We start from the raw sequence: 54843 nt of genomic DNA, 5'->3' as shown, positions 1-54843 counted from the left end.
CGTCTTTCCACCGACGGCGGAAGGCCAGGGCCCAGCCCAGGAAATAGCCGGCCATCGCGCCGGAGAGCGCGCCGCGCAGCAGGGCCAGTTCGGGCCGTTGCTCCGGAAGCATCGCCGTTGCCATGCCGATGGTGAATTGCGCGACGAACAGACTGACTATTCCTGACCAGCGGCCAGGGGGTGCCCGCGCGACGCACCAGCCCGCGGACGCGGTCGATCGTCATGTGGAGCGGGCCGATCCGGTAGCCGGCCGGCATCAGGCTGGCCGCGGTCGCCAGCCAGGCCAGGTACGGCGCCGGGCTGGTACCTGATCGTGCGAGCAGACCGGAGGCCCCCCAGGCGATGAAGATGACCGGCATGAGCACGACGCGGCGGAGCGGGACCGTACGGTCCGACAGGGCGCGTAGCCCCTGCCGGACCGGATAGGCCAGCAGAAGCCAGGCCCAGAGCGGGACATGCGAGACGAGCGCGATGTTCCGATGCGATGGTTGCGACGGTACCGGACGTGGGGCTATCGGGTGCGAGGGGGCTCGGGCGCCCGGGTGAACGGCCTGCCGCCTTTTCATGCCTGTCTCCTGACTCTGGGGCTGGCATCCATACCGGCCGTGCCGCTCTGCATGCTGGTGGGCGACGGGACGTTCGGCACGATCCGCGACTTTACCGGGTTCTATGTCGATGCGCTGGGGCTCGGCGTGATCCTGTCGGTCATTCGCCATGGCCTGTGGCGGGAGCGCCCCGTGCAGGGGGAGGTCGTTTCCGCCGGTCCGGCGCCGGGCATGCCGTGCCGCGACTTTCTCCGGCGGCATGCCCCGAAACTGGCGGGGGCGACGCTGCTCGCCCTGGAGGCGGAGGATCATTACCTGCGGATTCATACCGACCAGGGCCAGGTGCTGACGCTGCTTCGCTTGCGCGATGCGATCGGCAGCCTGGGGGTGGGGGCGGGGCTACAGGTGCATCGGTCGTTCTGGGTGGCGGCCGATGCGGCGCCCCGGGCCGTGCGGCAGGGGCAGTCCTGGCGACTGGACCTGCCATCGGGCCTCGGCATTCCCGTCAGCCGGGTACGTGTCGCGGCCTGCCGCGCGGCTGGCTGGCTGGCTGTAGCGGCTCAGCCGGTCGCCAGATCTTCGGGACCGAAGGCGTCGGGCAGCAATTCGGCCAGGGTGCGGACCAGCAGCACCGTGCCGGACGGGTTGACCATGCGGATTCTCAGGTCCGGGGCGCCGAATTCGCGGATTTTCTGGCGGCAGCCGCCGCAGGGCGCGCAGGCGCGGTCGCCGCCGCCGCAGATGACGAGGTCGACGATGCGCCGGCCGCCGGCCGCCACCATGGCTGAGATCGCGCCGCCTTCGGCGCAGAGGCCCTCGGGGTAGGCGGCGTTTTCGGTGTTGCAGCCGACGAAGAGGCGGCCGTCGGCGTCATGCAGCGCGGCGCCGACCAGGAAATGGGAATAGGGGGCGTAGGCATGGATGCGGACGGCGATCGCGGCGTCGATCAGCGTGTCATCGGGCATCGTGGTCTCTCCCTCGGTCTGGCCTGGCTGGTGATGCCTCTATCGGATCGGATCGCGAAAGAACAGCGTGGGGCCGCGACGGGAGCTTGGAACCGGAGCGCGGTGCCGGTATTCTGGGTGCATGCTGGATTTCCCTTCTTCTCCCGCCGGGCAGGACCCGACCGTTGCCGACCTGCTGGCCGCGCGAACGCATCTGTCGATGCACGCGTTCGATGGCCTGGTGCTGGAGGACGTGCCGCTGAATGCGATCGCCGACGCGGTCGGTACGCCGACCTGGGTCATGGGGGCCGGCACCCTGCGGGCGCGCTATCGCCGGCTGGACGATGCGATGCGGGGCGCGGGGCTGGCGCCGTCGATCCATTTCGCGGTGAAGGCGAACGATCATCTGGCCGTGCTGCGCGTGCTGGCCGCCGAGGGGGCGGGGGCCGATGTGGTCAGCGGCGGCGAACTGCGCCGGGCCCGCGCGGCCGGGGTGTCGGCGGCGCGGATCGTCTTTTCGGGCGTCGGCAAGACGCGCGAGGAAATGGCGCTGGCGCTGGCCGAGGAGATCGGCCACATCGCGGTCGAAAGCGCCGAGGAACTGGCGATCCTGTCCGAGGTCGCCGTGTCGTCCGGCCGGGTGGCGCCGATCACGCTGCGGGTGAATCCCGACGTGGACGCGGGGACGCATGAGAAGATCACCACCGGCCTGTCGACCAACAAATTTGGCGTCGCCTATGCCCGCGCCGCCGCGCTGTATGAGCACGCGGCGGGGCTGCCGGGGCTGAGGCCGCTGGGGTTCTCGGTGCATATCGGCAGCCAGGTCGTGGCCATGGCGCCCTACCGCGCCGCATTCGCGCGGGTGGCGGAGTTGGTGCGGGCGGTGCGGGCGCGGGGGCTGACCGTCGGTCTGGTGGATTGCGGCGGCGGGCTGGGTATCCGCTATCGCGATGAGGCCGAGGGGGCGCCGGAGGCGCTGGCCGGGGCGATCCGTGCCGAACTGGGCGCGTTGGACGTGCGGCTGGCGATCGAGCCGGGGCGCTGGCTGGCTGGCCCGGCCGGGCTGTTGCTGTCGCGGGTGATCCTGCGCAAGGCGGGCGCGGATGGATTGCCGTCGTTCCTGGTCCTGGACGCGGCGATGAACGACCTGATGCGGCCCAGCCTTTACGAGGCCTGGCATGGCATCCTGCCGGTTTCGGCCCGGGACGCAACGCGGCCGGTGGAGGCGGTGAATGTGGTGGGGCCGGTGTGCGAGAGCGCGGATTCCTTCGCGGATGGCCGGGTCCTGCCGCGTCTGGAAGAGGGGGCGCGGGTCGCGCTGCTGGATACCGGCGCGTATGGCGCGGTGATGAGTTCCACCTATAACGGCCGGCCGCTGGCGGCCCAGGTGCTGGTCGATGGCGGTCGCTGGTCGGTGATCCGGGCGCGCCAGCCGGCCGAGGGCCTGTGGGCGGCCGACCGGATTCCCGATTGGGTGACGCCCGCCCCGGCGGGCGTCTGAGCGCCGGATGGCGGGCGGGTCCTCCACGTTGCGGGACGGGCGGGTGTCGGCGGGGGCCGTGGTGCCGTTCGCGGTCCGTCTGGCGGCGGCGCGGCATCGGGCACGACTCGTGCTGTGGGTCGAGGCGGCCCGGCCGGTGCTGCTGCCGGTGCTGGGAGGGCTGACCGCCTATCTGATCGCGGGTCTGCTGGGCGGGCCGCAGGCGCTGCCCGATCTGCTGCGCGGGGTGGTCCTGGTCGGGCTGGCCGGTGCCGGCGTGGGGTGGGTCGTGTGGCGCGGGCGGCGGGTGGCGGCGCCGACGGCGGACGCGATCGACCGGCGGATCGAACGTGCATCGGGGATGGCGCATCGCCCGTTGCAGACGCTGGCCGATCATCCGGCGGCCGGCGGCGCCGAGCAGGCGGGATTGTGGGCGGCGCATCTGTGGCGCACCGGCCATGCGATCGGGCGGATGCGGGCCGGTTGGCCGCGCGTGTGGAGCGGGGCGGCCGATCCGTGGCGCCTGGGTATCGTGCTGCCGCTCGCCCTGCTGGCGGCGCTGGGCTGGGCCGGACCGGAGGCGCCGGGGCGGCTGGCGGCCGCGTTCTGGCCGGGGCTGGATGATCCGGGCGCGCCGCGCCCGCATATCCAGGCCTGGATCACCCCGCCGGCCTACGCGCCGGGGGCGCCGGTGTTTCTGGACGAGCGCGCGGGACGGGCGACGGTGCCGCGGGGGGCGGTGCTGAGCGTCAGCATCACGGATCTGCGTGGCCGGCCGAGCCTGCGGGTGGCCGGGGCTGGGGCGGGCCCGGCGGTGGGGGATGAGCGGGTGCGCGCGCTGGGGCCGGGAAGCTGGTCGGCGGAGGTTACGCTGCTGGACAGCGCGTCGCTGGCCCTGCGCGGGCGCGGACGCACCTTCAGCGACTGGACCGTGACGGTTCTGCCCGACATGGCGCCGGTGGTGGCGTGGGGGGTGCGGCCGGGCGCGCCGGACGGTGAGTGGCGCACGCGGCTGCCTTATGCCGCGAAGCAGGCTTATGGCATCGCGTCGCTGCATGCTGAATTGCGGCTGGCGCCGGGCAAGGGCGTGTTGCCCGGGCGGGTGTTGAGCGTGCCGATTCCGCTGGACGGCCGGCCGCGCGATGCCGAGGGGGTCGCCATGCCCGACCTGTCGGCCGATCCCTGGGCCGGCGAGATGGTGGTGGGACGGCTGGTGGCGACCAGCGCCAGCGGGCAGGAGGGCAGCAGCCCGGAGGTGCGGTTTCGGCTCGGCGCGCGTAAATTCACCAGCCCGGTGGCCAAGGCGGTGCTGGATATCCGGCGCCGGTTGGCGCTGGGCCGCGAGGGGGCGGCCGATGGTGCCGCCGACCTGGCGGCGCTGGGGGAGATGCCCGATCCGTTCCAGGCCGATGCGGGCATGCTGCTGAACCTGGCATCGGCCGCCGACCTGCTGGAAAGCCCGGATGTCGCGCCGCAGGCGGCGCTCGATCAGGTGGTGGCGCGGCTGTGGTATCTGGCGCTGGAGATCGAGGATGTCCGCCATGGTGGGCAGGCCGGGGCGCAGGCGGCACTGGAGGTGCGCGCGGCGCAGGATGCGGTGACGGCGCAGTTGAACCGCATGCGGGCCCTGGGCGCGCAGGGCCAGTCGCCCGCCGAGCAGAGTGAATTGCAGCGGCGGATGGAGGCGTTGCGCCAGGCGATTTCGCGCCGGATGCAGGCGCTGGCCCAGCAGGCGCTGCAATCGCACACCGCGATCCCGGACCTGCCGGGGATGACGCAGGACGGCGATCGTGCGCTGTCGAAGATGATGCAGCAGATGCAGGATGCGGCGAAGGAAGGCCGGTCGGCGGATGCGATGCGGATGATGCAGCATATGGAGGATATGCTGGAACATATGCGGACGGCCTCGCCGCAGGACCTGGCGAACCTGGCCGCCCAGATGATGGCGCGCCAGCAGGCGGCCGAGCAGCAGGCGGCCTTGCAGGACCTGATCGGTCGCCAGTCCGGATTGCTCGATCACAGCCAGGGGCGGCTGGACCGGGCGCAGCGGGCGCGCGAGAAGGCCGAGGCCGAGCGCCGTGCGCGGCAGGAGGAGGAGGCGCCGGACACGGATAATGATCTGGCGACGATGCCGGCCGCCGAACTGATGCGCCGTCTGGGCCTGCGCCCGCTCCCGGGCATGCAGGACGGGCAGTCGGGCGGCGCGCCGCCGGCGCGGAGCGGCGCCCCGGCTGGTGCCTCGACCGGGGGGGCGAACACGCCGTCGCCTGCCGGTGGGGCGCCGGGGGATGAGGCCGCGCGGGGCGATGACCGGGCGGTGCAGCGCGCGTTGGGGCGGGCGCTGGAGGAACTGGGGCACGAATTCAAGGGACTGACGGGGAAGGATGCGCCGTCCGGCTTTGCCGATGCCGGGCGGGCGATCCGGGATGCGCGCGCCGCGCTGGCCGGCGGCGACGATTCAGCCGCGGCGGCGGCGCAGCGCAAGGCGTTGGCCGACCTGCAAAAGGGCGACCAGCAGATGCGCCAGGCAATGAAGGGATCGGGCGGCGGCGGCATGACCAGCTTCCTGCCCGGTTTCTCGAACAGTTCCGGCGGGGGCAAGCCGGGTGAGGGCGACGATTCCGGCGAGAGCGCGCGGGAGGGGCAGAAGGGCGACCGCGATCCGCTGGGCCGGCAGACCGGCGAGGGCAAGGAGGGCATGGATGCCGATACCCATGTCCCCGACGCCGTATCGCGCGAGCGGGCCCGCGAGATCGAGCAGGAACTGCGTCGCCGCGACTCCGACCGCACCCGGCCGCGCGAGGAACTGGACTATCTGGACCGGCTGCTGAAAACCTTCTGAAAGACCGCGCCGGCCGGTGCGCGGGATTAACGGACTACGCGTTGTTCGGGTACAGCGTGGTTTCCACGATCGCGCATATCAGGTGGCCGATGGTGATATGCGCCTCCTGGATATGGTTGGTGCGCGCGTCCGGCACCGCGATCAGGATGTCGCTGAGTTCGGCCATGGCGCCGCCATGCTGCCCCGTCAGCCCGACCGTGCGGACGCCCATCGTGCGGGCCAGCGCGAAGGCGTTGACGACGTTGCGGCTGTTGCCGCTGGTCGAAAGCCCGACCAGGACATCGCCCTGTCGGCCGATTCCCTTCAACTGGCGGGAAAATACGGTCTCGTAGCCGAAATCGTTGCTGATCGCGGTCAGGGAAGAGGTGTCGACCGTCAGCGAAAGCGCGGGCATCGGCTCGCGATCGGTCAGGAACCGCCCCAGCAGTTCCGCCGCGAGATGCTGGGCATCGGCTGCCGAGCCGCCATTGCCGCAGAAAAGAATCTTGCCGCCCGCGCGGAGGGATTCGATCCAGAGATCGGCGGCCTGGCCGATCGGCGCCGCCAGCGACGTTATCGCGGAGATGACGGCCTGTGCCTGGTCGACATAGGCGGCGACAGTCTGGTGATGCGAGGAAGGGATGTCGGACATGGCGTGCCTTGTTGCGGCCGAAGTGCGGGGTCGGGGATCGGAGCGGGCAGGGGCCTAGTCGGGACTGGGGTAGGTGCGCGGATACGTCATGTGCGAGGCCGGGCCGGGGGCGGAGGGGGCGCCCTTCTTGCCGCAGGCCGCGAGGCCCGCCAGCAGCAGCGCCACGCCGAGCATCGTACCGAGGGCGCGCATCGGGCGGCGCGTCATGGCGCGTCGCCCAGCGCGGCCAGCCAGCGTTCGGCCTGGGCGCGGACATTGTCCGGGGCGGTGCCGCCCTCGCTGGTGCGCGAGGCGAGCGAGGCCTCGACGGTGAGGACCGAGAAGATGTCCTGCGTGATGCCGGGTTCCTCGGCCTGCATGTCGGCCAGCGACAGGTCGGCCAGATCGACGCCCCGGCTTTCGGCCAGCGCCACCAGGCGGCCGGTGACGTGGTGGGCGGTGCGGAAGGGCAGCTTGAGCACGCGGACCAGCCAGTCCGCGAGGTCGGTGGCGGTGGAGAAGCCGGAGCCCGCATAGGCGCGCATGCGCCCGGTATCCGCCGTCAGGTCGCGGATCATGCCGTCGCAGGCGGCCAGCGACAGGGCGGCGGCGTCGGTGGCGGCGAAGACCGGCTCCTTGTCCTCCTGCATGTCCTTGGCGTAGGCCAGCGGCAGGCCCTTCATCACCGTCAGCAGACCGACCAGCGCGCCGGTGACGCGGCCGATCTTGGCGCGCACCAGTTCCGCCGCGTCGGGGTTGCGCTTCTGCGGCATGATCGACGAGCCGGTAGTGAAGGCGTCGGACAGGCGGATGAAGGCGAAGGGGGCCGAGCACCAGATCACGATTTCCTCGGACAGGCGCGACAAATGCATGGCCATGATCGACAGCGCCGAAAGATATTCCAGCGCGAAATCGCGGTCGGACACCGCGTCGAGCGAATTGGCGGTCGGGCGGTCGAAGTCCAGCGCCCGTGCCGTCATCCGCCGGTCGATCGGGAAGGAGGTGCCGGCCAGGGCGGCGGAACCCAGCGGGCACTCGTTCAGACGGCGGCGCGTATCGGCCAGGCGGCCGCGATCGCGGGCCAGCATCTCCACATAGGCCATCAGGTGATGGCCGAAGGTGACGGGCTGGGCGGTTTGCAGGTGGGTGAAGCCCGGCATCGGGTCGGCGGCGTGTTCGCGCGCGCGGCGGGCGAGGGCGCGCATCAGCGCGGCGACCTGGCCGTCCAGCCCGTCGATGGCGTCGCGCACCCAGAGGCGGAAATCGGTGGCGACCTGGTCGTTGCGCGAGCGGGCGGTGTGCAGGCGCTTGCCGGCCTCGCCGATCCGCTCGGACAGGCGGGCCTCGATATTCATGTGGATATCTTCCAGCAGCGGGCTGAAATCGAACCGGCCGGCGGCGATCTCCTGCCCGATTCCGGTCAGGCCGCGCCGGATCTCGGCCTCGTCGCCGGCGCTGATGATGCCGGTCTTGGCCAGCATCGCGGCGTGGGCCAGCGAACCTGCGATATCCTGCCGCCACAGGGCCTTGTCGAAGCCGATCGAGGCATTGATGTCCTGCATGATGGCCGAGGGGCCACCCGCGAACCGACCGCCCCATTGGACATTCGCCCGTGCGGAGTCATTGTCGGTCGCATGTTCATCGTTCACAGACATGCCATGCCCCAGATCCTGTCGAAAACCGTCGGTCGACGCGCGTTGCTCGTCGATGGCGGCACCCTACTGGCCGCTTGGGCCGGGTGCAATTCCATCCTTGCACCGTCGGCGCGGGCCCAGGAGGCGGTGCCGGCCGACCTGCCGTCGCGTCGGACGGCCGCGCCGCGTCCGTTGCCGGACCTGGGCTTTGTCGACGGATCCGGGGCGGCGCGGCATCTGGCCGACTGGCACGGGCGGATCGTGGTGCTGAACCTGTGGGCCACCTGGTGCCAGCCCTGCGTCGCGGAGATGCCGGCGCTGGCGGCGCTGGCGCGGCAGGTGGCGCCGGCGGGGGATATCGCGGTGCTGCCGGTCTCGATCGACCATGGGGGGGTGGATCTGGTGCGGCGGTTCTATCGCACGCATGCGATCGAGGGCCTGCCGGTGCTGTGCGACCCGGACATGCGGATCCCGACCGCGTTGCGCGAGGAGGGGGTGCCGGTGACGCTGGTGATCGATCGGGCGGGACGCGAGGTTGCGCGGATTGTCGGGCCGGTGCGCTGGGACCCGGCAACGACGCCCGCGCGTTTGCGCTCCTTGGCCAACGGATGAGGCAGGACGGCTTTCGCGGTGCCGGGGCGCGGGGTAGAAGCGGGCTGGGCCGGATGATCGGGTGAGGGACGGGACGATGGTACAGGACGAACCGCTGCTGGGCGCGGACGATCCGCAGCCGGTGCGGGTGCATGGCCGGACGGGCCGCTCGCCGTTCGTTCTGGTGAGCGACCATGCCGGCCGGGCCGTGCCGGCGCGGCTGGGCGACCTGGGCGTGCCGGCGCCCGAGTGGGAGCGCCATATCGCCTGGGATATCGGCATGGCCGGCATGGGGCGGATGCTGGCGTCTTCGCTGGAGACGGTCCTGATCGAGCAGGTCTATTCGCGGCTGGTGATCGATTGCAATCGCGCGCCGGGGCATCCGACCTCGATCGTGCGGGCCAGCGACGGGACCGTGGTGCCGGGCAATGCGGGGCTGGACGCGGCGGCGGAGCGGGAGCGGGTGGAGCGGATCTTCCGGCCCTATCATGACCGGATCACCGTCGAACTGGATGCGCGGCGGGAGGCGGGACTGCCGACGGTGCTGGTGGCGCTGCACAGTTTCACGCCCGAGATGGATGGGGCTGCCCGCCCCTGGCACGCGGGAATCCTGCATAATCACGATCCGCGTTTCGGCCTGATCGTAAAGGAGTTGCTGGACCGGGAGCCGGGCCTGCTGGTCGGCGACAACGAGCCCTATGCGCTGACCGATACCAGCGACCATACCGTGCCGTTTCATGGCGAGGCGCGTGGCCTGCCGCATGTGGAGCTGGAGATAAGGCAGGATCTGGTGGCCGATGCGGCCGGCCAGAGCGCGTGGGCCGGGCGGCTGGCGCGGCTGTTGCCGCTGGCTTGGGCGCGGTACACGGCGATGAATGCGGATCGATGACCGGGATGAGCGACCATTCTTCGATGGCGCGGGTCGCGCCGGGCCGGCTGACGATTCGGGGGACGACCGCGCTGGCGGGCGTGATCGGCTGGCCGGTGGCCCATTCGCGCTCGCCCCTGCTGCATAATTTCTGGCTGGCCCGCTATGGCATCGACGGGGCCTATGTGCCGCTGCCGGTGCGGCCGGGTGCGTTCGACATTGCGGTCCATGGCTTGCGCGCCGCCGGATTTCGCGGGGCCAACGTGACCATTCCGCACAAGGAGGCGGCGTTCGCGATCGCCGACCGGCTGCATCGTTCGGCCGTGCGGTCGGGTTCGGTCAATACGCTGGTCTTCGCCGGGGATGGGACGATCGAAGCGCATTCGACCGATGGCGACGGGTTCGTTGCCAGCCTGGAGGCGAAGGGCGTGGATGTGATGCGCGGGCCGGTGCTGCTGCTGGGGGCCGGGGGCGCCGCGCGGGCGATTGCCGCCACCCTGCTGGATCGCGGGGTGGCGGTCTCGGTCGCCAACCGTACGACCGCCCGGGCCGTGGCGCTGGCCGAGGCGCTGTCGGCGGAGGGGCCGGCGCCGATTTCGGTCGTCGACTGGGCGGGCTGGACGGCGCATCTGCCGGGCCATGCGTTGCTGGTGAACACCACGTCGCTGGGCATGCATGGCGGGCCGGGCGATGTGTTCGCGCCCGACCTGTCGCGGGCCCCGGACGACATGGTGGTGTCGGACATTGTTTATGTGCCGCGCCTGACGCCGCTGCTGCGTGCCGCCGTGGCGCGGGGGCTGCGGACCGTGGATGGGACCGGCATGCTGCTGCATCAGGCGCGGCTGGGCTTTCGGTGCTGGTTCGGGGTCGATCCGGAGGTCGATGCCGATATCCAGGCGCTGTTCGACGCCGACCTCGCGCGGTGACGATGCGGATCCTGGGCCTGACCGGCGGAATCGGTATGGGCAAGTCGACGGTGGCCGGGATGCTGAGGCGGGCCGGCTTTCCGGTCTTCGATGCCGATGCGGCGGTCCATGCGTTGCAGGCGCCCGGTGGCCGGGCGTTGCCGGCGATCGGGCGGCTGGTGCCCGGCGCGGTGCGGGACGGGGTGCTGGATCGGGCGGTGCTGCGGCGCGCGGCCGTTGCCGACCGGGCGGTGATGACGGGGCTGGAACGCATCATCCACCCGCTGGTGCGCCAGGAGCGCGACCGCTTTCTGGCGCGCGCGCGGCGGGCGGGGCGGACCTGGGTGGTGCTGGACGTGCCGCTGCTGTTCGAGACCGGGGGGGACCGGTTGTGCGACCGGGTGGCGGTGGTGTCGGCGCCGCCGGATGTGCAGGCCTATCGGGTTGCCCGGCGGCGCGGCATGGCGCCGGCCGAGGTGGCGGCGGTGATCGCGCGCCAGATGCCCGATCGGGAGAAGCGGCGGCGGGCGGATGATGTGATCCGGACCGGCCTGTCGCGGAACGATACCGTGCGCCGGGTGCGGCGGTTGGTCGCGCGGTTGCGCGCGGAGAGGAAAGTAGCGTGAAGCGATCGATCCTGTTCGATACCGAAACCACTGGATTGGACCCCAGGAAGGGGGACCGGGTGATCGAGATCGCGGCCCTGGAACTGATCGACGATTTGCCGACGGGGCAGCATTTCCATGTGCTGATCCATCCGGAGCGCGACATTCCCGAGGAGGCGACGCGCGTACACGGCTTTACGCTGGCGGACCTGGAGGGGAAGCCGAAGTTTCAGGAAATTGCCGATGGATTCCTGGCTTTCATCGGCCAGGATGACATGATCGCCCATAATGCGCGCTTCGATTTCGGCTTCCTGAACGCCGAACTGGAGCGGGCCGGGCGGGCGGAACTGTCGCTGGACCGGATGGTCGATACGCTGGATATCGCGCGTGAGCGCTATCCGGGCCTGCCCAACAGCCTGGACGCGCTGTGCCGGCGCTTTTCCATCGACCTGTCGGCCCGCACCACCCATAACGCGCTGCTGGATTGCCGCCTGCTGGCCGAGGTCTATCTGGAACTGATGGGCGGCCGGCAGCGCGGGCTGGGGCTGATGGTGGAGGATGGCGGTGGCGGGCCGGTGGCGCACAGCTATGAGCGCGTGAGTGGCCGCACGCCCCGGCCGATCGTGCCGTCGCCCGAGGAACTGGCGGCGCATGCGCGCTTTGTGGAGAAGCTGAAGGAGCCGATCTGGTCGTCCTGACGGCGGCCGGATGGCTGGCACGCATCCCGCGGGTTGGTCTTTGCGTTGATGGTATCCTATCGTGGCGGGGCGGCCGCCGTGCGCTCTGGGCCAACAGACCGGGAAGAGATCATTGACCGCTGACGAGATCGTGGACCCCGCAGAAGCGCATTCCGATCGGCTCAGGCGTTTTCTGCTGCATGTCGGTGTTCCGATCTTCGGCGTGGTGCTGGTGGTTGCCGTCATCGGGGCGATCGGCCTGCATTCCTATCGCTCGATCCGCTCCGGCGCGCTGGCGCTGACCCATGACCTGCTGGTCAGCCAGCAGAACTACATCGCCCAGGAAGTCGGCGATTACCTGGGCCCGGCGACGGCCGGGACGGTGATCGCGCGCGATATGCTGGAACATGGCTCGCAGGCCGCGATCATCAAGATCTTCAATTCCTATGGCGGCAGCATGTTGCGCCATGTGCCGCAGGTCCATTCCTTCTATCTGGCCGATTCGGACGGCGGATTCGACCTGATCGAGCGCGACCCCAAGGGGAAGGGGCTGGAGACGACGCATCTGAGCGGCGAGGGCGCGGGTGCGCGGTTCGTCCATCAGTTTTTCGACGAGAAGGGTGCCGCGCTGCGCGCCGAGAACAACCCGACTGGCGGATACGACCCGCGCACCCGCGACTGGTTTCGCGGCGCGGCCGAAACCGGCAAGCTGTACTGGTCGGCGCCTTATCTGATCACCCAGACCGGCCAGATGATCATCACGGCCTCGATCGTCTATCAGGGACAGGGGGACCGGAAGTTCGTCTTCGCCATCAACCTGTCGATGAACGAACTGACGAATTTCCTGAATTCGCTCCAGATCGGCAAGAGCGGCCATGCGCTGATCCTGGACCAGGACGGGCATCTGCTGGCCGGGCGGCACATGCTGGACGTGGCGAAGCAGGCCAACTGGGACCCGGCGAAAATGGTCCTGGACCCCCGGATCTATCCGGTGCTGTCGCAGGCGTTCGATGTCTATCGCGTGGAGGGCTACGGCCCGCACGGGATCCGCAACGGCAAGCGCAATTTCGTCACCATGGCGGCGGCCCTGCCATCGACGGCGAAGAAATGGGTGCTGATCCTGGTTGCGCCGGAAAGCGATTTCGCCAATTTCGCGATGGTGGACGGGCGGCAGAACCTGATGTTCTCGCTGCTGATCGTCGTCCTGGCCGGGCTGCTGGGGGTGCTGCTGTTCCGCCAGGGGCGGCGGACCGATCGGGTGACGGCGGAACTGGCGGGGCTGCGTGCCGTCTCGGGGCGTGAAAGCCAGGCGCTGCGCGCGGTGGCCAGCTATCCGGCGCTGTTCGACCCGACCGACGAGGCCCTGATCCTGACGCGCAGCCTCGCGGAGATGGCGTCGGCGCGGCGGGCCTCGATCTGGCGCCTGATGCATGACGGGGCCACGTTGCTGTGCGTCGATTCCTACGACTCGCGCCATGATGCCCATTCGGGCGGGTTCGAACTGTCGCGTGGCGACCTTCAGGCCTTTTTCGACCTGGTGGCCCATGGCGAGGCGACCATCGTGGCCGATGCCGGGGCGGACGAGCGGACGGTCAGTTTCCATCGGCTGTTCATGCGGACCTTCGGCAGCCGGAGCCTGTTCCTGGCGCCCATCGTTGGGGCATCGGGGCCGATCGGCATGATCACGCTGGAGGATGCGTCGCGGGCCGGGCTGGCCTCGCATTTCGTGGACATGATCGCCGGCGTGGCGGCGGCGCGCTTCGCCGCCCAGCATTACAGCGCCGTGACCGCCGCCGCGAGCGAACTGGCGCCGCCGCCGCCGGAGGAGGCGGAACATGCCTTCGGCGACGGGTTCCTGGTCCCGCCCGGCAGCACCCGGCCCGACGGGCAGGGCGGCGCGGTGGAGGGGCTGTTTCCCGCGGTGGCGGTGATGGTCATTACCTTTGCCGACATCATCACCTCGTCGCGCGCAGACCCCGCGCGGGTCATTGCGCTGGTCGAGGCGCTGGCGGTGCAGTTGCAGACCGTGGCGCGGCAATACGGGCTGTATTCGATCAAGATGCTGGGCCACCGGCTGGTCTGCGTGGCGGGATGTTCGCACACGCCCGACCCCGGAGCCGCCGAGCGGATGGCAAATGCGGCCCTGGTGATGCGCGAGGCGTCGCTGTCGATCCTGTCGCGGGCCGACCTGGACCCGGTCTTTCGCATCGGGATCGATGTCGGCCCGGTCTTCGGCGGGCTGCTGGGCGAGGATCCGAAGGTCTTCAATCTGTGGGGCGATGCCATCGGCATGGCTGAAATGATGGCCCAGGGCGCGCCCGATGTCGGCACCATCCAGGTGTCGGAGGATGTCTACCAGATCCTGCGCGGGCGGTTCCTGTTCCGTGAGCGGGGGCGCTTCTTCGTGCCGCATGCGGGCATGACGCGTACCTATGTCCTGGCGGGGCGGCGATGACGGGCGGGGCGGCCGCGCCGACGCCGACGCCGACCGAGGCCGCGGATGGCCGCCGGCCGGGCTGGCTGGCGTCGATGCCGGGGCGGGTCCGGCCGGCGCTGGCCTGGCTGGGCCGGCTGACCCGGCACCAGGTGCGGTTCGTGCTGGTGCTGATCGGCTCGGCCTGGGGGGTGGTGCGCGAGAGCATGCGCCCCAATGCGTGGCGGCGGACGGTGCGCGACGAATTCCGCCTGTGCCTGAGCCAGGTCGTGGGGGGCGGGTTCCTGAGCACCGTGATCACCGCCACGCTGGCGGGGCTGATGGTGGTGTCGCAGGCGGTCTACTGGCTGGGGTTCGCCGGAATGGCGCAGATGACCGGATCGATCCTGGTATCGGTGCTGGTGCGCGAGATCTCGCCGGTGCTGGTCGGGATCATCCTGCTGGGGCGCAGCGGCATGCTGGTGCTGACGGAAATCGGCCTGCTGACGCTGGGCGGGCAGATCCGCGCCTTGCAGGCGCAGGGGATGGACCCGTTCCTGCTGCTGGTGCTGCCCCGCACCTGCGCGTTCATGCTCGGCGGCTTCACGCTCGGCATCCTGTTCGCCACCAACGCGCTGCTGATGGGTTTTATCATCACCCATGCGTCGGGCGTGATCACGACATCGGTGTGGACCTTCTTCGCCAACGTGCTGGGGGCGATGTCGTCGTGGGATTTCGTGGTCATTCCGCTGAAATTCATCCTGGTCGGCTTCTTCGTCGGGCTGGGGGCCTGCATGACCGGGCTGCTGGCGGATGTGGACGACACGATCGCCACCCTGATGCCGCGCGGCTTCGCCCGGGGCATCATGACGGTGATGGTCGTCAACATCCTGTTCAGCCTCTGGGGGTGAGCCATGGGGACTGATGGACCGATCCTGGAGCTTCGCGCCGCCCAGCCGTCATTCGACGAAAGCGGCATGGCGCCGGTGCCGGTCGACCTGCGGTTGATGCCCGGGGACTGCGCGATCGTGGACTGCCGGGACTATGCGCGGGCCACGCTGTTTGCCGACCTGTGCTGCGGCATGGTCGCGCTGGCTTCGGGCAGCGTGCGGTTCATGGGCCTGGACTGGACCGCGCTGGGAGACCGCCAGCTTTATGCCCTGCGCGGGCGCATCGGGCGGATCACCCGGCGCGAGTCCTGGCTGGACCTGTTCGGCACGCACCAGAACATCATTCTCCAGCAACTGCACCATACCACGCGCCCGACCGACGATGTGGTGGCGGAGGCGATGAGCCTGGGGCAGGCGTTCGGCTTTCCGGGCCTGCCGCTGACGAGTCCCGGGCGGCTTTCGGCGGCGGACTTGGCGCGGGCGTCGTGCGTGCGGGCCTTTCTCGGCCGGCCCGACCTGCTGATGCTGGAGGACGTGTCCGACATGCTGCCGCCGGACGCGACGGTGGCGTTGCTGGAGGCGATCACGGCGGCGCGCGACCGGGGCGCCGCCGTGATGTGGTTCGCGCGCCATGGCGCGACCTGGGCCGAGTACCGGCCGGCGGTGAATGTTCATCTGCGCCTTCTCGACGAAGGCCTTTTCCCGGTGCGGGGGGTCTGATGGCCAAGGATCAAGTGAAGGGCCTGACACGGCAACTGGTGCGCGTGCGCTATGCCGACGAGTGGGTCGGGCTGCTGGTGCTGGTGTCGCTGGTGATCTGCTTCGCCGCCGTGATCGAGGCGGGTGTGCTGCATAACTGGCTGACCCCGGCGGGGCGATTGCAGATCGTGTTGCCCGATGGCGGCGTCAGCGGGCTGGCGCCGGGCAATGATGTCGAGGTGGTGGGTATCCATGCCGGCACCATCCGGCGTATCCGCATCAATCCGACGGGCGGCATGTATGCGATCGCCGATATCGACCCCGATATCGAGCCCTTCATCCGTCGCGACAGCACCGCCACCATCCGGCGGCGCTTCGTGGTGGCGGGGGCGAACTATATCGACATCACGCGCGGCGCGGGCGAGGCGATGGACTGGCATTATGCCGTGCTGACCGCGCACCCGGCGCCCAACCCGGCCGACATGATCACCCAGACCTTCGCCGATATCCGGGCGCGCGTGCTGCCGGTGCTCGACAGCGCGCAGCATATGATGTCGATGCTGGATGCCACGGTGACGGACCTGCATGCCGGCAAGGGGACCGCCGGACAGTTGATGACCGACGACAAGCTGATCCGGCAGGCGGAAGCCCTGGTCGCGTCGCTGAACGAGGCCGTGACCAGGCTGACGCCGGTCGAGCGGCAATTGTCGTCGGTGATGGCGAAGGCCGATGCCAGCATGGCCAATGTCCGCGCCATGTCGGCCGACCTGCGCAAGGCCAGCCCGGACATGCCCGCGATCAGCCGCAACCTGCGGGAGACGTCGGCCGAACTGCCGGTGCTGCTGACGCAGGCGCAGACGACCGCCGCCAGCCTCCAGAAGCTGACGGACCAGTTGCGCGGTCTGTGGCTGCTGGGTGGCGGGGGCGCGAAGACTCCGGCGTCGCACCGTCTGCCCGCCGGGAGGATCGCGCCATGAGCGGGGGATATCCGCGCGGCGTGCTGCTGCTGGCGCTGGCCATGCCGGTGCTGGCGGGATGCGGGGGCGGCAAGGCGGGGCCGGCCGGCGACGCGGTGCTGGACCAGGCGATGGATGCGGGGCACCAGGCGGCGGGGCTGGACCGGCTGACGGTCGCGGAGGGCCAGTACCGGCAGGCCGGCACGCGCGCGCTGGCGCGTGACGATGCCGGGGCGATCGGCGATGCGGGCTATAACCTGGCGGTGGTGCAACTGGCGCAGGATCGGCCGGGCGATGCGCTGTCCACCATCGCGGCCACGCGGGCCGCGATGGCGGTGCGGGGCCGCACGGGGAGAGATGCCGGATTGGACCTGGCGCAGGCCGCCGCCCTGCATCGGCTGTCGCGGGATGGCGAGGCCGCGCCGCTGGCCGCCGGCGCCATGGCGAGCGCCGACCCGGCGATCGCGGAGCAGGCGAGCCTGCTGACCGGGTTGATCGCCGATGGACGGGGCGACCGGGCGATGCTGGCGCGGGCCGTGGCGCATCTGGCGCACAAGCGCCCGGTGGCCGCGAAATGGCAGGCGGACGAGGATGAGCTGAACGCCCGGCTGCGGCTGGCGCGGGAGCCGGCGGCGGCGCGCGAACTGGCGGTCGAGGCCGCCGACCTGCGGCGGCAGCTTGTGGATTATCGGGGCATGGCGCGGGCACTGACCCTGGCGGCCCGCGCGGCGCGGCAGGCGGGTGACGAAGGGGCGGCGGCGGCTCTCTCGCTCCAGGCCGCGCAGAGTCTGCATGCGCAATCGGCTGGCGCGCCGGCCGCCGATGGGGCGCCGGACCCGTTCGCCGCGCCGGAGAGCGGCAAAACGGGGGATCGCGCGCCGGGTCGTGACAGGGTGTGAATCGGATACCCGACCCGGCTGATGACGGTGATGGCGTCCCGCTGGCGGTGACGACCGCGCGTTCGAGACGCTTTGCCGTGCCGGACATGGCAAGATTCTCAGCCGGATCGCGAGAGAACCGAGTCCGTCAGGAGAAAATCGTCATTCGGCGCCGGTCTGCGAGGGGCGTCGCGCCGTGGGCGTCGCGTGATCCGATGGCGTGACGTTCAGGTCTGAATGGCGGTCGATCAGGGTGGCGCTGGCGGTGTTGAGGCCCACGATGTCGACGGCGAGGCCGTGGCTTTCCATCCGCGCGACGATATCGCTCAGGGTGCCGACGGCCGTGATGTCCCAGAAATGGGCGTGGCGCAGGTCGATGCGGATATGGCGGGCGGTGTCGCGCGTGTCGAAGCTTTCGGCGAACAGGTCGGCCGAGGCGAAGAAGATCTGGCCCGTCACGCCGTAGGTGCGGGTGTCGGTGCCGGGGTCGTAGTGCGTTTCGACCGTGACCAGGCGGGAGACGGTGGCGGCGAAGAACAGGCCGCTGAGCAGCACGCCGGCCAGCACGCCCGCCGCCAGATTGTGGGTGGCCACCACCACCGCGACCGTGACCAGCATGACGACGCTGCCGCCGCGCGGGTGGGTGCGGAGGTCGCGCAGCGACGCCCAGGAGAAGGTGCTGGCCGAGACCATGATCATGATCGCCACCAGGGCGGCGACCGGCACGCGGGCGACCCACGGCCGCAGCGCCACCATCAGGAGCAGCAGGAACGCCCCGGCGACGAAGGTCGAGAGCCGGCCGCGCCCGCCATAGCGCAGGTTGCCCACCGTCTGCCCGATCATGCCGCAGCCGGCGATGCCGCCGAACAGGCCGGCGGCGACATTGGCCAGCCCGAGGCCGACGCATTCGGTGCGCTTGCGGCCATGGGTTTCGGTCAGGTCGTCGACCACGCTGGCGGTCATCATCGATTCCAGCAGGCCGACCATCGCCATGGCGGCGGCGAAGGGCAGGATGGTCTCCAGCGTGGACAGGGACAGCGGCACCCGTGGCCAGAGCAGATGGGGCAGGCTGTCGGGCAGGCGGCCCAGATCGGCCACCCTATGCACCGGCATGGGCCAGATCGTGGCGACCAGCGTGAGGGCCAGGATGCAGAGCAGCGGCGATGGGATGGCGGTGAACAGGCGCGGCACGCCGTAGATGATGGCCAGCCCCAGCGCGATCAGGGCGTAGGTGTGCCAGGTGACATGGACCATGTGCGGCAGTTGCGCCGAGAAGATCAGGATGGCCAGCGCGTTGACGAAGCCGGTGCGGACGGGGCGGGAGACGTAGCGCATCAGCAGATGCAGCCGGGCCGCGCCGGCCAGCATCTGCAACAGTCCGGCCAGCAGGGTGGCGGCGAGCAGATAATGGATGCCGTGGGCGCGCACCAGCGCCGCCGCGACCAGCGCGACCGAGCCGGCGGCACCGGAGATCATCGCCGGGCGGCCGCCCGCGATGGCGATGACGACGCTGATGACGAAGGAGGCGTAGAGCCCGACCTCCGGAGCCACCCCGGCGGCGAAGGAGAAGGCGATGACCTCGGGGATCAGCGCGAAGGTGCCGACCATGCCGGCCAGCACCTCGCGCACCGGATCGGCCGTCCATTCGGCGCGGTAGCGCGCGAGGCCGGACATGGCCCGGTCAGGCATCGGCGATGCTGTCGTCGGCGCGCAGCCACCAGCACTGCGCCGCCGGGCGGGGCATGGGCAGCATCTCCAGCGGATCGCCTTCGTAACGGACGGTGTTGGTCGGGGTTTCCTGCAACGTGATCTCGGCGCAGCGCAGCAGGGCGCCGTCGTCGTCCAGCAGCGCGTTCAGCTTGGCCATCATCAGGCAGGCCATCAGTTCGGTGGTCGGGTCGCCGGGCGTGACGACGATGCGACGGGCGCGCGCGGGCTCGTGCGCGCGGAACCAGGCCAGCAGGGGATCGTCCTCGGCCAGTTGCAGGGCATGGTCCAGCCGGTCGTCCACGAAACGATGCCAGCGGGCCTTGGCGCGCTGGAAGGAGACGACCATGTTGCCCGCGCCGTCCAGCGGGCGGGGCGCGGTGGGGCGCAGGCGCACGGTGACGAATTCGTTGTGGCCGTGGGGCAGGGCGCAGCTTTCGCTGGCGCCGTGGATCAGCCGGTGGCCCATCGAGAAGCGGCGGGTGAAGACGAGGTCAAGCATCGGCGCGGGCCGCCCTGTAACGTTCCCACCCCGCGCGGCGCAGGTCGCAGGCCGGGCAGGTGCCGCAGCCATGGCCCCACGGGTGCATGACGTCGCGTGTGCCGAGATAGCAGCTATGGCTCTCGCGGTTGATCAGCGAGACCAGGTCGGGGCCGCCGAGGGTTTCCGCGAGGCGCCAGGTGTCGGCCTTGTCGATCCACATCAGCGGCGTGTGCAGGACCAGGCGGCTGGCCATGCCGAGATTGAGCGCCACCTGCATGGCCTTGATCGTGTCGTCGCGGCAGTCGGGGTAGCCGGAATAGTCGGTCTCGCACATGCCGGCGACGATATGGCGGGCGCCTCGGCGAGCGGCCAGCGCGGCGGCGAAGGTGAGGAAGATGAGGTTGCGGCCGGGGACGAAGGTGCTGGGCAGGCCGTTCTCGTTCATCGTGATGGCGGCGTCGCGCGTCAGCGCGGTGTCGGAGACCGCGCCCAGGGCGTCGAGCGCCAGTGTGTGGTCCTCGCCCAGCCGGGCCGCCCATGCGGGGTCGCGCGCCGCCATGCCCGCGCGCAGCGTGTCGCGGCATGCCAGTTCCACCGCGTGGCGCTGGCCGTAGGCGAAGCCGAGCGTCTCGACCCGGCCGAAGCGCGAGAGGGCCCAGGCGAGGCAGGTCGCGGAATCCTGGCCGCCGGAGAACAGGACGATCGCGCTTTCCCGTTGCGGGTCGGCGGGCGTGAGGGAGGCGGCCATCTCAGGGAATCCCGATCAGCTTGTGGGTCTGCAAGGACAGGCGCCAGCGCGGGTGGGCGCGGCAATAGGCGACCGCCTGTTCGGTATTGCGGGCCTGGTCGGGGCCGTCCATCGGCTGGAGCCAGAATTGGCGGAAATCGAGGTCGGCCACCGTTTCGGGCAGCCGGTCGGGCTGGGGGTAGACCAGCTTGAGTTCGTGGCCGGTGCGCTGGACCAGCGGCGCGCCGGCCTTGGGGCTGACGCAGATCCAGTCGATGCCCTCGGGGGCGGGGAGGGTGCCGTTGGTCTCGATGGCGATTTCGAAGCCGCGCGCATGCACCGCCGCGATCAGGGGCGCGTCGAGTTGCAGCAGGGGCTCGCCGCCGGTGAAGACGACGAAGGCGTGGTCCATGCCGGGCGCGGCCCAGGTAGCGGCGATGGCGTCGGCCAGGGAGGCGGCGTCGGGGAAGCGGCCGCCGCCCTCGCCGTCGGTGCCGACGAAATGGGTGTCGCAGAAGCGGCAGGTCGCGCCCGCGCGATCGGCCTCCCGCCCCGACCAGAGATTGCATCCGGCGAAACGGCAGAACACGGCGGCGCGGCCGGCGTGCGCGCCCTCACCCTGGAGGGTCGCGAACATCTCCTTGATCATATAGGCCATGGGGCGTGATGTCGGACAGGCCGTGCCCGGACGCAAGCCTTAAATCGCGCGGATGCGGCCGGCGCGGTCCGCTCAGGCCTGGACGAGGCTGGTATGCATGCCCAGGCGCGCCAGCAGGCGGGCGTCGCGGCTGGCTTCGGGGTTGGGGGTGGTCAGCAGTTTCTCGCCGTAGAAGATCGAGTTCGCGCCCGCCAGGAAGCACAGGGTCTGGGCTTCGTCCGTCATGTTCTCGCGCCCGGCGGCCAGGCGCACGCGGCTGGCGGGCATGGCGATGCGGGCGGCGGCGATGATGCGCACGAAATCGATCGGGTCGACTGCCTCGGCCTCGGCCAGCGGGGTGCCGGCCACGCGCACCAGCAGGTTGATCGGCACGCTCTCGGGGTGTTTCGGCAGGCTGGCCAGGCTGGCGATCAGCCCGGCGCGGTCGCCTTCGTCCTCGCCCATGCCGACGATGCCGCCGCAGCAGACGTTGATCCCGGCGTCGCGCACGTGGGACAGCGTGTCCAGCCGGTCCTGATAGGTGCGGGTGGTGATGATGTTGCCGTAATGCTCGGGCGAGGTGTCGAGGTTATGGTTGTAGTAATCGAGCCCCGCATCGCGAAGGCGCTGCGCCTGGCGGGCGTCGAGCATGCCGAGGGTGACGCAGCTTTCCAGCCCCAGCGCCTTGACGCCCTCGACCATGGCGCAGACGGTTTCCAGGTCGTGATCCTTGGGCGAGCGCCAGGCGGCGCCCATGCAGAAGCGCGCGGCCCCGGCGTCGCGCGCGGCGCGGGCTTCCTTCAGCACGGCCTCGACCGCCATCAGGCGGCTGGCCTTGACGCCGCCATCCTCGTGCATCGCGCTCTGAGGGCAATAGGCGCAGTCTTCCGGGCAGCCGCCGGTCTTGATCGAGAGCAGGGTGGAGATCTGCACCTGGGTCGGGTCGAAGCGGGCGCGATGCACGCTCTGCGCCCGGAACAGCAGTTCGGGGAAGGGCAGGGCGATCAGCGCCGCGATCTCGTCGCGCGTCCAGTCGGTGCGGACCGGCGGAAGGGACGGATCGGCGTAGGCGGGCGATGCGGCCGGCATGAGACCATCGGGCATCGGGCGGGTTCCTGGACTGTCGGCGATAGGTGGAACGCTGTGCCACAGAACCGGGGGGGATGTCACCCATGTCGGTCCGGTCTGTCCGGTTGCGATCGCCGTCGGCCTGCCTGATAGAAAGCCGGCGCCGGGGGTGCTAGGGTCGTCGGCGCGATATTGAACAGAGGACGATCTGTGCCGATCCATCATGCTCCGCTCAGCCGCCGTCGGGGGCGCCCGGCGAAAGGCACGCCCGCGGCGCGCGATGCCATGCTGGGCGCGGCCCTGCACGGCTTCGCGCGGAAGGGCTATGACGGAACGGGGCTGCGGCAGATCGCCGAGGAGGCGGGAGTCGATCCCGCGCTGATTTCGCATCAGTTCGGCTCGAAATTCGCGCTGTGGAAAGCGGTGGTCGATGAAATCGCGCTGCGGCTGGCGGCGGCGCGGCAGTCGATCGCGGAACTGCACGAGGGGCCCGGGTCGACCGAGGAGCGGGTGCGCGAAGGGCTGAGGCGGTTCATTACCGCCAATTGCGACATTCCCGAACTGGCGAAATTTCTCTCCGACGAGATGAGCCAGCCCGGCGAGCGCCAGGATTATATCCTGCGCGAGATCTGGGACCCCTATCAGGACGCGATGCTGCCCCTGTTGCGGGAGGCCCGGGCGGACGGGTTGCTGCGGCATGACGGATCGCCCGAACTGACGCTGATGATGGTCATGGGCGCCGTCATGCTGCCGCTGCTGATGATGCGTCGTCGCGGACTGTCGGCAGGCGACGAGGCGGATCTGTCGCGGCGGCTGCTGTCGGATGTGCTGCCGATGGTGCTGCCGGCCTGACGCCGCCGGCCATGCCGCAGGTGGCGGCTGTCAGGTGTCGAACGGGAGGGAGCCGGCCGCGGGAACCGTGGTCGGCCAGTCCCGGCAATTGCGCACCGCGCCCTGTTCGCGCACCGCGTCGAGCGTCGCCGGGTCGAGCGTGGTGAAGATCCAGCCGCCCTCGTCCAGCCGGCCTTCCGCCATGATGCCGTCGGCGGGGAAGCCGCGATCCACCGGACCGTAGACCCCGGCGCAGCCATGGTTTTCGTCGAGCGTGGCCAGCCAGGGCGCGTCGCCCACCGTCGGGGAGACCGCGACGAAGCACTGGTTTTCCAGCGCGCGGGCCTGTGCCGAGATCCGCACCCGGTTGAAGCCATGCAGGGAATCGGTGCAGGTGGGGACCAGGACCAGCCACGCCCCGGCTTCGATCTGGGCGCGCGCCAGCATCGGAAATTCCGAATCGTAGCAGACCGAGGTGCCGATCCGGCCCCAGGGCGTTTCGAACACGCCGGGCGGGTTGCCGGCGCGCACGCCCCAGGATTCGGTCTCGAACCTGGTCATGACATGTTTGTCCTGGAACGCGATCCGGCCGTCCGGGGCGATCAGGGGGGCGCGGTTGCGTATGCCGGATGCCTCCGGCCGGGGCAGGGTGCCGGGCATCAGCCAGACCCGATGGCGTTGCGCGGCCTGGCGCATGATCTCCAGGATGGCGTCGCTCTGTTGGCAGACGGCCGCCAGTTCCGCCGCCGGGTCGGGACGGCCGGTCAGCGCGGCGGCGGCTTCCATGCAGGCATATTCCGGCATCAGCAGCAGGTCGGCGCGCGGCGCGGCTTCGGCGACCAGGGCATCCAGATGGTGGGCGTAATCGTCGATCGTGCGGTTGCGTGCGACGGTCCAGGCCAGCACGCCCAGTCGGACGGGTGCGTTCATGGAGCATGTTCCTGCGTTTCGAGGCTGGCGGGGATGGGGGCGCCGCGAATCGGCTTGATGAAGAAATCGAGAAGGTGGGGAGTCTCGTCCGTCTGGCCCGGCTCCTTCCAGTCCAGCACGCAGGTCACGCCGGGCAGCGGGCGGAAGCCGCGCCGGGCCCAGAAGCCATGCAGCGTGGTGGCGCCCGGCGGGCGGGCCGGGTGGTCGTCCGGGCGGCGCACCGAGCAGAAGGTCGCGAAACGGGCCGGGCTGGTCGCGAGGGCATGGTGCTCGCGCTCCGCGAAGAAGCGCACGCCCAGGCCCTGGCCGCGATAGGCGCCCAGCAGCACGGACTCGCCGAAATAGAAGAAATCGTCCAGGTCCAGGCCGCGTGCCTCGAACGGCGCGCGGATGGGGGCCTGTTCGTCGCGCAGCGGCAGGCAGGTCGCGGCCCCGATGACCGTGCCGCCGTCGCGGGCGACGATGATGGCGGCACCCGGACTGCGGACGTAGAACTGGAGGTACCTTTCCTCGTAGGCCACGTCGCCGTCGTACAGATAGGGCCATTCGCGGAAGACCGCGATGCGCAGGCGGGCGAGGTCGGGCAGGACCGGCACGATATGCTCGCCCGTCAAGGTCTCGATCGTCACGCGCATTCAGGTCGTTCCTCCCGTCTCGTCCACGCATCGGGTTCCTGATCGGCCGCACGGGGAATCAGCGGATGGCTTTCGTATCAGACCGTTGCCGGGAATCGGAGGAATCTGATATCCCGAAGCCCGGGAGACGATTCTATGAGCGACCAGCCGACACACGTTATCGTTCCGATTTTTTTCAATCATCGTGGGGCGATCATCTTCCGTGACCGGCCGGTCAGGGTGAAACCCAGACCCACTGCGATGCAGAGCCTTGTGGGGCTTGTCAATCCAAAATCGCTCCCGAAAGAAGAGACGATCTATCAGGATTATTTCTATTACGGGTTTCCATTCAATCCCAAGAAACAGAAACTGATAACCATCCTCATGGAGGGCATTTTCGATTATTTGCATTCCCGGGGGGTGACGTTCAACTACCCCAGCGTCAATCAGGAATCGATCGCGGAGAACTGGGTCGGCCAGACGCGCTATCATGTCGTCGCCGTGATGGCCGATGTGCGCAACCCGTCTTTGTGCGGCTACGGCTATCTCGACCCGTCGACCCAGCGCTTTGTCGAGGATGACAACGAGAAGCATCAACGGGGCAAGATGAAGCCGCCTGCCGTGTCCGTGACCGCGGTGAAGGAAATGATCCGCAAGGGGGAACTCGATTCGTCCCGTATTCGGCTCGTATCGGTGGGCTTGCCCCAGTCGTGATGGCACGAACGGCCAGCCACTGAATCCGGTCCGCCCCGGAGGGCGGACCGTGTGAAGGATCAGGCGCGGCCGGTCAGGACATCCAGCAGGGTGCGGCCCAGCAGGGCGGGGCTGGCGGAGACGTGGATGCCGGCATCGCGCAGGGCCTCGATCTTGGCGGCGGCCGTTTCGTGGCCGCCGGTGATGACCGCGCCGGCATGGCCCATGCGGCGCCCCGGCGGAGCGGTGGCGCCGGCGATGAAGCCCACGACAGGCTTTTTGGTGCCGCTGTCGCGGATCAGGGCGGCGGCCTCGATTTCCGACGTGCCGCCGATCTCGCCGATCATGATGATCGAGTCGGTTTCGGGGTCGGCGAGGAAGCGGTCCAGCACGTCGATGAAATCGAGGCCCTTGACCGGATCGCCGCCGATGCCGACGCAGGTGCTCTGTCCCAGGCCGACGGCCGTGGTCTGGGCCACGGCTTCGTACGTCAGGGTGCCGGAGCGCGAGACGATTCCGACCTTGCCGGGGCGGTGGATCGCGCCGGGCATGATGCCGATCTTGCATTCGCCGGGGGTGATGATGCCGGGGCAGTTCGGGCCGATCAGCAGGCTTTCGGACCGGTGCAGCACCTGCTGCACGCGCACCATGTCCAGCACCGGAATGCCTTCGGTGATGCAGACGATCAGGGGCACGCGGGCGGCGATGGCCTCCAGGATCGCATCGGCGGCGCCGGCTGGCGGCACGTAGATGACGCTGGCATCGACGCGCGTGGCGGCGCAGGCCTGGGCCACCGTGTCGAAGACCGGCAGGCCGAGATGGGTCTCGCCGCCCCGGCCGGGGGTGACGCCGCCGACCAGTTTGGTGCCGTAGGCCAGGGCCTGTTCGGAATGGAAGGTGCCCTGGGCGCCGGTGAAGCCCTGGGTGAGGACGCGGGTATCGCTATGGACCAGGATGGACATCAGGCGTCTCCTTCCGCGCGCACCGCGGCGACAATCTTGCGGGCCGCGTCGCCCAGGTCGCTGGCCGGGATGATCTTGAGGCCGGAACGGGACAGGATGTCCTCGCCCTGCTCGACATTGGTGCCGGCCAGCCGGACCACCAGCGGCACGCTCAGCCCGGTTTCGCGGGAGGCGGCGATGATGGCCTCGGCGATGATGTCGCAGCGCATGATGCCGCCGAAGATGTTCACCAGGATGCCGCGCACCTTCTGGTCGGACAGGACGATGCGGAACGCCGCCGCCACCCGCTCACGCGAGGCGCCGCCGCCGACATCGAGGAAGTTGGCCGGTTCCTCGCCCTCCATCTTGATGATGTCCATGGTCGCCATCGCCAGGCCGGCACCGTTGACCATGCAGCCGATCGTGCCGTCGAGCCCGACATAGGCCAGGCCGTGGCGCGCGGCCTCGCGCTCGCGGGGGTCCTCCTCGTTCTCGTCGCGCAGTTCCTCCAGTTCGGGATGGCGGAACAGGGCGTTGTCGTCGAAGCTCATCTTGGCGTCGAGCGCCACCAGGTCGCCCGAGCCGGTGACGACCAGGGGATTGATCTCGACGATCGCGGCGTCGAGCGCCACGAAGGCCTCGTAGGCCGCGCGCAGGACGGTGGTGAAGGCGCGGATCGACGGGCCGTGCAGGTCGAGCCGCGCGGCGAGGGTGCGGGACTGGTAGTCGGACAGGCCGGTCGCGGGGTCGATCGCCTCTTTCAGGATGCGTTCGGGCGTGGCGGCGGCGACATCCTCGATCGCCATGCCGCCGTCCTGGGACGCGACGACGACGATGCGGCCGGTGGCGCGATCGACCAGCAGCGAGAGATAGAGCTCACGCGCGATCTCGCACCCGGCCTCGATATACAGGCGGCGGACGACGCGGCCCGCCGGGCCGGTCTGGCGGGTGACCAGCGTGCTGTCCAGCATCGCGGTCGCGGCCTCCTGCGCGTCGTCGGGCGTGCGGGCCAGGCGGACGCCGCCCTTGCCGCCGGGATCGTCGGTGAAATGGCCGGCGCCGCGGCCGCCGGCATGGATCTGCGCCTTGACGACCACGACCGGGCCGCCGAGCGCGCGGGCGGCCAGCAGCGCCTCGTCGGGCGAACGGACGACCCGCCCGTCCAGCACGGGCATGCCGAATCCCTTCAGCAGGGCTTTTGCCTGATATTCATGTATGTTCATACGGTTATGATCCGCGTTTGTTGTTATTGCGCCGATGGGCAGCGCCGGACGTTGGGCCGGTCGCCTCCGCACGACAGCGCCTGCATGGCATAATCGGAGAGTTTATGCCATCTCGGAAGCTGAAAGGGACTTGTTCAGGCTACGTATATGCGCGTTCGGGCGGCAGAGAGGGTATTGGGGCGGGATGGCATGAAAGACGGAGCACGATGAAACACTGGCGCATTGAACAGATGGATTGGGACTGTTTCGATCCGGCGCGCGTCGACCCCGATATCGTCCGGCTGGTCAAGGCGGCGTCGGTGGTCGAACGGAACGGCGTGGACTACGCGCTCTATCTGAACAATGTGTTCTTCGACGACCCCGCCTTTCGCGAGGCGGCGGACAACTGGGCGATCGAGGAGGTGCAGCATGGCGACGCCCTGGGGCGGTGGGCGATGCTGGCCGATCCGTCATGGGACTATCCGCAGGCGTTCGAGCGCTATCGCGCGTCGTACAAGCTGGAACTGGAGGTCGACCGGTCCATTCGCGGATCGCGCACCGGCGAGCTGATCGCCCGCTGCATGGTGGAGACCGGAACCTCGTCCTTCTATACCGCGCTGGCCGATGCCACGGACGAGCCGCTGCTGAAGGCGATCTGCCGGCAGATCGCGGCGGATGAATACAGGCATTTCAAGCTGTTCTACGACCATATGCACCGCTACCTGAAGCGCGAGAACCTGGGCGTGTGGCAGCGTACGCGCATCGCGCTGGGCCGGGTGACGGAAAGCGAGGACGACGAGCTGGCGTCGGCCTATCACACCACCAACGAGCCGGTCGGCGTGCCCTATGACCATGGCCGCTGCATCGCGGCTTATATGGCGCGGGCGATGCGTTATTATCAGCCCAGGCATACCCAGCGGGTGAGTGGCATGATTCTGAAGACCATCGGCATCGCGCCGCATGGCTGGGTTCATCAACTGGTCGCGCGGGGCGTCTATCATCTGATTCGTATCAGGCAGAGGAAATTCGCCCGCCAGGCGGCCTTGGCCTGACGGGACTGTAACCAGGAGGGAGTGACGATGTTGGTTCGCAAAACGATCGCGGCCGCGGGCCTCGGCCTGACCTTGGCGGCGCTGGTGCCTGTCGGGGGGGCGCTGGCCGACCCCTATTCGCTGCCGATCGCCCGGTCGCCGGTGACGCCGCCGCCGCTCGATGCCGCCGCCGTCGCGGTGCGGCAGGACCTGGCCCAGGTGGGGGTCGCGGCTTTTACCGCCCCCGGTTTCCGGCTGGGGCTGATCCGGCACATGGTGATGTTCCGCTTCCTCAAGGACGTGACGCCGTTCCAGAAGGCCGAGATCGCCCGGCGCTTCCTGGAACTGGCGAATGATTCCCGCCGCCCCGACGGACGGCCGGTGGTCGAGTCGATCGAGACCGGCTTCCAGAACAGCGGCGAGGGAAATGACGAGGGATACCAGATGGGCTTCCTGGTCAGCTTCCGTTCGGAAGGAGACCGGAATTATTATGTCGGCAGGCCGGTCGTCAGCCAGCCGGGATATTTCGACCCCGCGCATGACGCCTTCAAGGCGTTCGCGGCGCCGTACCTGGCCGGGGTGATGGAGTTCGACTACCGCGTCGCGGCGCTCGCGCGGCCGCCGGTGCCGGAAAACGTCGCCGCGAAGCATGCTGGGCATCGCAAATAAACCGTTATATCGTTCCTTTTTTGCGAGAGAACAAAGGGAACGGGATGGCGGATATCAGGCGGTACGGGTGGCTGTGCGGCGCGGCACTGCTGGCGCTGGCGAGCGGGAGCGGCGAGGCGCTCGCCGCCGGCCACGCGGCGGGCGCGACGGTGGCCGAGGCGAAAGCGGCCGATGCGACCGCTGCCCCGTCCTTTGGCGCATGGGGCTTCGATCTGGCCGGGCGGGACCTGGCGATCGTCCCAGGCAACGATTTCTTCGGCTATGCCAATGGCCGTGCCGTGCAGGATATCGTCATTCCGCCCGACATGACGGCCTATGGGCCGTTCAACATGCTGCACGAACTGTCGCGCAAGCGCGTGCAAGGCATCCTGACCGAACTGGCGGCCCATCCGGTGGCCGCGCCCGCGACCATCGACCAGAAGCTGGGCACTTTCTACGCCACCTTCATGGACGAGAAGGCGATCGAGGCGCTGGGGCCCCGTCCGCTGGCGGCCGACCTGGATGCCGTGCGCGCGGTGCGCGATCGCACCGCCTTCGCGGCCCTGCTGGGGCGCGCGCAGACCGGATTCCAGTATTCGCTGTTCGGGCTGGGTATCCAGCCGGATGCCAAGGATCCGACGGTCTATGCGCTGATGCTGGACCAGGCCGGCCTGGGCCTGCCGGACCGCGACTATTACCTGAAGCCCGAGCTGGCGGCGAAGAAGACCGCATACCAGGCCTATGTCCTACAGATCCTGACCATGGTCGGCTGGCCGGATGCCGCCCGGATGGCGCCGGCCGTCGTGGCGTTCGAAACCCGGCTGGCGCAGGTTCATTGGGCGCGGCAGGACATGCGCGACCCCGACAGGATCTATAATCCGATCACGGTGACGGACCTGGCCAGGCGGGCGCCCGGGTTCGACTGGGCGGCCTACCTGACCGGCGCCGAACTGCCGGAGACGGTCGTGAAATCGGGCACGCTGGTCGTCGGCGAGCCGGATGCCGTCATCGGCGAGGCCCATATCGCCTCGGAGACGGATCTGGACACGCTGCGGGCGTGGCTGGCCTTTCATCTGGTGGACAATGCGGCGCACGAACTGCCCCGGGCCTATGTCCAGGCGTCGTTCGATTTCAACGACAAGACCCTTTCGGGCCAGCCGCAGCTTCCCGAGCGGTGGAAGCGCGCGGTGAGCGCCACCAGTGGCGCGATGGGCATGGCGCTGGGCCAGACCTATGTGGCGCGCTATTTCCCGCCTGCGTACCGGCAGATGATGGAATCGCTGACCACCGAACTGAAGGCCGCCTTCCGCGTGCGGTTGCAGCATAATGACTGGATGGGCCCGCAGACCCGGGCCGCCGCGGTGCAGAAGCTGGACCATTTCACCATCCAGATCGGCTATCCCAAACGCTGGCGCGACTATTCGACGCTGGTCGTCAGGCAGGGCGACGCGTACGGCAATGCCGAGCGGGCTGTCGGTTTCGAATGGCGCTACTGGCTGGGCCATCTGGGCCACCCGGTCGATCGGGACGAGTGGGACATGACCCCGCAGACGGTCAATGCCTACAATAATCCGCTGTTCAACGAGGTCGTGTTCCCGGCCGCGATCCTCCAGCCGCCCTTCTTCAACCCCAAGGCGGACCCGGCGATCAATTACGGCGCGATCGGCGGTGTGATCGGCCATGAGATGACGCATTCCTTCGACGATGAAGGGCGCAAGTTCGATTATCTGGGCCGGCTGAAGGAATGGTGGACCAAGGACGACGAGGCCCGCTTCAACAGGCTGGCCGACCGTTTCGGCAAGCAGTACGATGCCTTCCAGGTGCTGCCGGGCGTGCATGTGAACGGCAGGTTGACGATGGGCGAGAATATCGCCGACCTCGGCGGGCTGACGCTGGCGCTGGATGCCTATCATGCCTCGCTGCACGGCAAGCCGGCGCCGGTGATCGGCGGCCTGACGGGCGACCAGCGGGTGTTCCTGGGCTGGGCGCAGGTCTGGCGGCAGAAACTGCGCGACGACGTCGCGCGCCAGCGGGTGATGACGGACCCGCATTCGCCGCCGCGGGCCCGGGTCAATATCCCGATGCATAACATCGACGCCTGGTACAAGGCCTGGAACGTCACCTCGGGCGATACGCTGTATCTGAAGCCCGGGGACCGGGTGAAGATCTGGTAGGCGTGCAGGCCCGCACGCCGGGCGCGGGGGATATGCGGGAGCGGTTTTTTGCCGCTCCGCCCCTTGCGCAAACGGGTGCCACCTGCTGCAACCGCCTCGTAATCGGGGAGAGGTGTGATGACGACGGTGACGCTTGGCCATCCGGAGACCATCCTGCACGCGGCTGCCGCCGCCGCGGTGGTGCGGGTACTGGAAGCCTATGACCTGGAGGTCGAATACGTTACCGGGGGGCGGGACGAGCTGACGGCCGCGATGAAGGCGGGCGGGGTCGACCTGTTCGTGTCCGCCTGGCTGCCCGATATCGATGCCGCCTGGGTGGATGCATCGCTGGGCATGGATGTGCTGGGCGAACTGTACAAGCCCGTTTTTGGCTGGTTTCTTCCCGAAGGCTGCGCGCCGCATGTCGTCTCGATCTCTGATCTCGGGAACGATGACGGCGTGGTCGGCCGCACGATCGTGGCGCCGGAATCGGTTCTGGAACGGGTCCGGCGCGGTGTCGGCGCCTATGGGCTGACCGAGCGCGGCTTTACCATCGAGGCCCGTCCCGACGACGCGGCCTATCGGCACGCGGCGGCGGCGATCGAGGCGGGCGAGGCGTCGATCCTGCCGTTGTGGCAGCCGAATTTCCTGCATCATGGCGCCCGGCTGCGCCAGTTGGACGACCCCAAGGGTGTGCTGGCCGGGGAGCAGGCGGCCCGGATGCTGGTGCGCCGGAGTGCCCGCGCGGAACTGGATTCCGACCTGCTGGACGAGCTGGACGAGCTGATGCTGGGCAACAAGGTGGTCAGCGCGCTGGAATATGCCGTCCGCTGCGACGGCATGAGCACGGACGACGCGGCCGAGGCCTGGCAGCGCGGAAAGCTGCTGCCGCGCTAGGGCCATGGAGCCGGCGCCCCTCCTGACCACCGGATCGGCCGGTGACCTGCGCGAGGCCGATTACTGGCTGTTCGGGGCCATGCGCGCCCGTTCGTGCCCGTTGCGCGTGCTGGTCGCCGGGGCCGACGACAGGGTGGCGGCGCGGCTGGCCGAAACGTTCCGTGCCGAGGGGCGGCCGGGGGCGGTTGTCTTTCTTGCGCCCGATGCCCCGCCGGGGCCGGCGGGTCATGATTACATCGATTGCGACCTGAGCGCGGACGCGGACCCGGGCGCGCGGCTACGCGCCCTGGCCGGCCTGCTGGCGCCGGGCGGCGGGATGCGGATCGTGGTCGCCGGCCCCGGCAGGGGCGGCTGCGATGTCGATGGGTTGTTCGACCTGCTGGCGGCGGCGGGGCTGGAGGCGGCCTGCCTGATCGCGCCGCTGGACTACGACCCGGCACTGCTGGAGGCCGAGCCGGCCGTTTGCACCGACCTGGCGTTCCTGCCCGATCGCGCCCGGGCCCGGCTGGCCGACACGCGGGCGGCGAATCGGGCGTTCCATGCGGTTTATGCCCGTCGCGCGGGTGATCCGGTGCGGCGGGCGGACCCGATGGATCCGGCTTCGGTGCCCGTGCTGCGCGACGGGGACGGGATTGCCGTCTCGCTGCGGATGCGGCCCGACAATCGGCTGCCCGCGCCTTTGCCCTCCGGCGTGGTCCTGGTGCCGGTGCCGTCGCAATCGCGCGGAATGCTGCCGCTGGTCGACGGCAGGCGCCGCGTCGGGGATCTGGCGGCGATCCTGGATGGGCGGGGGGTGGAGGCCGCGCAGTTCGCGGACGTGTGGCGGAGCCTGTTCGCCAGTTTCGCCGGGTTGAACCTGCTGCTGCTCCGGGCGCCGCCGTGAGCGGCCGGGCGCAGGCGCCGCTCGCCATCGTGATCTTCGGCGCGGCGGTGCGCCCCGATGGCACGCCCACCCCGACATTGCGGCGCCGGGTGGCGGCGGCGGCGGCTTTCGGGCGGGCCTGCGCGGCCCCGCTGTTCGTGCCGACCGGCGGCAGCCGGGATGGACGCCCGGCCGAGGCGGCGGTGATGGCCGACCTGTTGCGGGGGGACGGTATCCCGGATTCGGCGATCGTGATCGAGGGCGCGGCGCGCGACACGCTGGAATCCGTGCTGGCCTGTTCGGCGCTGCTGCGGGCGCGCGGCTATCGTGGCCCGGTCGCGGTCGCGAGCAGTGCCTATCACCTGCCGCGCTGCCTGGTACTGATGCGGCTGGCGGGGTGGCGGGTCGTGCGGGTGCCGCCGCCGCAGGCGCCCGCGGCCCGGCGTCTGGCGCGCCGGTGGTTCTGGCGCCTGCGCGAGGGGGTGGCGCTGCCGTGGGACGTTCTGCTGCTGGTGCTTCGCCGCCTGGGGGCCGCGCCTCGCGATTGACAGGCGGTGCGTCCTGTCGGCATCTCGCGGGCCTGAATGTGCGACATCTTTCTGGATCATGAGGACAGCATGCCTGTTTACGCCTTCATCTTCCCTGGTCAGGGTAGCCAGTCCGTCGGCATGGGGGCCGAGCTGGCCGCTGCCTTCGCCCCGGCGCGGGAGGTGTTCCAGGAGGTCGATGACGCGCTGGAACAGAAGCTGTCGGCCCTGATGTTCCAGGGACCGATGGAGGACCTGACCCGGACCGAAAATACCCAACCCGCCCTGATGGCGGTGTCGCTGGCGGTGTTGCGCGTGCTGGAGAAGGAAGGCGGGCTGGAGCTGAAGCGCGTTGCGGCGCTGGTGGCCGGCCATTCGCTGGGCGAATATTCGGCGCTGGCGGCGGCAGGGTCGCTGGGCATTGCCCAGACCGCGCGCCTGCTGCGGCTGCGCGGGGCCGCGATGCAGAAGGCGGTGCCGGCCGGCGAGGGCGGGATGGCGGCGCTGATCGGCGTGGATCTGGACCAGGCGCGCGCGATCTGTGCCGAAGCCGCGATCCTGCGCGTGGAGGGGGAAGCGGACCGCGCCGAGATCCTTGAGGTGGCCAATGATAATGGCGGGGGGCAGATCGTGATCTCGGGCCGGGCGACGGCGATCGAGCGGGCGATCGGGGTCGCCAAGGCGCGCGGGGTGAAGCGGGCGGTGGTGCTGCCGGTGTCGGCGCCGTTTCATTGCTCGCTGATGGCGCCGGCCGCCGAGGCGATGGGCGAGGCGCTGGAGCGGACCGAGATCGCCCCGCCGGTGGTGCCGCTGGTGGCCAACGTCTCGGCGGCCAAGGCCACGGACCCGCAGGCGATTCGCGACCTGCTGGTGCGGCAGGTGACGGGGACCGTGCGCTGGCGCGAGAGCGTCGAGGCGATGGCGGCGATGGGTGTCGACAGTTTCGTGGAACTGGGTGCTGGCAAGGTGCTGTCTGGGCTGGTGCGGCGCATCGTGCCCGACGCGGCCACGCGGTCGGTCGGCGCGCCGGCCGATATCGAGGCGTTTCTGGCCTCGCTGTGATGGGTGATTTTTCAGGCAAGGACGGGTTGATGTTCAGGTTGGATGGCAAGACGGCGCTGGTGACGGGCGCATCGGGGGGAATCGGCGCCGCGATCGCGCGGACACTGCATGCCCAGGGGGCGCGGGTGGTGCTGTCCGGCACGCGCGAGGCCGTGCTGGCCGCGGTGGCGGCCGACATCGCGCCGGATGGCGCGCGGGTTCATGTCTGCCCGGCCGACCTGTCCGACCCCAAGGCCGCCGATGCGCTGGTTGCCGCCGCCGAGGTTGCGGCCGGCGCGCCGCTGGACATCCTGGTCAACAATGCCGGCCTGACGCGCGACGGGCTGGCGATTCGCATGAAGGACGAGGACTGGAATCGCGTGCTGGAGGTCGATCTGGCGGCACCCTTCCGCCTGTGCCGCGCCGTGCTGAAGGGCATGCTGCGCCGGCGGGCCGGGCGAATCGTCAGCATCGCCTCGATCGTCGGCGTGACCGGCAATGCGGGCCAGGCGAATTATGCCGCGGCCAAGGCGGGCATGATCGGCATGACCAAATCCCTGGCGCAGGAGGTGGGATCGCGCGGCGTGACCGTCAACGTCGTGGCGCCGGGCTTTATCCAGACCGCGATGACCGACGTGCTGCCGGAGGCGCAGCGCGAGAAGCTGCTGGCCGGGATTCCGCTGGGCCGGATGGGAAAGCCCGAGGATATCGCCGCCTCCGTCGCCTATCTGGCGTCGGACGAGGCCGGGTGGATCACGGGTGCGACGCTGAACGTCAATGGCGGGATGGCGATGCCCTGATTGCCCCGGCCCCGCTGATTCCGCTGGACGCAGGCGGGGATATGGCGGACAAGAATCCGAATTTGTCGGGCCTGTGGCGGAGTTTGGCGGGGGATTGTGACCGAAAGAAGATCCGCCGCCTTGGCTATTGCCGGGGAACCGTGCTAATCCGCCGCTGCTTCGTCCGGGAGCGGGCTGGACATGGTCCGGCGGTTCCGTTTCGCGGGACGTCAGACAGGACGAATGAATTTCGAACCGCCCGTATCTCTTGGGGCAGACAGGAAGCGAAGACAGATGAGCGAAATCGCTGACAAGGTTAAGAAGATCGTGGTCGAGCACCTCGGCGTCGAGGAAAGCAAGGTCACGCCGGAGGCCTCCTTCATCGACGATCTGGGCGCGGACAGCCTGGATACCGTCGAACTGGTGATGGCCTTCGAAGAGGCTTTCAGCGTCGAGATCCCGGAAGATGCGGCCGAGAAGATCGCAACCGTGAAGGACGCGATCGATTATATCGAGAAGCAGAAAGCCGCCTGAGGCTGCTTCTCTGCCGGGACGTCGGATTTTGTGATCAGGGAGCGGTGCGGGTTGATACAATCTGCCGGAGGAGCGTCGGGACATCGGCGCGTTGTTGTTACCGGTATGGGCATTGTCAGCCCGCTCGGGCTCGGGCTCGAACATAACTGGTCGCGCCTGATCGCCGGCGAAAGCGGGATCGGCCGCATCGCCTCGTTCGATCCGTCCGATCTGGCCGCGCATGTCGCCGGCGAGGTGCCGGTCGGACCGACCGAGGCGGGCTGCCTGACATTGTCCGACTGGGTGCCGGTCAAGGACCAGAAGAAGATGGATCGCTTCATCCATCTGGGTCTTGTCGCGGCGACCGAGGCGGTCGAGGATTCCGGGTGGAAGCCCGAATCCGAGGAGGACCGCTGCCGCACCGGCGTGATGATCGGTTCGGGCATCGGCGGCCTTCAGACGATTTATGACGCGTCGATCACGGTGCATGAGGGACGGGCGCGCCGCCTGTCGCCCTTCTTCATTCCGTCGGCGCTGATCAACCTGGTCTCGGGCCATGTGTCGATCAAATACGGCTTCAAGGGCCCCAATCATTCGGTCGTGACCGCGTGCGCCACCGGCGTGCATGCGATCGGCGATGCCTCGCGCCTGATCATGCTCGGCGATGCCGACGTGATGGTGGCCGGGGGCGCCGAGGCGGCGGTGTGCCCGCTGGGCATTGCCGGATTCTGCTCGGCGCGCGCGCTGTCCACCGCGTTCAACGATGCGCCGGAAAAGGCCTCGCGCCCCTGGGACCGCGATCGCGACGGCTTCGTCATGGGCGAAGGCGCCGGCATCGTGGTGCTGGAGGAATATGAGCACGCCAAGGCGCGTGGCGCGCGGATCTATGGCGAGATCGTCGGATACGGCATGTCCGGCGACGCCTATCATATCACCGCGCCGGCCGAGGGGCATGAAGGTGCCTATCGCGCCATGCAGGCTGCCGTGCGCAGCGCCGGCATCGCGGTTTCCGATATCGGATACGTGAATGCCCATGGTACTTCGACCATGGCGGACGACCTGGAATTGCAGGCGGTCGAGCGCCTGTTCGGCGATGACGCGGGGAAGCTTGCGATGTCGTCGACCAAATCGGCCATCGGCCATCTGCTGGGCGCCGCCGGGGCGGTCGAGGCGATTTTCTCGATCCTCGCGATCCGCGACAATGTCGCGCCGCCGACGTTGAACCTGGACAACCCGTCCACCGAAAGCGCGATCGACCGGGTGGCCCACGAAGCGCAGCGCCGCAGGATCGATGTCGCCCTGTCGAACAGTTTCGGGTTCGGTGGCACCAACGCCAGCATCATCGTGCGCGGCGTCTGAGCCCGTCTGGACGGACGGATCGGGCGTTCGCCTGATCCGTAAGCCCGGGCTCTTGCCTTCGGTATCGTGACGCGGAAAAAGAGCATCATGCTCAAGCGTCTTCTGATTTTCAGCCTGTTTCTGCTGCTGGCGGTCTGCGCGGCGGGCGGGGGTATCGCGGTGTGGGGATGGTGGCGCTATGGCGCGCCGGGACCGGCGCCGGACGCCCGCGCGGTGGTGATCGCCCGCGGGGGATTGGCCAGCACGGCGGCCATCCTGCAACGGGCAGGGGTGATCGCGCCGGGTTCGTTGAACAGCCTGCTGTTCCGCGTGGCGGTTCATCTGACGCGCCATGACGGTGTGCTGCATGCGGCGGAGCTGGAGTTTCCGGCCCATGGTTCGCTGCGTGACGTGCTGTTCGTGCTGCGCCATGCCAGGCCGGTGGTGCATCGCCTGACCGTGCCCGAGGGGTTGTCCGCCATCCAGGTGGCCGAGCTGATCGACCGGGTAACGGTGCTGACGGGGCCGGCGCTGGCACCGCCGGACGAAGGGACGGTGTTGCCGCAGACCTATGATTATGAATGGGGGACGCCGCGCGCCACCCTGCTGGCCCGCATGCGGGCGGCCATGACGGCGACGCTGGACGTGGTCTGGCGGGACCGGGTGCCGGTGGCGGAAATCCCCGATCGTCGGACGTTGCTGATCGTGGCGTCGATGGTCGAGCGCGAGACCGCGATCGCGGCCGAGCGGCCCCTGGTGGCCCGGGTCTTCATCAACCGGCTGCGCCTTGGCATGCGGCTGCAATCCGACCCGACGGTGGTGTATGGGATCAATCGCGGGGCCGGGCCGCTGGGGCATGCGCTGACGCGGGCCGAACTGGATGCGCCCGGGGCTTATAATACCTACACGTTGCCGGGGCTGCCGGCCGGGCCGATCTGCGCGCCCGGCCGGGCCGCGCTGGAGGCGGTGGCGCATCCCGCCGACAGCGACGCGCTGTATTTCGTCGCCGATGGCAGCGGGGGGCATGCGTTCGCCAGCAGCCTGTCGGACCACAACCGCAATGTCGGCGCCTGGCGCGCGCGCCAGGCGCCGGGACGGTAATCTCAGGGAGGCGACAGGGGCTGGCTGCGGACCGGGCCGGAGGTGGGGACATTGACCTGGGACTGCTCGGCATAGCCGCCCCCGCCGGGCTGGACGGAGGCCGGCGGCGCCATGGCGGGCGTGCCGGCAGTGGCCTTGGCCTGGACCTCGCTCAATGCGGCGCGCAGGGGATCGGCGCCGGGATTGTTGACCCGCATGGAGACGACGATATCCTCGGGCCCGACGACCTGGTTGTAATAGGCGCGGTTCGCGCCGCTATTGACCGTCAGCTTCGAGCCGCCGAGCGCCGCGCCGGCGAACAGGCCCTTGGATTTCTGCAACGCCATGATATCGGTGTTGCGCTCGCCCGCCGTGCCGCTTTCGATGCCCGTTCCCATGGTCGCGAACGACGCCGCGGCGTTGGCACCGAACTGGAACTGGCTGTCCAGCAGCGCCTGGAGGCCACGGTCGGTCATGACGAAGAACATCATCTCGGAATCCTGCATGCCGAGCTGGATGCCCACATTGGCCGAACTGAGCGTGTAGAAGGCCGGATCGGACCACGAACCCCGGGCATCGCGCGACAGCAGGACGCAGCCGCCGCCCGCGCCGCCGAAGCCGATCGACATGCGGAAGATCGACGGGCAGACCATCACCGCGCGGGCCTGGGTCATGTAGCGGGTGATCTTGCTGTTCGGGCCCGCGCCGTTGAACAGGTCGCGCACCGTCAGGGTCGCGCGGTCGACCAGGGACTGCTGTCGTTCGCTCGACGCCAGGGCCGGCGCGGCCGAAAGCGCCAGCGCGATGGCCGCCAGGACCAGGGGCGCGCGGGGCGGGAGGGTGCGGGCCGGGGGAATGCGCGAAAAACCGTCTCGCAAGGGCGTGCTCCGTAGTTTCCGGCGTTGCGGTGCCGGCCTGATCAATAAGGAATTTCGCGTGCGCCGGAACGGGTCCGGGCGCGCCACCGTCAGCCTTCTCCGCTAGCGGATTTTTATGGCGTAACCATGGCTGGCGGCGGCCGGTCAGTCCAGCGTCACCGCCAGCGCCTTCGACAGATCGGCGGCGATTCCCGGCGCCGACGCCAGCAGGGTGATGCCGCGCTCCAGCCCGCCGTCTCGCAGGAACGGCGAGAAACGGGCCCCGGTTTCCTCCAGCAGCACCAGCGCCGCCGCCACGTCCCACAGGTTGATGGCCATTTCCAGATAGCCGTCCAGCCGGCCGCACGCGATATCGGCCAGGGCCAGCGCGCCGGAGCCGCCGGAGCGGGGCATGGCGCCCAGATCCAGGATCGCCGCCATCTTCGCCGCGTAGACGCCTTCGGATACCTTGTTGCTCCAGCCCATCTCGATCATTGCGGAGCCGGTGTCCGTGACCGGCGAGGCCTGGATCGGCCGGCCGTTGAGGAAAGCGCCGTGGCCGCGCACGGCGGTATAGGTTTCGTTCAGCGCCGGGGCCTGGATGATGCCGGCGACGGGCTGGTCGCCGTCCATCAGGCCCAGCGAGACGCACCAGCGCGCGCGGCCGCGCGCGTAGTTCGAGGTGCCGTCGATCGGATCGACCACCCAGCGCAGGCGGCCGGTGCGGGTGCGTCCTTCTTCCTCGCCCTGGAAACCGTCCTCGGGGAACAGGGCGCCGATCCGTTCGGAGATCAGGGCCTCGACCGCGCCGTCGGCTTCGGTCAGCCAGTCCTGGGCGCTCTTCTGCCTGCCCGATGGCCCGCCCGGCGGCGGACGCATCGCCATGGCCAGGTCGGCCGCATCGCGGACGATGGAGCGCGCGGCCTCGAACCGGCACAGGATGGCGGCGTCGGACATCGGGAATCCTTTCATGGGTGGTGGGCGCGCGGTCATTCCACCCGCCTTGCCGCGCGCAGGGCGGTGGTGATGGCCGGGTCGTCCAGGCGGGCCAGTCGCCCGGCCGCCTGGGTGGCGAACAGCCATGTCAGTTTCCGCCGCCGGGCGGCCGGCAGCGCATTGGTGACCGGAGCGCGCAGGATGGCGGTTTCGGCGATCACGTTCAGCCCGGCGGGCAGGCTGTCGGTGTCGGCAACCATGATCCCGGTCGCCTCGGGCAGCAGGGAGAGGGGAAAGGCGCGATCGACCGCGAAAAAAAGCTGGTCGCACCACGCGCGGTAGCAGGTCCATTTCCGGTCGGCCAGGAAGTCGCGGGGGCCGGACTTGATTTCGATACAGGCGAATCCGTTGTCGGGCAGCAGGGCCATGACGTCGGCGCGGCGTCCATCGGGCAGGACCAGTTCGTTCAGCGCCGCCCAGCCCATCTGGCCGCAGAGATGGTTGACCGCGCGGCGGATGGCGATCTGGGTCTGGATGGGATCGACGGGCATCGGGCGCACCATGCCACGGGGCGCGCGGCGCGTCACGGGCGCCGAGGTTTCCGAACCTCGCCGGATGCGATAGACCGCTCGGCGGCCGTCATGGAAGCGGTGTGACGGCATGGGGGAGGGGCATGGGCATCCTGCGGACCGATATCTGGCGGACCGGCATCCTGTCCTGCCCGCTGTCCGACATCCTGGCGCGGGGCGGGGTCGACGGGCTGCCGGTGACCTGGCTGCCGGACCCCGGTCCGTTCCGTTTCCTGGCCGATCCGTTCGGACTGTGGCGGGACGATCGGCTGTATCTCTTTGCCGAGGCCTATGATTATCGCGACCGGATTGGCCGGATCGATGTCTTCGTCTTCGATCGGGCGCTGCGGCTGCTCGATGCGCGGCCGGTGCTGTCCGAGCCGTGGCATCTTTCCTATCCAGTGGTGATCGTCGATGAGGGCGAGATCTATCTGCTGCCCGAGGCCTATCGGTCGGGCCGGCTGACGCTGTATCGCGCCGTGTCCTTTCCTGATCGCTGGGAGAAGGTTTCCGGCTTCGCCTTTCCCGAAGCGGCGATCGATGCGTCGCCGGTGCGGATCGAGGACAGGTGGTGGATGTTCTACAGCCCGCCCGGCGGGTCGGGTGCGGACAGGCAGAGCCTGCTGCATGTCGCCTGGGCCGACAGGCTGTGCGGCCCGTGGCACCGGCACCCCGGTAATCCGGTGCGGCGGGACCGGCGGAGCGCGCGGCCGGGGGGCACGCCGGTCGCGACCGGCGGGCAGGTCGTGCTGCCGACCCAGGATTGTACGGCGACCTATGGCGGCGCGATCGTGCCGCTGGCGATTAGCGAACTGACGCCGGAGCGGTTTGCCGCGCGGGCCGGGACGCCGATCGTCGCGCCGGCGGACTGGGCGCCCTCTACCGACGGCCTGCACACGCTGTCCGCCGTCGGGGAGGTGACGCTGGTGGATGCGAAGCGGATCAGCCGGTCGCCGCGCCGGATCGCGATCGAGCTGGAGCGGCTGGCCCGGCGTCAGGCGCGCTGAGGGCGCGTGAGCCGGTCGAGAATCGCCAGCCCGGCGGCATCGAACCGTTGGGGGGCGAACAGATCCAGCACGCGGGTTCGCGCGGCCTGGCCCATGGTGGAAAGCGCCTGGGGCTGGCGGAGCGCACTTGCCAGCGCCTCGGCCAGGGCGGCGGGATCGGCGGGGGGGACCAGGAGTCCGGAGATGCCATCCTGGATCGTGTAGGGGATTTCGCCGACCGCGGAGGCGATCGGGGCCAGGCCGGCCTGCATGGCCTGATGCACGCCGATGCACAGCCCCTCGTGCCGCGAGGGCTGGATGTAACCGTGCTGGGTGGACAGGAACGCGGTCGCCGCGCTGGTGAAGCCGGCCAGGCGCAGCGTGGTCAGAGCGTGCTCGCGGATCAGGCGTTCGATCTGCGGCCGGGCGTCGCCTTCGCCGGCGATGGTCACCTGGAAGGGGGGTAGGGTGGGATCGGTCTTCAGCAATGCCAGGGCCTGGCACAGGATGTCGTAGCCCTTGACCGGATGCAGGCGGCCCAGCGAGCCGAGGCGTACCGTCTCGCCGGGTTGCCACGGGCGGGCCGCCGGGCAGCCGGGGTCGGCGCGGAAGATCGGCCAGAGGGCCGCGCGGTCGGCCGGGATATGCAGCCGGTCGCGCATGACATGCAGCACGCAGGTGGAATCGGCGACCCAGACGCGGCTCAGTGACCGCAGGCCACGGAGCAGGCGGGTATTGGCGGGACTCAGCCCGGCGGAATGCTGCCAACTGACGACCGGGATGCGGCGGATCAGCCCCACCAGTTGCCCCAGCACGGTTGCCCGGGTCAGGGAGGTCCAGAGCAGGTCGGGGCGCCACTGCGTCATCCGGCGGTCCAGCCAGCGGAGGGTGCCCAGGTGGCCGCGCTGGGCGCCGGGGTGGATGTCGACCGCCAGGCCCGCCGCCTGGAGTGCCGGCAGGGCACGGCCGTCGCGGCGTTGCAGCGCGAAGATCGCGACCTCGTGCCCCGCGCGGCGCAGGACGTTCGTGATGTCGGGCACGGGGAAGGCGGCGCCGCCGCCTTCGACCGAGTTGATGATATAGGCAATGCGCATGGGTCAGGCGCGGGAAACCCGCGTCATGCGGGGGATGTCCGCAGCAGGGATTCCACCAGAGCCAGATCGGCGGGTTTGTCGACATCCACGGCGGCGCGGCCGTCGGGCAGGGCGACGAGTCCGACGGAGGCCCGGCTGAGGCTGCCCACCCGGGCGCACAGGGCCGCGCGGGTCAGGCCGCCGGTCAGGTAGCGCAGCAAGGTGCCGATTCCGAGCAGGCGCGCCATGCGGATCGGCCGTTTGCGTTCCTTTTCGAGTCGCTGCCACAGCTCCACCACGCCGATCGCCGCCGGGGTGCGGAACAGGAACAGGTTGCAGCCGGAAAAGGCGCCGTCGGCGAGGCGGATCATCGTGCGTCTGGTGCCGGGAACATCGCGCGCGATGTCGGCCTCCATGGCGATGGCGGCGGCCATGTCGCAATCCGCGTCGACCGAATCGAGGAAGGTGTCGATCCATTCCGGGCGCAGCAGCGCATGGTCGGCGGTGGTGACCAGCAGCGGAGTGCCGAGCGTGCGCAGGGCCTGCATCACGCTGGCGCTGGGACCGGCGGCCGGGGGCAGGAAATCGACCGCGTGCTCCAGCACCAGGCCGGCCAGGATGCCGGGGGTTTCGATACTGATGACGATCCGGCCGATGCGGGGATTGGCGGCGAGCGCGTCGAGCACCCGCGCGATCATCGGCCGGCCGGCCACGGGCAGGATCGCCTTGTGCGAGACGTTGGCGGCGCTGGCCATCGGGTCCTCGATGCCGGCGCGGGTGCCGGCCAGGACCAGGACGGTCAGCGGTGCGGGCGCCGGGATGCCTGCCGTCACGCCGCGTTCCGCTGGGGGGTGGCGCCGTCGGGCCGGTCGCGCGGGGGGGCGCCGGTCTGTTCCATCACCCAGGGGTAGCGGGTGGCTTCCTCGATATCGTAGCCCAGATTGAAGACGTGCGGGCTGCGGGGCCGGGCGCGGGCATCGACGTAATAGGTGCCGAACGCCCGGTCGACGACGAAGCTGGTGATGCCGTAATTGCCGTCCTCGTCGTGGAAATGATGCAGGACGTGGCGCTGCTTCATCTTCTGGATCCAGCGCATCCGCGGCTTGTAGTTGAGGTGCTGGATGCAGTGGAAGAATTCATAGATGCAGGTGATGACCAGCCCGGTGCCCATCGCCGCGGCGGCACCGCCCACATGCCCGATCAGGTAGCCGATCGGCAGGGTGATGATGGCGATGGTGGGGATGGTGTTCAGCGGCGAGCCGAACAGGACGTCCAGTAGATGCGGGTCCTGATGATGGTCGAAATGGATGCGCTTCCACAGCGTCGCGGTCCATTTCATCCGATAGAGGAAGCGGCCGTGCAGGATGAAGCGGTGAATCATGTACCATGCCAGCGGATAGACCGCGACGACGGCACCGGCGGCGATCAGGGTCGGCCCGATGCCGGGGAAATTCCGTGCCAGCACGACGAAGCTGATCGCGGCCAGCACGACATAGAGCAGGATCGTCGGATAGGTCAGGTAGGCGATCCACAACTGACGGAGATCCATTTTCCCCAGGTCGAAGCTTCGGCCGGTACGAAGGCTCGTGTTGCGTAGGGTCGTGCCGATCATCTCTCTTCAATCCTCAACACCAGGGCACAGACGGCGAGCGTGAAGATCACGATGCCGGGCAGGGTCGCCGCCGGGGCGGGCAGCGTGCCGGCATTGCCCAATGCCCGCAGCATGCCCTGGAAGACCATGAACAGCAGGCCAGCCCCCAGGCACCAGACCGGTAGCCAGCTTCGCGTTCCGCTCCGTGGTGGGATATAGACCACCGGCAGGGCCAATAACAGCATAACCGCAAAGCTGAAGGGGGTGAGCAGGCGTGCGAGCAGCGCGGTGCGCAGGGCCGCCGCCGGTTGGGACGCGGGAGCGCGGCCGCGCAGGGCGGCGATGATGGCAGCGGCAGAAAGGGGGGGAGTGTCCATCGACAGCCGGATCATGTCGGCGGGGCGCAGCCCGGCCGGCCAGCCATGCTCCAGCGCAGGCGCGGGCGGCAGGACCGTCGTGCGGACGATGGCCCCGGTGGGTTCCAGGCTGCGTCCTCCCTCGTCGCTCCAGGCGCCGTTCGCATAGCGCAGCGTGGCGAGGTGCAGGGTGCGGCGCAGGCGGCCGTCCGGGTCGCGCTGATAGAGGTCGACGCGCGAGAGGGTCGTGCCGCCCCCTGCGACGTAGCCGACATCGATCAGCGTCCTGCCCGAGCGGAACCAGAAGCTCCGCCCGCCTTCGGGGTGGGGATCGGTGCGGTTCCACCAGCGTGCCAGCGCCAGTTCCGCGCGCGGCGTGAGCTGGTCGTCGACCAGTGCGCCGGCCACGCCCAGCGCCAGGACGGCCGGCAGCATCAGGCGTGCGAGGCCGGGGGTGGTGAGGCCGGCGGCCCGAAGAATCGCGATCTCGCTGCCCGTCGTCATCTGCACCAGCAGGAGCAGCGCGCCGATCAGCACCGCCAGCGGCAACGCGCTGCCGACCAGCATCGGCGCGTGCAGCACCATGAAATAGGCGATGCCGGCCGCGCCCTGATGCCGTTCCAGGATCGGCGTCAATTGTTCCAGCAGCGCCAGGATTTCCATCAGGGCCAGCAGGATCGCCGCTGTCGTCAGGACGCGCCCGACCAGTTCGCGCGTTAGGTAGCCGATCAGCACGTTGCGCGCGGGCGAGGGGGATGGGGGGTTCATGATGACGGGCTGGCCGACGCGCGGGTGGGCAGGCGGGCGAAGGGACCGTGCCAGGTCCGGCCGCTGCCGGCCGATCCGGCGCGGTGGACGATCAGCCAAATGCATGACCCGCAGAACAGCAGGAGCGGCCCCCAGATGACCAGCCAGGGCGACATCGCGCGACTGGCGACCAGGCTGAGCCCCAGTTGCAGCGCATGGTCGAACCCGACCAGGCTGATGGCGGCGATCGCGAGCCCCGGATTGCGGCGCTGGCGCTTGGCCATGCCTGCCAGCGCGCAGGCCAGGACCGGGATGAAGGGAATGGCCAGGGCGCGGGCGATCCGGAAATGAAGCTCCGCCACCAGGTGGGGCCGGCGGATCGTCGGATCGGCGGAATGCACCTTTCGCAGCAGTTCGAACAGGGTCAGTTCGCGTTCGTCGGTACCGCGGCTGCGGAAGGCGCGGGCCTGGGAGACGGTCTGGAAGATGCGGGTGGAGGTGTCGAACAGGGTCAGCGTGGGCGCCGCGTCCCGCCGGTCGGTGACGATGATGCCGTGTGCCAGGTCCAGCCGGACCGACGACCGGTCATCGGCGATGTGCAGGGTGCCGCTTTCGGCGGAGATGTCGCGCTCCAGCCCGTCGCTTCGGTCGCGGATGAAGACGTGGTGCAGCCGGGTGCCGGCGCCGTCGACCCGATCCGCCGTCAGCATCAGCGTGCCGGTGGGGGTCGCGAACATGCCGCTCTGGAGGTGGGGGGTCCAGCCCGCGTGGGCGGCGAAATACATCGCCTGCCGGAAATCGTAGCGGGCGTAGGGCTGGATGAAGCCGTAGAGGCTGAATCCGACCAGGCCCAGGGCCGCACCGACCACGACGAAAGGGCGCGTTATGCGCAGCAGCGAGACGCCGCTGGCCATCAGGGCGTCGATCTCGTTGTTATCGCTCATCCGGCGCACGACAGAAAAGACGCTGACGCAGATCGCGGCCGGCAGGGCCAGGCCCAGGTAATGGGGGACCAGGTCGGCCAGCAGTCCGGCGAAGATCTTGAGCGTGCCGCCATCCGCCGCCAGCACGTTCAGCAGGACCAGCAGCCGTTCCAGCAGCAGCGCGGTCATCACCACGGCCAGCGAAATCAGGAATGGCGGCGCCATCTGCCGGACGAGATAGCGGTCCAGGGTGCCCGGCGTGATCCTTTGCAGCAAGACGGAAGGGCGGGGCGCGCGCATCATGTCGGCCAACTCATACAGCCATCGCCTAGGGGAGGCGATAGACATCGAAGCGCCAGGGGGGAAGCTGACGGACCGGCCGGCCCGGTGCGACCAGGCGGCGGTGGAATTCGGCCGCATATCCGCGCTTGGTGCAGGTGATGCGGATATGGTGCCAGGCGGCCGTGCGCTGCTGTTCCGGCGCCAGCATCGAGGCAGACGCGATTCCGAGCACGGGCACCGTCGCCGTCGGGCCGGGCAGGGACGACAGGCCGGAACGATGGCTGTGGCCATGCAGGACCAGTTCCGCCCCCGAGCGGGCGATCGCGGCCGCGAACAATCCGGCATCCCGCAGCGCCTTGCGGCGGGACACGATGCCGGGCACCGGCGGATGGTGGATCATGACCACACGGAAGGCGCCCTCGCGGCCGGTTTCGTGCAGCAGGTCGGCCAGGTGGGCGGCCTGCGCCGGGCCGATCCGGCCGGCGGCGGAAAACCATGGGGTGGGGCAGGCCGAATTGACGCCGATCAGCGCGACCATGCCGACGCGCCGGACAAAGGGAAAATCCTGGGGGCGGGCCGCCATCCAGGGTTTCCATAGGCCCAGCGTGGCGTCCCAGGGCTCGGACACCAGCATGTCGTGGTTGCCGGGGACGATCGCGGTCTGCTCGGGCAGGCGCGTCGCGACCCAGGCCGCCGCGCGCCGGTATTCCACGGGAAGGCCCAGATTGGTCAGGTCGCCGGTCAGGGCCACGGCATCCGGCGTCATGGCGCGGAGATCGGCGACGAGGGCTTCGAGGACCGTGTCCACATGCAGGAACCGTCGCCGGTGCCGCCAGGAAAACTGGCTGGTCATGCGTTTGTTCAGCAGGCCCCATGCCGGAAAGCGCAGTCCGTCATGCGCCAGGTGCAGGTCGGACAGATGGGCCAGGGTGATGGCAGTCACGGCTTGCTCCGCATTGTCGTCAGGTTCCATGTCCCATACCGGTTCACGATCTTGCAATAACGTCGGGAACGCGGCTTATGGCCTGAGAGGCTGTTGCGAACTCGGCCAGCCGGGCGACGGTGCCGCGGGGCGGCACGGCCGGCATGTTTTGCCGAACGTCGGATCCTCATCAGCATGCATGTCCGGGCTGGCCTCGGGGTGTCGGTAACGAAAGAGGTCGATAGGGAGTGAGCGAGCGATTCGCCCTGATCCACAATCCGCGCAGCCGTCGGAATCGCCGCGAAGACGGCTCGTTCCGTCGGTGTGCGTCCCAGGCGCTGGGGCCGCTGTTCTTCCATTCGGCCGCCGGATCGGGCCTGGTCGCGATCGTGGCCGAGTTGGCGCGGCGGGAAATCGGGGTGGTGGCGATCGACGGCGGCGACGGCACCGTCAGCGATGTGATGTCCGCCATTCATCAATGCTATCCGGCCGATGCCCTGCCGGCGCTCGCCGTGCTGCCGTCGGGCAATACCAACCTGATCGCCGCCGATGTGGGATTCGGCCTGCGTGGCGAGGCGGCGCTGGAACGGTTGAGCGTCCTGGCCAGCGTGGGCGGGTTGCGCCGGCAGGTCGTGCGGCGTGACGTGCTGGCGGTTTGCTGGTCAGATCCGGCGCGTCCGGCGGTGCTGGGAATGTTTCATGGTGCCGCCGCTTTTACCCGCGGAATCCGCATCGCTCATCGACCGGCCATTCTCAATCGCTTTTCGCACGATCTGGCGGTTGGGGTCGCGATCGCGTCCTCGCTGGGACGGCTGGTTTTCCGTTCGACCCGACGCCAATGGCTGGGCGGCGATCCCATGACGCTTGCCGTCGGGGACGAGGCGCCGCGGACGGCGGATTATTTCCTGTTCATGGCCACCACGCTGGATCGCCTGCCTGGCGGGATGTGGCCGTTCGCCCGGTGCGGGGGGGGCGGGTTGTCCTATCTGAGTGTGGATGCCTTTCCCGAACATCTGCTCTCCGCGACCTGGTCGCTGCTGCGGGGGCGGTCCACCGCGTGGCTGGACAATTCGCCATCCTACCGGCGTGGCCGGACCGGTCATCTGGCCCTGCGGCTGGGGGGTGAATTCGTGCTGGATGGCGAAATTCTGGATTCCGGTCCGGATGGGCGCACCTATCTCTCGGCCGGGCCGGCCTTCGATTTCATTCGGAACATCTGATCGCCATGGATGATGTGGGACGTGATTCTTTCGCCGCCGGGCGGGTTGCCCGCATCCTGGCGGAAGAACTGATTCGGCCGGTGGTTCCGGAGGTGACGGCGTTCGTCGCCGAATTGGTCCGGGGGACGCGGGTACTGGGGGTTCTGTTCTACGGCTCGGGCCTGCGGCAGGTGGATCCGGAGGGGGTTCTCGATTTCTACATCGTGCTGGATCGGCAGGCCGACTGGCCGCGTGGCGGGGTGGCGCGCGAGGCGAACGCGCTGTTGCCGCCGAATGTCGAATATCATGAGCGCATGATCGATGGCCGCGGCGTGCGTGCCAAGGTCGCTATCCTGACCATCGCGCAATTCCGGGCGCTGACCGCGCGCGGCAGTCTGGATACCACGGTCTGGGCCCGGTTCTGCCAGCCGGCGCGGCTGGTCTGGGTACGGGATGCGGCGGCGGCCGATGCGATCCTGGGGTGCCTGATCCGCGCCGTGGCGGTCGCTGCGTGGTGGGCGGCCGTTCTGGGGCCGGACAGCGGGATGGCGCGGGATTTCTGGGAGGCCTTGTTCCGCCGCACCTATGCGGCGGAATTGCGAGTCGAGGGGGGGGATCGGTCGATTGCCCTGCTGGCCGGGAATCCCGGAGGGCGGTTTGATGCGTTGCTGCCGGCGGCCTGGGCCGCGTCGGGCCTGCGCTTCGTGCAGGAGGGCGACCGGCTGTGCCCGGCGGTTTCGGCGGAAACACGCGCGCGGGCGGGCCGCCAATGGCGGATGCGCGCTGAACTGGGGCGCCCGCTGAATGTCGCGCGGCTGTTCAAGGCCGCCTTCACCTTCGTCGGCGGCGCGCGTTACATCGCCTGGAAAATACGCCGCCATCGTGGCTTCGACCTTGCGCTGACCCCGTTCGAAGCTCGGCATCCCCTGGTTTGCCTGCCGTGGCTGCTCTGGCGGCTGAAGGGGAGCGGGATGTTCCGGCGGTAACGGTATGAGGCTCTCGACCGCTCCTGTCAGATGGCAGGAGCGGGGAGTGACCTTACCGACCGACTCCCATTTCGCGGGCCACGGTGGCGAAGATTTCGATCGCGTGGTCGATCTGCCCGGCGGTATGCGTCGCCATCACCGATGTGCGCAGCAGCGGGTGCTGGTCGGGGGTGGCGGGCGGCAGGCTGAGATTGACGTACACGCCCAGGTCCAGAAGCCGGTTCCAGAACCGTACCGCCTGATCGACCTCGTCCAGCACGACCGATACGATGGGGCTGGCCTGTGGGCCGGTGCGCAGGCCGATGGCGTTCAGGCCGGCATGCAGACGCCGGGCATTGTCCATCAGCCTATGCCGAAGCTCCGGCCGGCGTTCCAGTTCACCCAATGCCGCCATGGTGGCCGCGATCACGTCCGGCGGAAGCGACGCGGTGAACATATAGGGCCGCGAACACAGCCGGATCAGGTCCAGCCCGTCCTGGTCCGAGACGCAATAGCCGCCAACGGTGCCCAGGCTCTTGGAGAAGGTGCCGACGACGAAATCGACATCGGCCTCGACCCCGCTGGCTTCGGCGACGCCGCGTCCATGCTCGCCCATGACACCGACGGAGTGCGCTTCGTCCGCCAGCAGCCAGGCGCCGGATTCGCGCTTCACCGCGGCGAATTCGGCCATCGGCACTACATCGCCCATCATCGAGTAGATGCCTTCGACGACGATGAGCTTCGCACCCGGCGTGCCATCCAGGCGGCGCAGGCGCTTATGCAGATCCTCGGGGTCGTTATGGCGGAAACGGATGACCTGCGCCTGGCTGAGCCGGCTGCCGTCATAGATGCTGGCATGGCTGTCGGCATCCAGCAGCAGGTAATCATCCTTGCCGGCGAGGGCCGAGATCATGCCCAGATTCGCCTGGTAGCCGGTCGAGAAGACCATGCAATGCCGGCGGCGGAAGAACGTGGCGATGCGTGCTTCCAGTTGGCGGTGCAGGCTCTGGGTGCCGTTGGCGATGCGCGAGCCGGTCGTGCCGACGCCGTGGGTGCGCAGCGTGTCGATCGCCGCTTCGATCGCCGCTTCGCTCTGGCTGAGGCCCAGATAATTATTGGTGCCGAACAGCAGGGTCTCGCGTCCCTCGATCATGCCCAAAGTCGAGGATAGAGGGCGGTCGATGACGACGGAAAACGGGTTGCGGCCTCCGCCATGGGTCACGGCCGCCAGCGAACGGGCCAGCGGCTCGTATTTGGTGAAGATCGACATCGAGTCAGTCGCCCTGCTTCAGGGATACGATGCAGTTGGCCAGGTCGTCGATGGTGCGGATGTCGGCAAGCCGGTCGAGCGGAACGGAGACGTCGAGGGAATCCTCGATTTCCATCACGAAATTCATGACCGCGAGTGAATCGAAGGCCAGGTCTTCGACGATCTTGCTGCTGCCGCTGATGTCGCGGGGAACCTTGGGGTTCGCCAGTAGCGTCTGGATGATGAGGGCAGAGACGTCCGCGACCGTTTCACTCATTATAAAGCATCCTTATTGCGCGGCCGTTCCCGTATGACGCGCACGGACCCCGCCTGCCATGTCGGGGCAGGGCAGTCTGGCGGACTGCCTGCGGCCCCTTCCAACAAAAGAGGATGCTCTTATATCGAAATCCGGTCGGATGGCCAGTATCGAAGCGGGGGCCTGTCGTGGGGCAGACCCGCGTGGATCATGCGACTGAGGCGGTTTCGCTGACCGAGTCGAAGGCACCGGACAGCAGCATGGCCTTGGCCCGCGCACGCGTGAGCTTGCCCGACGAGGTTTGCGGCAGCGTGTGAGGCGGGATCAGAATGACCGAGACATCGACCCCATGCTGGCGGCGGAACAGGTTGGCGGCTTCGTTGCGCAGCGTTTCGCGGGCCTCGGGCGTGGAGGCGCGGCACTGGATCAGGGCCACGACCTTCTCCCCCTTTTCCTGGTCGATCGAAAAGACCGCGACATCGCGGCTGCGCAGCGCGCCGATTTCGGTCTCGGCCGACCATTCCAGGTCCTGCGGCCAGATATTGCGACCATTGATGATGATCAGGTCCTTGGCGCGGCCGGTCACGACCACCTGCCCGTCGATCATGTAACCAAGGTCGCCGGTATTCAGCCAGCCATGGGCATCCAGCACGCGCTGGGTTTCCTGGGGCTGGTTGAAATAGCCGCGCATCAGGCTGGGACCACGGACGAAAATGGTGCCGACCTTGCGGTCCGGTTGGGAACGACCGGCGGGATCACGCACTTCCAGTTCGTGCTCGGGCAGAACCTTGCCGCACAGGATGAACGTTCTGAGCGCGTGGGACGGATCGTTCGACGGGCGCGCGACCCCCTGTGTTTCCAGGAACCGCAGATCGACCGTATCGGTCTGTATGCCGGTATGCAGGGGCACGAAGCTGATGGCCAGAGTCGCTTCCGCCATGCCGTAGCTGGCGGTGAAGGCGCGGGCATCGAAGCCCGAAGCCGCGAAGCGTTCGGCGAATTCCTCCAGGATATGGTGGCGGATCATGTCGCCGCCGATCCCCGCGACGCGCCAGCAGGACAGTTCGAGCGTGACCGTCGAGGCGCGGCGGGCGCACAATTCGAAGCCGAAGGACGGGCTGTAGGAAATGGTGCCGCGATTGCGGCTGATCAGGTCCAGCCAGACGTGGGGACGACGGGCGAACTCGCGCGTTGGCAGCATATCGACGGTCAACTGACAGGTGACCGGCGTCAGGAAGAAGCCGACGAGGCCCATGTCATGATACAGCGGAAGCCACGATACGCATCGATCGCCGGTTTCGCGGACTTTCAGCCCGTCGCGCGCGATCGCGCGGGCGTTGGCCATGCCCGATTGCTGGGTGACGGCGACCCCCATCGGGAAGCGGGTGCTGCCCGAGGAGAATTGCAGGTAGGACAGATCGTCCGGCGAGACGCGCGGCAGGGTGACCGGACCGACCGGCAGGGCCATCAGGTCCGACGGACCGCCGCCGAAGCGCAGATCGAAGCCCGCGACGATCTCGCTCGTCCAGCCGGCGATGATGTCGGGCACGATCACGGCGGCGGCGCCGGCGCTCTCGATCATGCCGCGCAGGGTCGTCACGTAGCCTTCGCGGCCGCCGAAGGCGACCGGCAGCGGCAGCGGGGCCGGCACCAGACCCGCATATTGGCAGCCGAAGAAGATGCGGGCGAAATCACCATCGCTTTCCGCGACGATGGCAACCCGCTCACCCGGGCGCAGGCCCAATGTCAGCAGCCGTCGTGCGACATCGAGGGCCTGTTCGCGCAACGTTCGGTAGGGGATGCATTCCAGCAGTTGGCCACGTCCCGAATAGACGTTGAATCCCGCTTCCCCAAGGGCCGCGTAATCCAGAGCTTCCGGAAACGTTGCAAAATCGCCCAGGCGTCGCGCCTGACCAGAATCTGTCGGAGTCGGATCGAGTGTCATTTCAGGCAACGAATCTTCCACCTGGAGCATGTAATCAAGGCAGGTTTAAAGCGATGGCGAAGGCGTTCACGAATGCGCCTTGCGAAGGAATTCTACGATGGCATCCGCGCCGATCGGCGCAGTCGGCCCGTCATCCGCAAGACCGAATGTCTCGCGTATATATGTTTTCTGCCGGTCAAGGAAATCCGGGTGGCCGGCGATGGCACCCTCCAAGGCCTCGCCAAGGCCGGCTACCGTATCGATCACCGGCCCCAGAGACCAAAATAAGTAGTCTGGATTGTCCTGCCATTTCGTCCCATGCGCGTCAAGAAACAGGCAGGGACGCGGTTTGATCAGAAATTCGGCGACCTGGCTGCTGACGTCGCCCAGATAGAAGTCGGCACCCATTGTATAAGTCATGTCGACGCTGCGGGGGCTGCCCGGATCGATCAGCATATGTGGTATTCCCTCATAGGCCCGCTGGATGCGCGCGGCTTCGTCGCGATCTGCGTCGAACAGGCGGTAGTGCGGGGCGAAAACAAGATTGTATCGATCCTGATTGGCAAAATAATCCAGTATTTGAGTGCCTGACTTATACCACGATGTCAGCCGCCGGTTGAAATGCGGATTGTAGAGAACAGTTGGGCGTCCGTTGCCGAACAGTGGCGGAGCGTTGCGATGCATCAGTCGCACGAGATCGAATTTGGCATAGACCCCTATGACGTAGTGCCCAGGTTGCAGTGTGCCCTCCGCCAGCAGGCGATTCTCCAGCTTCCTTCCTGCCATCAGGATAAAATCGAAATGTCGGACATCCCGGGCGAAGCCGATCGCCCGGTCTCCGGCGCCGTGGCGGGTCCAGATCAGGCGCGGGCCGCGTACGCCCAGTCTGCGGAGATAGAGTGATGTACGTTCAGGAACGACAATGGCCTGAAATGTCTTGAAATAATTCTTGTTAAAAAGAAGCGCTGCGATCTTTGTCAGAACGCTCGGCCCGCGGCGAGTCAGTTGCCGCTGTAATGGTCCGGGTAGGGTCAGGCGTTCATAGGTGACCCGCGAGTCGGGATACAGGTCGGCCAGACGCCTTATATAGGCTTCCTGCTCCTCCGTCAGGGAGGCGATATGGATCGCGATATCCGGATGGCGGCGCGCGATTTCCAGGGCGATCGGCAGCGAGTGCGCGACCTGATGAGGCTGGGCGATGAAGGGAAAGACGATGCGCATCGGGATCGGGCCGGGTCCGGATTGAGTGTCGGGAGAGTGAAATCCACCGGCCGTATCGGGGGCTAGGCTGGGTTGAGACGGCTGGCTGGTGACGCGATCAACGGGCGTGTCGCGTTGCCGGTCAGCAAGGTGGCATGGCTGAAGGCTGGGATCCGGGTGGTTCGTTCGTGGTTTCATGGATTGGTGAGGCGGAGGGCGCGAGAAGAAAGGAGCCTGCTTGTCGGTTCAGAAAAGAGCCGCGGCGAAGCGTCAGCGTCGAACAGATAGGGTGGCAGGGTAGAAACATGAAAGGTGGCGAGGGTAAAAAATCGCTCGCTGGCGTTGGAGGCTGCCTTGATCTGTCGGAACGGAGATGGTCAGCAATGGCCGTTTTCCGGGGTATTTTGCGCGCGCGGCAAAGTTTTTTGATTTTTTCTGAACTCTTGAGTTGACGGTATTTGGGGTGGGGTGTAGATCGCTGTTCACCGCCGGGGCTGCTGTTCTTGACCTGGTGGCCTGGCTCTGCTAGTTTCTTTGGCCCTGTTGGGGGTGGATGAGATTAGAAGAT

The 54843-nt window shown here is 68.9% G+C and carries 56 protein-coding genes and 2 pseudogenes (1 of these 58 only partly in view); 30 read left to right on the top strand and 28 right to left on the bottom strand.

The genetic code is table 11. From position 1 onward, the window contains the following. Positions 1 to 112, bottom strand: the 5' portion of a protein-coding gene (locus HLH48_RS23595) for a hypothetical protein (protein WP_264812535.1). It extends 20 nt beyond the left edge of the window; the window shows 112 of its 132 coding nt (coding positions 1-112); the start codon lies at positions 110 to 112; the stop codon falls past the left edge of the window. Between the two features lie 166 nt (positions 113 to 278). Further along, positions 279 to 566, bottom strand: a pseudogene (locus tag HLH48_RS23820) (DUF6622 family protein); the annotation flags it as partial. On the opposite strand from HLH48_RS23820, the pseudogene HLH48_RS23700 reads away from it, so the two are divergent. Continuing rightward, positions 456 to 1070 (top strand): annotated as a pseudogene (locus HLH48_RS23700) (LytTR family DNA-binding domain-containing protein); the annotation flags it as partial. The pseudogenes HLH48_RS23820 and HLH48_RS23700 sit on opposite strands and share 111 nt — an antisense overlap. Positions 1071 to 1105: 35 nt before the next feature. On the opposite strand, the gene HLH48_RS18010 reads toward HLH48_RS23700, so the two are convergent. After that, a complete protein-coding gene (locus HLH48_RS18010; RefSeq protein WP_182998861.1) occupies positions 1106 to 1510 on the bottom strand; it encodes a cytidine deaminase in 405 nt (134 codons plus the stop codon). A 121-nt stretch (positions 1511 to 1631) separates the two neighbouring features. On the opposite strand from HLH48_RS18010, the gene lysA reads away from it, so the two are divergent. Both lysA and HLH48_RS18000 read left to right on the top strand, forming a co-directional pair. Beyond that, positions 1632 to 2990: a diaminopimelate decarboxylase gene (lysA, locus tag HLH48_RS18005; RefSeq protein WP_182998860.1), complete on the top strand. Its 1359-nt coding sequence runs from the start codon at positions 1632 to 1634 to the stop codon at positions 2988 to 2990. A 7-nt stretch (positions 2991 to 2997) separates the two neighbouring features. Further along, positions 2998 to 5811 (top strand): DUF4175 domain-containing protein, encoded by a 2814-nt coding sequence (locus HLH48_RS18000; protein ID WP_182998859.1) that lies wholly within the window; start codon positions 2998 to 3000, stop codon positions 5809 to 5811. Between the two features lie 34 nt (positions 5812 to 5845). Here the strand turns inward: HLH48_RS18000 and HLH48_RS17995 are convergent, their stop codons facing one another. From HLH48_RS17995 to argH, 3 genes are read right to left on the bottom strand one after another with little or no spacing between them, the layout of a single operon-like run. Next, a complete protein-coding gene (locus HLH48_RS17995; protein WP_182998858.1) occupies positions 5846 to 6442 on the bottom strand; it encodes a D-sedoheptulose-7-phosphate isomerase in 597 nt (198 codons plus the stop codon). A gap of 54 nt (positions 6443 to 6496) precedes the next feature. After that, positions 6497 to 6649, bottom strand: a complete 153-nt coding sequence (locus HLH48_RS17990) for a hypothetical protein (RefSeq protein ID WP_182998873.1) — start codon at positions 6647 to 6649, stop codon at positions 6497 to 6499. Further along, positions 6646 to 8076 (bottom strand): argininosuccinate lyase, encoded by a 1431-nt coding sequence (argH, locus tag HLH48_RS17985; RefSeq protein WP_182998857.1) that lies wholly within the window; start codon positions 8074 to 8076, stop codon positions 6646 to 6648. The genes HLH48_RS17990 and argH overlap by 4 nt, the downstream gene beginning before the upstream one ends. Positions 8077 to 8079: 3 nt before the next feature. On the opposite strand from argH, the gene HLH48_RS17980 reads away from it, so the two are divergent. The 10 genes from HLH48_RS17980 to HLH48_RS17935 all read left to right on the top strand — a co-directional run bounded on the left by HLH48_RS17980 (position 8080) and on the right by HLH48_RS17935 (position 17558). Next, a complete protein-coding gene (locus tag HLH48_RS17980) occupies positions 8080 to 8667 on the top strand; it encodes a TlpA family protein disulfide reductase (protein WP_182998856.1) in 588 nt (195 codons plus the stop codon). 76 nt (positions 8668 to 8743) lie between these two features. Continuing rightward, a complete protein-coding gene (locus tag HLH48_RS17975; protein ID WP_182998855.1) occupies positions 8744 to 9535 on the top strand; it encodes an N-formylglutamate amidohydrolase in 792 nt (263 codons plus the stop codon). 23 nt (positions 9536 to 9558) lie between these two features. Next, positions 9559 to 10440 (top strand): shikimate dehydrogenase, encoded by an 882-nt coding sequence (locus tag HLH48_RS17970; RefSeq protein ID WP_182998872.1) that lies wholly within the window; start codon positions 9559 to 9561, stop codon positions 10438 to 10440. A 2-nt stretch (positions 10441 to 10442) separates the two neighbouring features. Next, positions 10443 to 11045 (top strand): dephospho-CoA kinase, encoded by a 603-nt coding sequence (coaE, locus tag HLH48_RS17965; RefSeq protein WP_182998871.1) that lies wholly within the window; start codon positions 10443 to 10445, stop codon positions 11043 to 11045. Further along, positions 11042 to 11722, top strand: coding sequence for a DNA polymerase III subunit epsilon (dnaQ, locus tag HLH48_RS17960; protein ID WP_182998854.1), 681 nt, complete (start codon positions 11042 to 11044; stop codon positions 11720 to 11722). Before coaE ends, dnaQ begins: the two co-directional genes overlap by 4 nt. 112 nt (positions 11723 to 11834) lie before the next feature. Beyond that, positions 11835 to 14156 (top strand): adenylate/guanylate cyclase domain-containing protein, encoded by a 2322-nt coding sequence (locus HLH48_RS17955; RefSeq protein WP_182998853.1) that lies wholly within the window; start codon positions 11835 to 11837, stop codon positions 14154 to 14156. Then, positions 14153 to 15025 carry an MlaE family ABC transporter permease gene (locus HLH48_RS17950; RefSeq protein WP_182998852.1) on the top strand — a complete coding sequence of 291 codons (873 nt, stop codon included), beginning with the start codon at positions 14153 to 14155 and terminating at the stop codon, positions 15023 to 15025. Before HLH48_RS17955 ends, HLH48_RS17950 begins: the two co-directional genes overlap by 4 nt. Positions 15026 to 15028: 3 nt before the next feature. Then, on the top strand, positions 15029 to 15724 hold the full coding sequence (locus tag HLH48_RS17945; protein ID WP_182998851.1) for an ABC transporter ATP-binding protein: 696 nt from the start codon (positions 15029 to 15031) through the stop codon (positions 15722 to 15724). Beyond that, complete coding sequence (locus tag HLH48_RS17940) at positions 15724 to 16680, top strand: MlaD family protein (RefSeq protein ID WP_182998850.1); 957 nt, start codon at positions 15724 to 15726, stop codon at positions 16678 to 16680. Before HLH48_RS17945 ends, HLH48_RS17940 begins: the two co-directional genes overlap by 1 nt. After that, positions 16677 to 17558, top strand: a complete 882-nt coding sequence (locus HLH48_RS17935; protein WP_246387474.1) for a hypothetical protein — start codon at positions 16677 to 16679, stop codon at positions 17556 to 17558. The genes HLH48_RS17940 and HLH48_RS17935 overlap by 4 nt, the downstream gene beginning before the upstream one ends. Before the next feature lie 141 nt (positions 17559 to 17699). Here the strand turns inward: HLH48_RS17935 and HLH48_RS17930 are convergent, their stop codons facing one another. From HLH48_RS17930 to bioB, 5 genes are all read right to left on the bottom strand, one after another. Next, positions 17700 to 19211 carry a SulP family inorganic anion transporter gene (locus HLH48_RS17930; protein ID WP_182998870.1) on the bottom strand — a complete coding sequence of 504 codons (1512 nt, stop codon included), beginning with the start codon at positions 19209 to 19211 and terminating at the stop codon, positions 17700 to 17702. A gap of 7 nt (positions 19212 to 19218) precedes the next feature. Then, entirely contained in the window at positions 19219 to 19746 is a 528-nt protein-coding gene (locus HLH48_RS17925) for a 6-pyruvoyl trahydropterin synthase family protein (protein ID WP_182998849.1), read from the bottom strand. Continuing rightward, positions 19739 to 20476, bottom strand: coding sequence for a 7-cyano-7-deazaguanine synthase QueC (gene queC / locus HLH48_RS17920; protein ID WP_182998848.1), 738 nt, complete (start codon positions 20474 to 20476; stop codon positions 19739 to 19741). Before queC ends, HLH48_RS17925 begins: the two co-directional genes overlap by 8 nt. 1 nt (position 20477) lies before the next feature. Beyond that, positions 20478 to 21113, bottom strand: a complete 636-nt coding sequence (gene queE / locus HLH48_RS17915; RefSeq protein WP_182998847.1) for a 7-carboxy-7-deazaguanine synthase — start codon at positions 21111 to 21113, stop codon at positions 20478 to 20480. Positions 21114 to 21185: 72 nt separating this feature from the next. Further along, positions 21186 to 22196: a biotin synthase BioB gene (gene bioB / locus HLH48_RS17910; protein WP_182998846.1), complete on the bottom strand. Its 1011-nt coding sequence runs from the start codon at positions 22194 to 22196 to the stop codon at positions 21186 to 21188. Between the two features lie 174 nt (positions 22197 to 22370). Between bioB and HLH48_RS17905 the strand changes: the two genes are divergently transcribed. Beyond that, complete coding sequence (locus tag HLH48_RS17905; protein WP_182998845.1) at positions 22371 to 23012, top strand: TetR/AcrR family transcriptional regulator; 642 nt, start codon at positions 22371 to 22373, stop codon at positions 23010 to 23012. A 30-nt stretch (positions 23013 to 23042) separates the two neighbouring features. Here HLH48_RS17905 and HLH48_RS17900 read toward each other — a convergent pair whose 3' ends face one another. Beyond that, positions 23043 to 23921, bottom strand: a complete 879-nt coding sequence (locus HLH48_RS17900) for a carbon-nitrogen hydrolase family protein (protein WP_182998844.1) — start codon at positions 23919 to 23921, stop codon at positions 23043 to 23045. Beyond that, the gene (locus tag HLH48_RS17895) at positions 23918 to 24556 is read right to left on the bottom strand and encodes a GNAT family N-acetyltransferase (protein WP_182998843.1); all 639 of its coding nucleotides are present in this window, start codon (positions 24554 to 24556) and stop codon (positions 23918 to 23920) included. Before HLH48_RS17895 ends, HLH48_RS17900 begins: the two co-directional genes overlap by 4 nt. Positions 24557 to 24691: 135 nt before the next feature. Between HLH48_RS17895 and HLH48_RS17890 the strand changes: the two genes are divergently transcribed. Continuing rightward, on the top strand, positions 24692 to 25249 hold the full coding sequence (locus tag HLH48_RS17890) for a hypothetical protein (RefSeq protein ID WP_182998842.1): 558 nt from the start codon (positions 24692 to 24694) through the stop codon (positions 25247 to 25249). Between the two features lie 59 nt (positions 25250 to 25308). Here the strand turns inward: HLH48_RS17890 and sucD are convergent, their stop codons facing one another. Both sucD and sucC read right to left on the bottom strand, forming a co-directional pair. Further along, the gene (sucD, locus tag HLH48_RS17885) at positions 25309 to 26190 is read right to left on the bottom strand and encodes a succinate--CoA ligase subunit alpha (protein WP_182998841.1); all 882 of its coding nucleotides are present in this window, start codon (positions 26188 to 26190) and stop codon (positions 25309 to 25311) included. After that, the gene (gene sucC, locus HLH48_RS17880) at positions 26190 to 27392 is read right to left on the bottom strand and encodes an ADP-forming succinate--CoA ligase subunit beta (RefSeq protein ID WP_182998840.1); all 1203 of its coding nucleotides are present in this window, start codon (positions 27390 to 27392) and stop codon (positions 26190 to 26192) included. Before sucC ends, sucD begins: the two co-directional genes overlap by 1 nt. A 206-nt stretch (positions 27393 to 27598) precedes the next feature. Between sucC and HLH48_RS17875 the strand changes: the two genes are divergently transcribed. The 11 genes from HLH48_RS17875 (at position 27599) to mltG (ending at position 38261) form a co-directional block, all read left to right on the top strand. Then, complete coding sequence (locus HLH48_RS17875; RefSeq protein WP_182998839.1) at positions 27599 to 28423, top strand: acyl-ACP desaturase; 825 nt, start codon at positions 27599 to 27601, stop codon at positions 28421 to 28423. Positions 28424 to 28450: 27 nt separating this feature from the next. Then, the gene (locus HLH48_RS17870; RefSeq protein ID WP_182998838.1) at positions 28451 to 29071 is read left to right on the top strand and encodes a Dabb family protein; all 621 of its coding nucleotides are present in this window, start codon (positions 28451 to 28453) and stop codon (positions 29069 to 29071) included. 44 nt (positions 29072 to 29115) lie between these two features. After that, on the top strand, positions 29116 to 31224 hold the full coding sequence (locus HLH48_RS17865) for a M13 family metallopeptidase (RefSeq protein WP_182998837.1): 2109 nt from the start codon (positions 29116 to 29118) through the stop codon (positions 31222 to 31224). A 117-nt stretch (positions 31225 to 31341) separates the two neighbouring features. After that, on the top strand, positions 31342 to 32100 hold the full coding sequence (locus tag HLH48_RS17860; protein WP_182998836.1) for a glycine betaine ABC transporter substrate-binding protein: 759 nt from the start codon (positions 31342 to 31344) through the stop codon (positions 32098 to 32100). Positions 32101 to 32104: 4 nt separating this feature from the next. Continuing rightward, on the top strand, positions 32105 to 32983 hold the full coding sequence (locus tag HLH48_RS17855; protein ID WP_182998835.1) for a hypothetical protein: 879 nt from the start codon (positions 32105 to 32107) through the stop codon (positions 32981 to 32983). Beyond that, positions 32980 to 33510: an ElyC/SanA/YdcF family protein gene (locus HLH48_RS17850; RefSeq protein ID WP_182998834.1), complete on the top strand. Its 531-nt coding sequence runs from the start codon at positions 32980 to 32982 to the stop codon at positions 33508 to 33510. Before HLH48_RS17855 ends, HLH48_RS17850 begins: the two co-directional genes overlap by 4 nt. Before the next feature lie 69 nt (positions 33511 to 33579). Continuing rightward, positions 33580 to 34551: an ACP S-malonyltransferase gene (gene fabD, locus HLH48_RS17845; RefSeq protein WP_182998833.1), complete on the top strand. Its 972-nt coding sequence runs from the start codon at positions 33580 to 33582 to the stop codon at positions 34549 to 34551. Positions 34552 to 34580: 29 nt separating this feature from the next. Then, positions 34581 to 35330 carry a 3-oxoacyl-[acyl-carrier-protein] reductase gene (gene fabG / locus HLH48_RS17840; RefSeq protein WP_182998869.1) on the top strand — a complete coding sequence of 250 codons (750 nt, stop codon included), beginning with the start codon at positions 34581 to 34583 and terminating at the stop codon, positions 35328 to 35330. A gap of 273 nt (positions 35331 to 35603) precedes the next feature. Then, on the top strand, positions 35604 to 35843 hold the full coding sequence (locus HLH48_RS17835) for an acyl carrier protein (protein WP_012227163.1): 240 nt from the start codon (positions 35604 to 35606) through the stop codon (positions 35841 to 35843). Positions 35844 to 35894: 51 nt separating this feature from the next. Next, a complete protein-coding gene (gene fabF, locus HLH48_RS17830) occupies positions 35895 to 37181 on the top strand; it encodes a beta-ketoacyl-ACP synthase II (protein ID WP_182998832.1) in 1287 nt (428 codons plus the stop codon). Positions 37182 to 37268: 87 nt separating this feature from the next. Next, complete coding sequence (gene mltG, locus HLH48_RS17825) at positions 37269 to 38261, top strand: endolytic transglycosylase MltG (RefSeq protein WP_182998831.1); 993 nt, start codon at positions 37269 to 37271, stop codon at positions 38259 to 38261. 2 nt (positions 38262 to 38263) lie between these two features. Here mltG and HLH48_RS17820 read toward each other — a convergent pair whose 3' ends face one another. From HLH48_RS17820 to HLH48_RS17810, 3 genes are all read right to left on the bottom strand, one after another. Then, the gene (locus HLH48_RS17820) at positions 38264 to 39097 is read right to left on the bottom strand and encodes a lipid-binding SYLF domain-containing protein (protein WP_373320262.1); all 834 of its coding nucleotides are present in this window, start codon (positions 39095 to 39097) and stop codon (positions 38264 to 38266) included. Between the two features lie 165 nt (positions 39098 to 39262). Next, positions 39263 to 40054, bottom strand: coding sequence for an inositol monophosphatase family protein (locus HLH48_RS17815; protein ID WP_182998830.1), 792 nt, complete (start codon positions 40052 to 40054; stop codon positions 39263 to 39265). 32 nt (positions 40055 to 40086) lie between these two features. After that, complete coding sequence (locus tag HLH48_RS17810; protein WP_408871467.1) at positions 40087 to 40620, bottom strand: MmcB family DNA repair protein; 534 nt, start codon at positions 40618 to 40620, stop codon at positions 40087 to 40089. An 86-nt stretch (positions 40621 to 40706) separates the two neighbouring features. On the opposite strand from HLH48_RS17810, the gene HLH48_RS17805 reads away from it, so the two are divergent. Then, positions 40707 to 41609, top strand: coding sequence for a glucosamine inositolphosphorylceramide transferase family protein (locus tag HLH48_RS17805; RefSeq protein WP_182998829.1), 903 nt, complete (start codon positions 40707 to 40709; stop codon positions 41607 to 41609). Here the strand turns inward: HLH48_RS17805 and HLH48_RS17800 are convergent. The 6 genes from HLH48_RS17800 to HLH48_RS17775 all read right to left on the bottom strand — a co-directional run bounded on the left by HLH48_RS17800 (position 41597) and on the right by HLH48_RS17775 (position 47503). Next, complete coding sequence (locus HLH48_RS17800) at positions 41597 to 42682, bottom strand: glycosyltransferase family 4 protein (RefSeq protein ID WP_182998828.1); 1086 nt, start codon at positions 42680 to 42682, stop codon at positions 41597 to 41599. The genes HLH48_RS17805 and HLH48_RS17800 overlap by 13 nt on opposite strands. Before the next feature lie 23 nt (positions 42683 to 42705). Next, positions 42706 to 43416 carry an NTP transferase domain-containing protein gene (locus HLH48_RS17795; protein WP_182998866.1) on the bottom strand — a complete coding sequence of 237 codons (711 nt, stop codon included), beginning with the start codon at positions 43414 to 43416 and terminating at the stop codon, positions 42706 to 42708. A 74-nt stretch (positions 43417 to 43490) separates the two neighbouring features. Beyond that, on the bottom strand, positions 43491 to 44273 hold the full coding sequence (locus HLH48_RS17790; protein WP_182998827.1) for a sterol desaturase family protein: 783 nt from the start codon (positions 44271 to 44273) through the stop codon (positions 43491 to 43493). Beyond that, complete coding sequence (locus HLH48_RS17785) at positions 44270 to 45376, bottom strand: LptF/LptG family permease (protein WP_182998826.1); 1107 nt, start codon at positions 45374 to 45376, stop codon at positions 44270 to 44272. The genes HLH48_RS17790 and HLH48_RS17785 overlap by 4 nt, the downstream gene beginning before the upstream one ends. After that, positions 45373 to 46581, bottom strand: coding sequence for an LptF/LptG family permease (locus HLH48_RS17780; RefSeq protein WP_182998825.1), 1209 nt, complete (start codon positions 46579 to 46581; stop codon positions 45373 to 45375). The genes HLH48_RS17785 and HLH48_RS17780 overlap by 4 nt, the downstream gene beginning before the upstream one ends. 25 nt (positions 46582 to 46606) lie before the next feature. Then, entirely contained in the window at positions 46607 to 47503 is an 897-nt protein-coding gene (locus HLH48_RS17775) for a metallophosphoesterase family protein (RefSeq protein ID WP_264812808.1), read from the bottom strand. A gap of 227 nt (positions 47504 to 47730) precedes the next feature. Here HLH48_RS17775 and HLH48_RS17770 point away from each other — a divergent pair, with 227 nt between their 5' ends. Next, positions 47731 to 48702: a diacylglycerol/lipid kinase family protein gene (locus HLH48_RS17770; protein ID WP_182998823.1), complete on the top strand. Its 972-nt coding sequence runs from the start codon at positions 47731 to 47733 to the stop codon at positions 48700 to 48702. A gap of 5 nt (positions 48703 to 48707) precedes the next feature. Continuing rightward, positions 48708 to 49667 (top strand): hypothetical protein, encoded by a 960-nt coding sequence (locus HLH48_RS17765; protein WP_182998822.1) that lies wholly within the window; start codon positions 48708 to 48710, stop codon positions 49665 to 49667. Between the two features lie 52 nt (positions 49668 to 49719). Here the strand turns inward: HLH48_RS17765 and spt are convergent, their stop codons facing one another. The 4 genes from spt to HLH48_RS17745 all read right to left on the bottom strand — a co-directional run bounded on the left by spt (position 49720) and on the right by HLH48_RS17745 (position 54296). Continuing rightward, a complete protein-coding gene (spt, locus tag HLH48_RS17760; RefSeq protein ID WP_182998821.1) occupies positions 49720 to 50916 on the bottom strand; it encodes a serine palmitoyltransferase in 1197 nt (398 codons plus the stop codon). Between the two features lie 4 nt (positions 50917 to 50920). Continuing rightward, positions 50921 to 51172, bottom strand: a complete 252-nt coding sequence (locus HLH48_RS17755) for an acyl carrier protein (RefSeq protein WP_182950899.1) — start codon at positions 51170 to 51172, stop codon at positions 50921 to 50923. 187 nt (positions 51173 to 51359) lie between these two features. Further along, the gene (locus HLH48_RS17750) at positions 51360 to 53096 is read right to left on the bottom strand and encodes a fatty acyl-AMP ligase (protein WP_182998865.1); all 1737 of its coding nucleotides are present in this window, start codon (positions 53094 to 53096) and stop codon (positions 51360 to 51362) included. Positions 53097 to 53162: 66 nt separating this feature from the next. Further along, complete coding sequence (locus HLH48_RS17745; protein ID WP_182998820.1) at positions 53163 to 54296, bottom strand: sensor domain-containing protein; 1134 nt, start codon at positions 54294 to 54296, stop codon at positions 53163 to 53165. Positions 54297 to 54430: 134 nt separating this feature from the next. On the opposite strand from HLH48_RS17745, the gene HLH48_RS17740 reads away from it, so the two are divergent. Beyond that, positions 54431 to 54727: a hypothetical protein gene (locus tag HLH48_RS17740; protein WP_182998819.1), complete on the top strand. Its 297-nt coding sequence runs from the start codon at positions 54431 to 54433 to the stop codon at positions 54725 to 54727. Positions 54728 to 54843 lie beyond the last annotated feature (116 nt).

This window comes from Gluconacetobacter sacchari, from assembly GCF_014174255.1.
Lineage (GTDB): Bacteria > Pseudomonadota > Alphaproteobacteria > Acetobacterales > Acetobacteraceae > Gluconacetobacter > Gluconacetobacter sacchari.
This window is presented reverse-complemented; position numbering and strand designations above follow the sequence as displayed.

What these genes read in the sequence shown, in the direction of transcription:
- HLH48_RS18010 (WP_182998861.1), bottom strand. Translation starts at nt 1,510, where the DNA reads ATGCCCGATGACACGCTGATCGACGCCGCGATCGCCGTCCGCATCCAT.
- lysA (WP_182998860.1), top strand. Translation starts at nt 1,632, where the DNA reads ATGCTGGATTTCCCTTCTTCTCCCGCCGGGCAGGACCCGACCGTTGCC.
- HLH48_RS18000 (WP_182998859.1), top strand. Translation starts at nt 2,998, where the DNA reads ATGGCGGGCGGGTCCTCCACGTTGCGGGACGGGCGGGTGTCGGCGGGG.
- HLH48_RS17995 (WP_182998858.1), bottom strand. Translation starts at nt 6,442, where the DNA reads ATGTCCGACATCCCTTCCTCGCATCACCAGACTGTCGCCGCCTATGTC.
- HLH48_RS17990 (WP_182998873.1), bottom strand. Translation starts at nt 6,649, where the DNA reads ATGACGCGCCGCCCGATGCGCGCCCTCGGTACGATGCTCGGCGTGGCG.
- argH (WP_182998857.1), bottom strand. Translation starts at nt 8,076, where the DNA reads ATGTCTGTGAACGATGAACATGCGACCGACAATGACTCCGCACGGGCG.
- HLH48_RS17980 (WP_182998856.1), top strand. Translation starts at nt 8,080, where the DNA reads ATGCCCCAGATCCTGTCGAAAACCGTCGGTCGACGCGCGTTGCTCGTC.
- HLH48_RS17975 (WP_182998855.1), top strand. Translation starts at nt 8,744, where the DNA reads ATGGTACAGGACGAACCGCTGCTGGGCGCGGACGATCCGCAGCCGGTG.
- HLH48_RS17970 (WP_182998872.1), top strand. Translation starts at nt 9,559, where the DNA reads ATGGCGCGGGTCGCGCCGGGCCGGCTGACGATTCGGGGGACGACCGCG.
- coaE (WP_182998871.1), top strand. Translation starts at nt 10,443, where the DNA reads ATGCGGATCCTGGGCCTGACCGGCGGAATCGGTATGGGCAAGTCGACG.
- HLH48_RS17950 (WP_182998852.1), top strand. Translation starts at nt 14,153, where the DNA reads ATGACGGGCGGGGCGGCCGCGCCGACGCCGACGCCGACCGAGGCCGCG.
- HLH48_RS17945 (WP_182998851.1), top strand. Translation starts at nt 15,029, where the DNA reads ATGGGGACTGATGGACCGATCCTGGAGCTTCGCGCCGCCCAGCCGTCA.
- HLH48_RS17940 (WP_182998850.1), top strand. Translation starts at nt 15,724, where the DNA reads ATGGCCAAGGATCAAGTGAAGGGCCTGACACGGCAACTGGTGCGCGTG.
- HLH48_RS17935 (WP_246387474.1), top strand. Translation starts at nt 16,677, where the DNA reads ATGAGCGGGGGATATCCGCGCGGCGTGCTGCTGCTGGCGCTGGCCATG.
- HLH48_RS17930 (WP_182998870.1), bottom strand. Translation starts at nt 19,211, where the DNA reads ATGTCCGGCCTCGCGCGCTACCGCGCCGAATGGACGGCCGATCCGGTG.
- HLH48_RS17925 (WP_182998849.1), bottom strand. Translation starts at nt 19,746, where the DNA reads ATGCTTGACCTCGTCTTCACCCGCCGCTTCTCGATGGGCCACCGGCTG.
- queC (WP_182998848.1), bottom strand. Translation starts at nt 20,476, where the DNA reads ATGGCCGCCTCCCTCACGCCCGCCGACCCGCAACGGGAAAGCGCGATC.
- queE (WP_182998847.1), bottom strand. Translation starts at nt 21,113, where the DNA reads ATGGCCTATATGATCAAGGAGATGTTCGCGACCCTCCAGGGTGAGGGC.
- bioB (WP_182998846.1), bottom strand. Translation starts at nt 22,196, where the DNA reads ATGCCCGATGGTCTCATGCCGGCCGCATCGCCCGCCTACGCCGATCCG.
- HLH48_RS17900 (WP_182998844.1), bottom strand. Translation starts at nt 23,921, where the DNA reads ATGAACGCACCCGTCCGACTGGGCGTGCTGGCCTGGACCGTCGCACGC.
- HLH48_RS17895 (WP_182998843.1), bottom strand. Translation starts at nt 24,556, where the DNA reads ATGCGCGTGACGATCGAGACCTTGACGGGCGAGCATATCGTGCCGGTC.
- HLH48_RS17890 (WP_182998842.1), top strand. Translation starts at nt 24,692, where the DNA reads ATGAGCGACCAGCCGACACACGTTATCGTTCCGATTTTTTTCAATCAT.
- sucD (WP_182998841.1), bottom strand. Translation starts at nt 26,190, where the DNA reads ATGTCCATCCTGGTCCATAGCGATACCCGCGTCCTCACCCAGGGCTTC.
- sucC (WP_182998840.1), bottom strand. Translation starts at nt 27,392, where the DNA reads ATGAACATACATGAATATCAGGCAAAAGCCCTGCTGAAGGGATTCGGC.
- HLH48_RS17875 (WP_182998839.1), top strand. Translation starts at nt 27,599, where the DNA reads ATGAAACACTGGCGCATTGAACAGATGGATTGGGACTGTTTCGATCCG.
- HLH48_RS17870 (WP_182998838.1), top strand. Translation starts at nt 28,451, where the DNA reads ATGTTGGTTCGCAAAACGATCGCGGCCGCGGGCCTCGGCCTGACCTTG.
- HLH48_RS17865 (WP_182998837.1), top strand. Translation starts at nt 29,116, where the DNA reads ATGGCGGATATCAGGCGGTACGGGTGGCTGTGCGGCGCGGCACTGCTG.
- HLH48_RS17860 (WP_182998836.1), top strand. Translation starts at nt 31,342, where the DNA reads ATGACGACGGTGACGCTTGGCCATCCGGAGACCATCCTGCACGCGGCT.
- HLH48_RS17855 (WP_182998835.1), top strand. Translation starts at nt 32,105, where the DNA reads ATGGAGCCGGCGCCCCTCCTGACCACCGGATCGGCCGGTGACCTGCGC.
- fabD (WP_182998833.1), top strand. Translation starts at nt 33,580, where the DNA reads ATGCCTGTTTACGCCTTCATCTTCCCTGGTCAGGGTAGCCAGTCCGTC.
- fabG (WP_182998869.1), top strand. Translation starts at nt 34,581, where the DNA reads ATGTTCAGGTTGGATGGCAAGACGGCGCTGGTGACGGGCGCATCGGGG.
- HLH48_RS17835 (WP_012227163.1), top strand. Translation starts at nt 35,604, where the DNA reads ATGAGCGAAATCGCTGACAAGGTTAAGAAGATCGTGGTCGAGCACCTC.
- mltG (WP_182998831.1), top strand. Translation starts at nt 37,269, where the DNA reads ATGCTCAAGCGTCTTCTGATTTTCAGCCTGTTTCTGCTGCTGGCGGTC.
- HLH48_RS17815 (WP_182998830.1), bottom strand. Translation starts at nt 40,054, where the DNA reads ATGTCCGACGCCGCCATCCTGTGCCGGTTCGAGGCCGCGCGCTCCATC.
- HLH48_RS17805 (WP_182998829.1), top strand. Translation starts at nt 40,707, where the DNA reads ATGGGCATCCTGCGGACCGATATCTGGCGGACCGGCATCCTGTCCTGC.
- HLH48_RS17800 (WP_182998828.1), bottom strand. Translation starts at nt 42,682, where the DNA reads ATGCGCATTGCCTATATCATCAACTCGGTCGAAGGCGGCGGCGCCGCC.
- HLH48_RS17795 (WP_182998866.1), bottom strand. Translation starts at nt 43,416, where the DNA reads ATGGCCAGCGCCGCCAACGTCTCGCACAAGGCGATCCTGCCCGTGGCC.
- HLH48_RS17790 (WP_182998827.1), bottom strand. Translation starts at nt 44,273, where the DNA reads ATGATCGGCACGACCCTACGCAACACGAGCCTTCGTACCGGCCGAAGC.
- HLH48_RS17785 (WP_182998826.1), bottom strand. Translation starts at nt 45,376, where the DNA reads ATGAACCCCCCATCCCCCTCGCCCGCGCGCAACGTGCTGATCGGCTAC.
- HLH48_RS17780 (WP_182998825.1), bottom strand. Translation starts at nt 46,581, where the DNA reads ATGATGCGCGCGCCCCGCCCTTCCGTCTTGCTGCAAAGGATCACGCCG.
- HLH48_RS17765 (WP_182998822.1), top strand. Translation starts at nt 48,708, where the DNA reads ATGGATGATGTGGGACGTGATTCTTTCGCCGCCGGGCGGGTTGCCCGC.
- spt (WP_182998821.1), bottom strand. Translation starts at nt 50,916, where the DNA reads ATGTCGATCTTCACCAAATACGAGCCGCTGGCCCGTTCGCTGGCGGCC.
- HLH48_RS17755 (WP_182950899.1), bottom strand. Translation starts at nt 51,172, where the DNA reads ATGAGTGAAACGGTCGCGGACGTCTCTGCCCTCATCATCCAGACGCTA.
- HLH48_RS17750 (WP_182998865.1), bottom strand. Translation starts at nt 53,096, where the DNA reads ATGACACTCGATCCGACTCCGACAGATTCTGGTCAGGCGCGACGCCTG.
- HLH48_RS17745 (WP_182998820.1), bottom strand. Translation starts at nt 54,296, where the DNA reads ATGCGCATCGTCTTTCCCTTCATCGCCCAGCCTCATCAGGTCGCGCAC.
- HLH48_RS17740 (WP_182998819.1), top strand. Translation starts at nt 54,431, where the DNA reads ATGGCTGAAGGCTGGGATCCGGGTGGTTCGTTCGTGGTTTCATGGATT.